Source organism: Bifidobacterium saguini DSM 23967, from assembly GCF_000741715.1.
GTDB classification, from domain to species: domain Bacteria; phylum Actinomycetota; class Actinomycetes; order Actinomycetales; family Bifidobacteriaceae; genus Bifidobacterium; species Bifidobacterium saguini.
Map to the genome: position 1 here is coordinate 56096 of NZ_JGZN01000018.1, position 50589 is coordinate 106684.

The following is a 50589-nucleotide window of genomic DNA, read 5'->3' on the forward strand; positions in this document are numbered from 1 at the left end:
GCAGTTCGCGAGCGCGGGACGCATAATCATAGATGCCTTCCCCGCTTCCCCATCGACGGTCAGCCAGGAATAAATCCATCGCAAAGTATTCCTCGCCATCCGGAGCCGGACCATCCGCACGCTCGGAGCCGTCAGGTCGCACCGACCAGGAGAAATAATGCGCATGATGGCCTTCAGGCATGTACATGTATGTCATGACCCAACCCCACAGTCGGTCGAATACATCCTGCCTGTCATATTGCACAGCGAGCATCATCGCATAGCTCATGCCCTCGGTCCGTACATCGTTATTGCCGGTATCCATAACATAGCCCAGACCATCTTCGGTCTGCCAATAGAATTTGTTGGGCCCTTCGAAAATCTCATGCCAGACCTGCGCAACTCGCGCATCGATCTCGGGTTGAGCGTAACCGCATTCGGCAAATAATGAATTGCTCGTATTCGTCATCGTGATGGGCTCCTTATCGTGTTATGCAAGAAGTAGTGTGCAGACGTACGCGTAATGGTGTAACCAACGTGCCGCTTTCGTTGCACAGCAACCCAATATCAGGATTGTTGCGCCACGCATAACGCAACTCAGTAGGCGTTCGAGCCGGCAGTTGAATCGTTACCTGGCTACCGGCGATTACCGCTTTCGCAGGTGCTTGGCTCCCGTCGCTCCAGAAGAAGGTAAATTCACCCGGCTCCCGCCCGTCTACGGTATCCAGCCGGCTGGGTGATTTCCGCGCTGCTGCGGCGTGCAGGTAATCGGCAATCGGCTCATCGTCAAAGGTAAGAATCACCGCTCCATCCTTTACCTGAGCTCTCGTCATCATCGGCTGACGAACCATGGAAGATTCCCCATACACCAACTGCTGAGCAGCTTGGAACAATCGCTGTGCTATCGGCTTTTTGTGTGCTGGATGCAGATCATTCCAATCACCGGCGTCGAGAGCGACTATCGTTGCGGTGTCGGGCACTGTTTCGCCAACCTGCCATTGTGCATCGCGCACTGTAGGCCAACCGCCATCCTCGATACAGTCAATAGAGAAATTCGGTAGCTGAACAATCAGGAACGGCAACCGGTTCTGATTCCAATCTCGCCGCCACAGCTCAATCATGGATGTAAGCATGCGCTGATACAGCGGCGCGAAATCGCCGGTATTCGACTCTCCTTGATACCACAGCACCGCACGAACACGATATGGTATGCAGGGAGCAAGCATGGCATTGTATAGTCCCATTGGTTTCCACCGGACGAAATCCTCCCATGGGCAATCCTGATTGGCTTCGCCCACTACGGCATAACGCCATGCGCCGCTCACATCACACACATCATCACCGTTGATTATGGCCATGGTTTTGCCGGGAGTCACGCGGCCGACATCGTGTTCGCATACAAGACGGATACGCAGTTCATTACGCCCAGCGTTGAGCACACCTTCCGGAATCTCATAGTCACGTGGCTCATATTGGTTCGTCCTGCCGCCTAATACATGACCATTAATCCACGTGTGTTCGGCATCGGCCATGGTACCTAAACGCAAGAATGCCGGTTTGCCGGCAGCCGACGATGGCAGATATACCGTCTTGCGAAATTCAAGTTCTCCTCGGAATCCACTCAGCCCTTGATTCGCAAAGAAATTAGGCAACGTAATGGAATGCCATTCTCGGGTTTCCGCATCATCGGGCTCCGTTTTCTCATGATGCCAGTCCCATTGGCCTAGTGGCAGCCAGCTGCCAGTCGTTGGAGCCCGATCATAGCCAAGGCTCCGATACCATCGATCGCGAGCCTCGATGCTGCTCTTACTGCGAGCCTCAGCGATGCCGTTTCCCAGGTACGGCTGCACGGTCTGCAATACCTCGGGGAAATCCTCTAGCGACTTCGCGTTCATCCATGATTCTATCGGTGAACCACCCAGCGACACATTCAGCAACCCCACCGGTACACCAAAATGTTCACGTAGCATACGGCCGAAGAAATATCCGATGGCGGAGAACCCGGGCAGGCCCTGTTCATCACATGAGGACCATGCCGCCTGCTCATGATCCGATCGAGGACCCGCAAAATCATAGTGAGGCATCACCTTGTATTGTCTGAGCAGCGGGTCCGGCGTGCGCGTGAATTCACTTGGGTATTCGGCCCGAATCCATTCCATAGGCAATTCCATATTGGATTGCCCCGCACACAAGTAGACCTCCCCGACATACACCTCACGCTTCAGGAGCTCGCCGGTAGATGTTTCGAGTTGAAGCGCATAGGGGCCTCCAGCCGTCAACGGCTGCAATTTCACCGACCATGATCCATCTACGGATACCGTCGCCGTAACCGTCTGCCCCTGCAATGTAACGGATACGGTTTCACCGGACGTTCCCCACCCCCAGATAGTGACCGGCATGGAGGATTGCAACACACAACCGTTATCCAACAGTTTCGGCAAATGCAGCATCATCGCGCTCCTTTCGCGTATATGCATTTGACCGGTTTGCTGCACATAGGCAGAAAACCGGTCAAACGGGATGGTCACAGCTCTCGGTAATCGAAGTGGTCGAAGGTGGCTTCCTTGCCGTAACCAGCCAAGTCCACAGCCGCCAGACCAACGAACGCACCGGTGAAGAAACCGCCATAACGGCTGGCTACATAATCATCGGACAGCACTGCGGCGTCAAGCGTGACCGGGATGCCATGCCAAATCTCGCCGTCGAACGAATACTCATAGGTATAGGAGCTGGCACGAACTTTGGTACGCAGCCAAACGGCCTTGGCCTCATCCGGCACTTCAATGGCCCTGTCTTTCAGGAACGACGTATACGTGTCGAAATCGTTCTGGGCAACCTCAATCACCCGCTTGCCTCGCCGTTCATCCCAAGTGACGAACACCCACGACCAGCACAGGTGGTTGTAGAAATTCGTGAGACCGGCCATCTGCATGTAATTGTCCGGCTCGAACGAAACCTTGGTTTCGGCATCGAAGTCGAACGCCTGCCAGCGGCGACCAATCAGCGAAAGCTCAAAGAGATTGGACAGCGATCCCTGCCCCCGCAAGGTAAGCGATCCGCCACCAACATGACCCATAGCTTCGGTAAATGGCACACGCAACGTGTTCCAATTGATATCCAGTTCATTCGCTTCGAACTCATCATGCTGTGAATGATCAGCCGGGGCTTTGGTCTCTATGGCATCAACTGGGGCTTCCACATATCGGCGTCCGCCGTGACCTCCAACCACGTATGGCCAGCCGTCTTCATCCCATTCGACCTTTTGAATCGCGGTTTCTCGGCCGAGCGTGCACCAGCCACGTACACCATGGGCGGGGTCGGTTTCATGTCTCCACGGGCGGCCGCACAGTGAAGCGTAATACCACTCGCCACTCGGTGTTTCCACCAACGCTCCATGGCCTTGCTTCTGCAAGTAGGTATCCGGCGTATCGAAGTTGGAAATGAAGGGATTATGCGGGTCGGCCTCGAACGATTGGGCATCCAAGGTACGCGAACGAGCCACCGACTCCTGATGTTCGTACTGCGTGCCACCTTCAGCACAAAACAGGTAATACCAGCCATTGATTTTATAGAGGTGAGGGCCCTCTACAAGCTTGACATCCGTGCCTTGCCAAATGATACGAGCGGTTTCCGGCTTCAAGTGCATGGTGTTCGTATCGAACTCGGTTAGTGTGATGCCGTTAAACGCATGATGGTATTCACGGAAGTCCCATGTTTGCTGGATCAGATATTTACGTCCGTCATCATCATGGAACAAACTGGAATCGAAGCCCACGCCGTTGATACGAATCGGCTCGCTCCACGGTCCATGAATATCCTCGGCGGTGACCAGATAGTTTGTGCAATCCTTGAATGCGCCGTTCACGATTTTCACATCGGTGTAGATAAGCCAAAACTTGCCGTCTGCATAAGACAGGTCGGGAGCCCAAATGCCGCCGCCTGAGGTATTGCCCTTCATGTCCAGCTGGGAAACACGGTTCAGCGGACCGGGCAGCAGGTTCCAGTGAACCATGTCCTTGGATTCATGCAGACGAACGCCTGGCCACCAGTCGAACGTGGAATTGGCAATGTAATAGGTGTCTCCGACTCGAATCATCGATGGATCGGCATTGAAGCCGGGAAGCACAGGATTGGAGATTTGCATGTTCTTCTCCTCAGTGAAAAGAATGGGACCGTGGAAGAGGCTTGCGGAGGAGGAAATCGGCATTCAAGAGGACCGATCATTAACCTCTTCCACGGTACGTGGATGGTTAGCACGGGTTGATCCGGCTTGGACCGCACTCAGCCCTTGACCGCGCCGGTTAGGCCTCCCACGATCTTCTTCTGGAAGATCGTGAAGCAAATCAATGCCGGCAGCATGGCCAGTGACGTGAATGCGAGGACTGCTGCGGTATCAACGGAGTGTTCAGAACTGAAGGCTTGCACACCAAGAGGCAGAGTGTACTTGCTGGAACTACTGAGCACGAACAGCGGAAGCATATAGGCGTTCCAGCTGCCCACGAATGTCAGAATACCGGTGGTGGCTACGCCAGGCATGGAGAGCGGAATCACCATGCGGGCAAAGAAGCCAAGGCGAGAGCAACCATCCAGCAACGCAGCTTCTTCGAGCTCCATGGGAATGGATTGCAGGAACGGCACCAAAATAATAATGGTTTGCGGCAATCCGAAGGCGATCTGCGGCAGAATGATGCCGGCAAGGGAGTTCGATAGACCCAAGTTGCGAATCAACAGATACAGTGGCGTGATACCGACCGTCATCGGGAACATCAAGCCAGCCGAAAACAGTGCATACATCAGCGGCGCGTAACGGAAGCGATAGCGCGCAATGACAAAGCTCACCATAATGCCCAGCACCACGACGCCAATCATCGTCGATATACCGACGATCAGCGAGTTCACCAGCTCACCCCAGAAGATATCGCTGGTAACGACGTTGATGTAATTGTCGATAACCCACGGGTTCGGCAATCCAGCCGGATGATTGGTAATCTGCGAGTTGGTGCGGAAACCACCAAAGATGATGTACAGCACCGGGGTAACGCAGATCGCCACCAGGACCAAGGAGAAGAAGTAGACGGCTGGGTTGCCCCACGGAGTCTTGGAAGACAGACGGTATCCGTTCTTTGTTGAATACTTTGTCTTTGCGGAAACTGCAGTAGACATGTCACTTCACCTCATTATTCACGGCCACGGCACGACGCTGTGACTCCTTGGCGCGCTTGGCGGCACGCTTCTTCGCTTGTTTCTGCTCGGTCAGGGCACCATCCAAATCACGGTTCAATACCAGACGCTGGTAGACCAAAGCAATAACCAGCGAAATGATGAAGATAATCAAGGCCACTGCGGAACCGTAGCCATAATTACCGGCGTCGCGGCCTTCTCGAACCATGTAAGTAGCCATTGTGGAAACACCAGCGGTAGTGGACACGTACTTGCCCCAGACGATGTAGACCAAATCGAACAGCTGCAGCGAACCAATCATCGACAGAAACACCCAGATACGCAGGGTTGGCGCCAGCAGCGGCAAGGTGATGCTCTTCTGCATCTGCCAGAATCCAGCACCATCGACTCGGGCTGCTTCGTACAGCTCTTCCGGGATGGACTGCATACCCGCCAACATGAGGATGACAGCGAAACCGATGTACTTCCAGCTGATAAGCAGCAGCAGCGTCCACATGGCAATCTTGGGATCCGCTAGCCAATCAGGTCCGGCAATACCGAATTTGCCGAGAATTTCATTAATCGCACCGGTCTTCTGCAGCAGCAGGCTCCAACCGGTACCAACAATGACTTCGGAAACCACGTATGGCACGAAAATAAGGGTACGAATCAGCGCACGGCCCTTGAACTTCTGGTTGAGCAAAAGCGCGAACAGGATAGCCAGCGGCGCCTGAATGACCAGGGAACCAATAACAATTTCGAAAGTGTGCAGAATAGCTGCTTGGAAGTTGGGATCACTCAGCGCAGTGATGTAGTTCTGCAAACCAACGAATTGACCGGTTTTCTGCGGGGAGCCATAGCCCTTCCATTTATAGAAACCGTAGTAGGCACCAAGAATGATGGGCAAAATCACAAAGAAGCAGAAAATGATGATTGCCGGTGCAGACAGGATAAAGATTTCAATATTGCGCTGCAGTTTGCCACTGCTAGTGCGCTTAGTTTTGCTGGAAACGGGTGACTTCCCCTTGGCCACCGGCACGCTTGCGCTTGTCATTTGTATTCACTCCATCACATTCGATTTGATTCGCGGTGTGCGGAGAGCTCTAGCAAGCTTCCCCGCACACCGCACTCATATCAGATCAGCCCTTAGCAGCTGCGTCCTTCATCGCAGTCACGATGTCAGCAGGAGAACCCTGGCCAGACAGCATGTTCACGATGCCTGCATTAAGAGCGTTGCCGATGTTGCCGCCCAGAGCGGTGTCCATCCACAGCTGCATGTCATCAGACTTGTTCAGTGCATCGATAATCTGCTTCAGGTTATCGTCAGTCACTACGTCGTATGCATTGACAGCAGCAGGGATTGTGGAGAATGCAGTAGCGTACTTTTCCTGCCATTCCTTATCGCCCATGAAGTTGACGAAATCAATTGCAGCCTGAGGAGCTTCAGGATTCACAGAGAAACCAGTAGCGGCACCCATCAGCGCACCGGCCTCGCCCTTGCCTCCTTCAACGGATGGGAAAGCGAAGAAGCCAAGGTCGGCCATCGGCTTCTTGTCCGGGGTAAGGTCCTTGAGAACGCCCGGCTCCCATGTGCCCATAAGTTCCATTGCGGCCTTGTGGTTGGCCAAAAGACCAGCCGAAGAGCTTGCACCCTGCTGTGCCGTAGTGGTCAAGTAACCTTCGTTGAAGGCGTTCATATCAGCCAGTTCCTTGAGGTCCTTGCCGGCGCGGGTCCAGCACTCGTCGGAGAAGTCCTTTTCATTTACACCCTTGCTGTAAGCCTTGGTGGAGCACTCACGCAGAGACAGCCAGTAATACCAGTGACCGGCCGGCCATGCATCCTTGCCACCAAGAGCAATCGGATCAATGCCTGCAGCGCGAAGTTTTTGCACGGCATCCTTAAGTTCGCTGAACGTAGTAGGCACTTCGCTAATGCCGGCCTGTGCGAACAAATCCTTGGAATACCAAATACCACCGGGCTGAACGGTGACCGGAACACCATAAATCTTGCCATCGTATGTGATAGAGCCCAGAGAAGAAGCCATCTGGGTCTTAATGTTGCTGGAAATCTTGTCAGTCAGGTCCATTGCTTGACCGGCATCCACCATATCCTTGGTTTTTGCACCGCCGAGAGCCATGTACACATCCGGACCGGAAGATGGATCCTGCATTGCAGTAGTGAGCTTGCCTTCGAAATCCTCATTCTGAATGGTTTCAATCTTGACGGTCACACCAGGGTTTTTCTTTTCGAAAGCCTTGGCGAAATCTTCCCAATACTGCTTGCCGTCGCCAGAGGTGGCGTTATGCCAAAACACAATGGTGTTGTCATCAGCTGAATTGCTGCTGCCGCAGGCACTCATACCAAACAAAGTGGCCACCGCAAGAGTTGCCGCCGCAATGGACTTGAACTTCATTGTCATCTCCTTTTTCTGTATGACCGGCCTCTATACCAGTCAGCGATTTACGAAAGTTTTCGAAAGACCGTAGTATGCAAGATGAATATCATCTCTCCGCTATCTCTTTGGCATCCATGTCACTTCGACAGCCGGCAATCTTTTTTAACTTTATCGAAAACTCGCTTTATATTTTCGATATCTTTATCATAAAGCTCTTTTGGTTTAATGGTCAAACTTAGCTATCGAAAGATGCTATCACCTCAAAATCCTTGATTTATCAACGTTCTAAAGCCATAGAGAACTGAATTTATTTCCTATTGACTTTTCGAAAGTTTCGAATATACTGAAATCATATTTTCAGTAAGGTAGGCAATGATGACATCAACCGGCTCACAACATGTTGGCGACGGTTCGAAAGTTAAGCTTTCGGATATCGCCAGGCAGACTGGATATTCATTGGCCACGGTTTCCAAAGCGCTCAACGGCAAGGGGGATATCTCCCAAACCGCTCGCCAAACCATTGACAAGGCACTGAAAGAAAGCGGCTACGTGCGCCGAATAGCCCCCGAGCGCAAGCAGCGCACCATTGAGGTGGTGTTCCAGGATTTCGAGACCATCTGGGCCTTGGAAGTGTTACGTGGCATTATCCACGAGACCAAACAGCATGACATCAACGTTATGGTGGCCGAGAGCGGAGACCGGCAGCATCCTGACTCAGCATGGGTCGAGGGTATTATCGAGCGTCATCCCATCGGTGCGATTCTTGTGTTTTCCAACCTCACCGATGGGGAACGAAGCACTTTCCAATCGCATGGCATTCCTTTTGTGGTCTTCGATCCTTCCGGCAACCCGGCATTGGACGATCTTTCCGTACAGGCAGATAACTGGATAGGCGGAGTCATCGCCACTCGCCATCTGCTGAAGCTTGGCCACAAACGCATAGGCATCATCACGGGTCCGGATGAAATGCTTTGTTCCCGAGCCAGACTGGATGGCTATGCAGCGGCCCTGGCGGAGCGTGATATTCCAATCTCCCCCGAACTCATCACCGAAGGGGACTTCACCACGCCTGGAGGCTACGAAGGAGCCATGGCTCTGCTGGAGGACGAGCAAAATCGTCCCACCGCAATCTTCGCCGGCAGCGATTTGCAAGCCATGGGCGTATATGAAGCAGCTCGTCAGTTGAAGATTCGCATTCCCGAAGATCTTTCCGTCATCGGCTTTGATGACATTCAGACCGCGGCGTACATGGGGCCAGCCTTAACCACCGTGCGTCAACCGTTGCGGGATATGGCAGCCACAGCCGCAAGAATGATTATCGACACCACGGAGGGTCGTCAAATCCAAAAACGGGTGATTCTGCCTACATCTTTGGTGATGAGGGACAGCACACAGCGAATACGCAAGCATAACTAGTGCTTTTGGCCGCAGGATTCCATTCGGAAAGCTTGCGGCCAAATTACATTCAAAAACCACAATGCCGCCCGGAGCGTCATTGCTCCAAGCGGCATTGTGGTGGAAGGAGAAGAAAGAAAAAGGAAAGGTTAGCGGTTAACTGCCCTCAGGCATGTGCGCACCTGAGAACAAGCATGGATTCGGTGATGGATACCGAGGTGCAGGACTCACCAAGCGAATCCTGCGCCCCGGTATCCATTCATCAGTCAGTCATCGGCTCACTTGACTTCAGACAGAGCGTCGATGATGTAGTTGTTGATGGTGGCCTTGACGGACTCCAGGTGATCGGACTTGGTAGCGGCGATCAGCTCGGACTGCGGCTTGTCGAGGCTGTAGGCTTCGAGGTCGGCCAGGGTCACGTTGCCCTCGTCGATGTCCTTGCCGATGCCGGAGTCGTAGGAGCTGTAGCGCTCGGCCATGAGATCCTGGATGAAGCCATCCTGGTTCATCTTGTCGGCGACCAGCAGGCCTGCGGCGTAGGAATCCATACCGGCAACGTGAGAACGGAACAGATCCTCAGCGTAGAAGGAGGTACGGCGCGGCTTGGCGTCGAAGTTCAGACCACCACGCGGGCCGATGGAGCCGGCCTGCAGGACTTCCCACATCACGGCGACGGTCTCGTACAGATCGGTCGGGAACTCATCCATATCCCAACCGATGAGCTTGTCGCCCTGGTTGGCGTCGAGGGAGCCGAGGAAACCGGACTCGCGGGCTACGCGAATCTCATGCTGGTAGGTGTGGCCGGCCAGGTTGGCGTGGTTGCCTTCGAGGTTCAGCTTGAAGACGTCGGTCAAATCGTGCTCGCGCAGGAAGTTGATGGCGGTGGCTGCATCGAAGTCGTACTGGTGCAGGGTCGGCTCCTTCGGCTTCGGCTCAATCAGGAACTGAGCGTCAAAGCCGATTTCCTTGGCGTAGTCAGCGCACAGGTGGAAGAACTGAGCGATGTGGTCGGTCTCACGCTTCATCTCGGTGTTCCACAGGTTCTCGTAGCCTTCACGGCCACCCCAGAACACGTAGTTCTCAGCACCGAGGCGCTTGCCGATTTCGAGGCTCTTCTTCAGCTGGCCACCGGCGTAGGCGTAAATGTCAGCGAACGGGGAGGTTGCAGCGCCGGAGACGAAGCGCGGGTTGGTGAACAGGGAGGAGGTGTTCCACAAGAGCTTTACGCCAGTGGCCTTCATGTTCTCTTCGATCTTGTCGACAACCTTGTCCAGGTTGGCGTCGGTCTCACGCAGGGTGTCGCCTTCAGGGGCGATGTCGCGATCGTGGAAGCAGAAGTACTCAACGCCGAGCTTCTGGAACAGTTCGAAAGCGTAATCAACCTTGGCCAGAGCCTGATCCATCGGATCGGCGTACTTGTAGTACGGACGGTGAGCAGTACCGGTGCCGAACGGATCAACCAGCTCCTGGTTGAAGGTGTGCCACCAAGCGACGCCGAAGCGCAGCCAGTCCTTCATCTTCTTGCCGGCGACAACCTTGTCGGCATCGTAGTAATGGAAGGCAAGGCCTTCCTGCGGTCCCTTCTCGCGACCGACGTACTCAACCTTGTCAACATCCCACAGACCCATTTGGGCGCTCCTTTGCAGTAGTGGTTCAACGGATTACGGGATAAATAATAAAACGAATGAACTATATTTGTCAAATGATTGAATTAATACGTGCGCATACAGCGTGTTGCCAGTAATTGCAACGGTTTTCAAGCATCGGTCAGCTACCGTCAAAGAAACTACAGCAAGAAAAATGGCGGACTATCCCCTTCGATAATCCGCCATATCACAGTGAGCCTTCCCAGCATTCAGTGCGCTAACCGTTTCCCCTCACATAGCCAACCAAAAACAATCGGCGCGCATGCGGCTCACTCATCAATTACGCAACCCATCCATAATGGCCTGCAACGTGCCATTCTCGCGAGCGCGTTGAAAATCCTCCAAATCCATTCCCGTATCTTTTGCGCGCCCGTAAAAGAACCTCACCAATCCGGGAAAATCTGGGCGATACCCGGTGTCACGAAAACTCTTAGCTATGGCTTCGCCCACCTCCGGGGCATCCGGTCTGTGAGCCTCATACACCGGAATCGCACAAAACTGCCAATGCCCACGAACATGTGCGACACGGTTAACAATCAGGCCACCGTGAGCACCGTCATATTGGGCAGCAACCTCACCGCCACGCAGCTCGTAATATCCACCGTGAACCACATCTTCCAGCTTCATTGTTCCTTTGGCGGCATTGGAATCATGAATCCAGAACATTGACGCAAAGTTGGTTTCATCCACATCACGCAAATCATGTATCTCACGTTCGCCGATTCTTGGGTCGGTTTCATAGAGAAACTCACTTATCGCAAGAAAAGGCGAGATGCCGCAGCCCACGTCGGATTCTAACGTTATGCACATGTCTTCAGCCTCATCCCCACTTAGTTCACCGCTGACAGCACAGTCATAAGCGAACCAATCCCAGAACATCCATTCCAGAAAACGAAGCACGCTCTCCGACTGATGTTTGAAAGGATTCAGGTTGATTTCACGATAGAATCTGCGCCGCGCTTCGGCATACACAGCCAGATTGCACCGTTTGAATATTTGTGCAATATCTTTGGTGTCCAGCATTACCGGCAGTCCGGAATCTTCAACAGTGGTCATAGTCATTGGTGTCAGCCCCTTCAAACAACGATGTTTGGACGGCGGGCTTCATCGCCCGCCGTGAGGCACACTGTAAGAGGTTTGGCATAGCGCCCGCAAGGACCATCGACGAATCAGTGGATAAGTGGATAGCTCAGTCTGCCAGGGATAATAAACGGTGCATAACCACATCTCGCAATAGTGGATAACTCATGTTATCCACTGACAAATACTGCGGTTATGCACCCATGCACATGGCAACCGGCGTGTTATCCACCACATGTATGCAATCAGATGATGATGCCGTTGCAGTGGTCGACTTCATGCTGAATGATTTGCGCAGTCCAGCCGGTGAACGTGGCATGATGCGCACGGAATCGGCGGTCCTCAAAATCAACCTCAATGCGGCGGTAACGCATCGTGTGTCGCTCGCCGGTTAGGGAAAGACATCCTTCCTCGGTTTCGAACGCACCATCCGAAGAGGTAATGGTCGGATTAATCATCACCGTGATGCGTCCGCCAAGCTCCTCATCCACAACAGCAATAATGCGCTTGTTTACACCAATCATGTTCGCGGCCATACCTACGCAGCGCGAGCGATTGGCTTCCAATGTGTCAACAAGATCCTGCACCACGGTTTCATCGCCAGGCCCGGCAGTCTCCCCCGGCATGCGCAGGAATGAACGTGACGTCATAATCGGTCGTTGCATATCGGTCCTTTTCTCCACTTCAGTGTTTCACCAGAGAATAGCAAAACGGCTCTGGCGAAAGTATCGCACAGAGCCGTTAAAAGGCAATGATGAGTGGCAATCAGCGCAAGGCCAGGTTGGCGGCACCGATCAGACCAGCATCCTGGCCAGCGGTTGCGGCCACGATCTTGGCGTGACCACGGTAGGCGCTGCCTTCCAAGAAGCGGGAGTAGTTGTAGCGAGCCGGCTCAAGCAGAATGTCGCCCACAGCCACAACACCGCCGCCAATCACGAACAGGTCAGGATCGAGCACAGCGGAAACGGCAGCCATCGTGCGGCCAAGCCATTCGCCAATCTTGCCGAAGGCGTACAGACCGAGTTCGTCACCTTCCTGAGCGGCCTGAGAAACCATCGGGCCTTCCAGCTTGGTCACATCGCCACCACACAGCTCCAGCAGACGCTTGGCATCCTGCGGACGGCGGCGCACAGCGGACTTGGCGAAGTTCTCCAAGGAGGTACCGGAAGTGTAGCGCTCGGCGCAGCCACGCAGACCGCAACCGCAGTGATCGCCATCCGGGACCATCGGCAGGTGGCCAATTTCAGCAGCCATGCCGAAGGAACCGCGATACAGCTGACCATTAATCACGATGGCGCCACCGAGGCCGGTGCCCACGGTCAGAGCCACCATGTTCTGGCTGCCCTGGCCAGCACCGTGCACATATTCGCCCCAACCGGCACAGTTGGCATCGTTTTCCACGATAACCGGCACAGCATGGTCGATCAGCGCACCCACATGCTCGGACAGGTTGTAGTCAATCCAAGCCGGAATGTTGGCGGAGAAAGTCAGGGTCTTGCGGTCGGCGCTCACATTGCCAGCAGCGGAGATACCGATAGCCTGAATGTCGGTGTGACCGGCAGCAACAGCTTCACGATATGCCTCAGCGATGTGCTGGTTGATGGCATCCGCATCCATCGGCGTAGGTACACGCCAACGCTGAATGATGTTATCGTTTTCATCGCACACGGCGGCAGCGATCTTGGTGCCTCCGATGTCCACGGCAAGTGTGGTCATGACTCGCTCCTTGAGTATGAGATATCAGTTGAGATACTTGAGATGATAACGAAACGTGATGACTTAATTACCACTAGGTACATAACTTGTTCACCGCGGAACATATTTTGCACAGCAATCGTTGTCATGCCATAACCAATCAAAACAAGGATTGTTAGCGCAAACGTTGGCATTCGCAGCTCCATCGCGTCAATCGTTCTATTGGCGTGTCGGCTAAAGCGCAGAATCAGACCACAATATCGAGATAGATAACAATCAAACGAAAAACAAAAAAGCTTCCGATTGCCGGAAGCTTTGCTGGCGACCCCGGCCGGACTTGAACCGGTGACCTCCGCCGTGACAGGGCGGCGCTCTAACCAACTGAGCTACGGGGCCGTTGTGTTTCTCAATGAAGCACGAGAGGATATACTATATGAACTCCGCCCCAGTTGTCCACTTTCGGCGTGTCGTATGCAACATCAGCTCATAACACATGCAATAACACCGCATCACACAACGCACTTTCAGCACTACTCGGTAAACGACATGCCACAATGCGTGCTCGAAAAATAAGCTGAATGTATGCTGAAATCCAGACCCTCGTAAGGCAACGTTATAGGCATAGGAGACGATCATGCGTGAACTCAATTGGGCTACGCTAGGATGCGGTGTCATCGCCAACCAGCTCGAACAAGCATTGGAGGGCGAAGACCGAAAACTCTATTCCGTAGCAAACCGCACCCATGAGAAGGGCGTGGCATTTGCTGAAAAATACGGTATCGGCAAGGTGTACGACACTATCGACGACGTGTTCGCCGACCCGGATGTGGACGTCATCTACATTTCCACTCCGCACAACACCCACATCAACTTCCTGCGCAAAGCATTGGGCGCCGGCAAGCATGTGCTGTGCGAGAAATCCATTACGTTAAACAGCGAAGAACTCAATGAGGCCGTGGCCCTTGCTGCCGCCAACAATGTGGTGCTGGCCGAGGCAATGACCCTGTACCACATGCCGCTGTACAAGAAGCTCAACGAAGTCATCGCCTCCGGCAAACTCGGCGATCTCAAGCTGATTCAGATGAACTTCGGCTCCTATAAGGAGTACGACATGGCCAACCGCTTCTTCAACCGCAATCTGGCGGGCGGTGCCATGCTCGATATCGGCGTCTACGCGCTCTCCTTCGTGCGCTGGTTCATGAGCTCCACACCGAATCAGATTCTTTCCCAAGTCAAGCTCGCACCCACCGGAGTCGATGAACAGGCCGGCATTCTGCTCACCAATCCGGATGGTCAGATGGCCACGGTCACTCTCTCGCTCCACGCCAAGCAGCCTAAGCGCGGCCTCATCTCCTTCGATAAGGGTTACGTGGAAATCTATGACTATCCTCGCGGCGAGCGCGCCACCATCACCTACGTGGAGGATGGCCATACTGAGGTCATCGAATCCGGCGAAACCGCTAAGGCACTGGCCTACGAGGTGGCGGATATGGAAGCCGCCATCGCCGGTGATCGCAGCATCATGCACTTGAACTACACGCGCGACGTAATGGATATGATGACCCTGATTCGCCGCGCACAGTGGGGCCTTACCTATCCGGAAGAAGAGCAGGAGTAAAACCACTGCACCAAGCCGTCTTGGCAAATGATTAAGGCTCAGCTTCCATGTTTATCATCGGGAAGCTGAGCCTCTTTGTAGGTATGCACACTGTGTATGCGCGTTATGCTTTCGCAGTCATCACTTCGGTCAATTCAGGCGGACGGCGCGTAGAGTAGCGGAACATCAGCGCCGCGAGCAGTACACCCACTACTGCCATACCGCCAATAACCCACATGCTTTGCGCGAATGCGTGCACATATGCTGCGGTCGCACTCTCCCCTGCCGCGCTTCGGGCTGCAGCAAATTCAGTGATCAGCGCACTGGCCACAGCCGTACCAACAGCACCGGCCATTTGCTGCACGGTGTTCATCACCGCTGAACCATCGGCGTTCAGCTGGCGCGGCAGTTGGTTCAGTGCATGAGTCTGGTCAGGCACCAGCACGAATCCGGAGAAGGCCATGAAAACCGCGTATGCCACAGCAATCACCCACACATTGCCGGTGAGCACAATAAAAATCGCATCCATTACCGTGACCACAGTAAATCCAATCACAATGAACTTCGGCGGGAAATGATTCTTTAGCGAACCGCCGATGAGCGGTGCTGAAATAGCACCGACTACTGCGCCCGGCAGCAATGTCAACGCTGCTGCAAGACTGCTCATGCTGAATCCGCGCTGCAGCAAAATCGGCAGCAGGAAATTCAGACCCAAAACACCACCGGAAGCCATGAGCAGAATCAGCATGCCAAGCGAGAATCCTGAATAGGCGAATACGCGAACCTGCACCAGTGGCTTGCTCATCTTCAGCTGCATCATAACGAAGCCAGACAGTACCACTACACTTGCCGCCAGCGTCAACCAGAAGCGCCAGTCGCCTTGCCAAGTCGCGAAGAAGCTGACGGCCACAATCAAGCCAGCCAATCCAAGTGCTACCAGAATCATCGATGGCGCACTGATGCTTGCCTGCTCCTTATCGCCAGCATGGCGGATTTCCGGCACGGTAGCCATGCCCAGCAAGAATGAAAGCACTAGGAATGGCAGCATCGTGTAGAAAATCCAGTGCCAGTTGAGGTACTCCATGACTATGCCGCCGAACACCGGGCCGATAGCCGGTGCCGCGCAGGTCACGAGGCTAACGATGCCGAGCATTGCGCCGCGTTGTTCGAGCGGCGCCTTCTCCAAAATGATGTTGGTAATCAGCGGCAGTGAGATGCCTGTGCCCAATGCCATTACCAATCGAGCAGCAAGCAGCAGCGGGAAGTTCGTTGCGAATGCGCCAAGTATGGTGCCAGCGGTGAAAATCAGCACCGCCGCAACGAACAAAGTTTTTGTGGCGAAGCGGCGCACCATGAACGGCGAGGCAGGAATCGCCACAGAAAGCAGTAGGAGATAACCAGTGGTGAGCCATTGCACCACAGAAGCATCGATTGCGAACTCCTGCATCAATGTGGAGTAGGCGATGTTCAGCGATGTTTCCGAAAGAATGCCCAGAAAAGTCAGAATCGCCAAGGAAACTACCGCGATAACCAACTTTGACTGCACCGGCTGCTTACCACCATTAGGCAGGTGCTCGGCCGATTGAGCAGACGCACTACGTTCGTTCATAGGACTCCGTTCGTCTTCAGAATTGTTGCATATCAAACAACATGGCTATCCTATAGGCAAATGTTTCGCGAAACTGCATAGCGCAAATTGCGAGCGCGGTTCATGCAATGGCACAGCTGCTTATACCAGCGGCTCACGGGCGTGCAGTTCGCAGATGATGCCGGTTTCCTGACGAATCCATTCCGCAGCCTGCAATGCGGCGATATTCCACAGAGCATGAGGAATACCGCCAAAATCCGGCTGAGCGGACCAGAAGGTCAGATCATCGGGAAATGCGGTGAGCGCCGTGCCTTCTTGAGCTGGCATGGCCGTGCGATACAGGCGTTTGGCAAGCGTTGCCACAAATTCGTTGGCTGCGGCGAATGCATCATTGAGATGTTGTTCAGCCACGACCGGCGGACCGACAATCTCCCACGATTCCACATCCGAGGCATCCCACTGCGCGGATTCGCCATCCACCTTGCGCTCCAATGTGACGAACAGTTTGGCGAACTCCCCCGAAGTAAGCCCGGTGACTCGTCTGCGCGTGGCTAATTCGATTGGTGTCATTGCGTCATTTACCTCATATTCGAAATCGCACGGAGTGATCTGCGTTTCTAGCAAATATGCACCAGCATCCTGACCGAAACTTCGCGACCTATGGCAAGCCGCGGCATTCCAGCCCTTCCGATACCATAGTTGGCGGTAGTTTGACGGGGATTCGATCGTAATATGGGCAAGTATCGCATCACTTGGGCCAGTACGCCGAAAAACCGTGGGGACAGCATAGCCACCGCGGAAAACGCAGAGGGGCCACAAACCCTACACCCGCTCAAACAACACGACAAGACTAGAAACGGCGAAATTCCAACCTTTCTAAGGAGCAACTGCAACTCATGGCAGAATTCGTATTCCAGATGATCAAGGCACGCAAGGCCTTCGGCGACCGCGTGATTCTTGACGATGTGACCCTGAGCTTCCTGCCGGGCGCGAAGATCGGCGTGGTGGGCCCCAACGGTATGGGTAAGTCCACTCTGCTCAAGATCATGGCCGGCCTGGAAACCGTGAGCAACGGCGAGGCCACGCTGACCCCGGGCTTCACCGTGGGCATCCTGCAGCAGGAGCCGCCGCTGGATGACACCAAGACCGTGGGCGAAAACATCAAGATGGCGTTCGGCCCGATTGCCGAAAAGGTTGCCCGCTTCAACGAAATCGGCGAAGAGATGGCCAACCCGGATGCCGACTTCGACGCTCTGATGGACGAAATGGGCAAGCTCCAGACCGAAATCGACGCTGCCAACGGTTGGGATCTTGACTCCCAGCTCGAGCAGGCTATGGATGCTCTGCAGTGCCCGGATCCAGACACCCCGGTGAACGTCTGCTCCGGTGGTGAACGCCGCCGTGTGGCACTGTGCAAGCTGCTGCTCGAAGCCCCCGACCTGCTGCTGCTCGACGAGCCCACCAACCACTTGGACGCCGAGTCCATCCTGTGGCTGGAGCAGTTCCTGCACCAGTACAAGGGTGCCGTCATCGCCGTCACCCACGATCGTTACTTCATGGACAACGTGGCCGAATGGATCTGCGAGGTCGACCGCGGCCACCTGTACCCGTACAAGGGCAACTACTCCACTTACCTGGAGACCAAGGCCAAGCGTATGGAGATTCAGGGCGCCAAGGATGCCAAACTGGCCAAGCGCCTGAAGGACGAACTCGACTGGGTGCGCTCCTCCCCCAAGGCCCGTCAGGCCAAGAACAAAGCTCGTCTGGAGCGTTACGACCAGATGGAGCAGGAGGCACGCAACAACAAGAAGCTGGACTTCTCCGAAATTCAGATCCCGGCCGGCCCGCGTCTGGGCTCTATGGTGCTGGAAGCCAACCATATTCACAAGGCCTTCGGCGACCGTGTGCTCATCGACGACCTCTCCTTCACCCTGCCACGTAACGGCATCGTGGGCGTGATCGGCCCGAACGGTGTGGGTAAGTCCACCCTGTTCAAGACCATTGTGGGCCTCGAACCGCTCACCAGCGGCGAACTGAAGATCGGCGACACCGTCAAGATCAGCTATGTCGATCAGAACCGTGAAGGCCTCGACCCGAACAAGAACCTGTGGGAAGCCGTTTCCGGCGGTCTTGACTTCATCGAAGTTGCTGGCGTGGAGGTGCCGACCCGCGCCTACGTGGCCAGCTTCGGCTTCAAGGGTTCCGATCAGCAGAAGCTCACCGGCGTGCTCTCCGGTGGTGAACGCAACCGACTGAACTTGGCTCTGACCCTGAAGCAGGGCGGCAACCTGCTGCTCCTCGACGAGCCCACCAACGATTTGGATGTCGAGACCTTGGAAAGCCTCGAAAACGCATTGCTCGGCTTCCCGGGCTGCGCCGTGGTGATCTCCCACGATCGTTGGTTCCTCGACCGTGTGGCCACCCACATCCTCGCCTGGGAAGGCGACGATGAGAACCCAGCCAAGTGGTATTGGTTCGAAGGTAACTTCCAGGCCTACCAGGAGAACCGTGTGGCCCGCCTCGGCGAGGATGCGGCCCGCCCGCACCGTCTGCACAAGAAGCTCGTGCGCGGCTAATCAGCTCGATAAGCGATAGAAGGCCGTCACCATATATGATATGGTGGCGGCTTTTTGTTATACGAAAAGGACTACAGTCCACATTTATATCCGAATGATGGACCATGCCCATCCCTAACCGGTAATTAACCTTCCTCACAGGCTCGTTACATCCCGCTGCCATGACTCTTAACTCCAAGTGCGTAAACTGCCAAACAGCAACTAGAGATAGCACGCAACATGAATCGAGGAAGTCATGACGCAAACCACCACCGTCACCCCGCTGGATCGTCTGGTGAAGGTGCTGCGGTTGGGTGAACCTTCCGCCTACCGCAATCACACGTATATCAACGGCGAAAGCATGTTCTTCCCCACCGGCCGGGTCTACGGCGGTCAGGTCATCGCTCAATCGGTCATTGCAGCATCCAAAACCGTGCCCGCATCCCGCCTGCCGCATTCCATCCACGGTTATTTCATCGCGGCCGGCGACATTCGCCAAGACCTGCTTTTCGATGTGGAAAACTTGCGCGATGGCCGCTCCTTCTCCGCACGCCGTGTGAATGTGACACAGGCTGAGGGGCCGATTCTCACCGCCATCGCATCCTTCCAGGAAACTGGACAAGAAGGCGTGGAATTCGCAGACCCCATGCCAGATAATCTTCCAGACCCCGAAACGCTCACATCCGCTAAGAAACTCATGGAACCATTCGCCGAGAAGTCGCCATTCGCCAATTATTATGCGGAAAAATCACCATTTGATATTCGCCATATCACCCCAACGGTGATGCTGAAAGCTGATAAGAAATCCGCCGAGCATGATTCCGGCAAGCAAATGGTATGGATGCGCGCTGATGGTCACGCCGATGTGCCACAGGTGATGCATCGCGCACTGCTTGCCCTCGGCTGCGATCAACTCATGATGGAACCGGTATTGCGCCGCGCTGGTTTGTCGATTTCCACGCCGGGTATCTCCTACGCTTCCATCGATCACTCAATGTGGTGGTATCGCGACATCGATATCAATGAGTGGCATTTGTATGTGCAGGATACGCCAATCGCCGCGCACGGCCGCGGACTAGGCAATGCCAAAGTGTATTCGCAAAATGGTGAACTGGTGGCTGTGATTGCTCAGGAAGCTATGGTCCGCGTACCACAGGAGTAGGCGGGCAAAAACTCAAGCGCACTATGCTCCAATAGCAAAGGGCGAAGGGCGGGCTAAGCCAGTAATCAGCTTAGCCCGCCCTTGCTGCAGCTTCTATAAAACCACCTATCCCGCTCACATCACTGATTACGGTACGCTGTGGAGACTCCTTGCTTACGCTTGGCCTCGGCAATCTTAGGATTCTCAGGGCCTTCGTTCGGAGGCAATTGGCATAACCATTCACCAATAATGCCGACAATCATGTCTGCGATGCAAATAACGGCAGTCACCGCACATTGAATGATTGCATCATGGTAGAACGGTGCTTCAACATGGCTTATGCTCATCAGAATCTGCCCCACATACCATCCGGCAAGCGTGGAGCCCGCCAAACCCAATGCCTTAGCCAATACCAACGTATTGACGGCAACAGTCGGATTGATAAAGCTATGAGGACGCTTCTTCGGGTCGGTATTCGCATATTTGTGCACTTGCAGCGCAAGCACCAGTACGATTACGCCCAATACGGCAAGTAGGCCTGCAACCACCCAAGGAGTGCCGATCAGCGACAATCCCGTCTGCTCTCCATATGAGGCAAGTCCCATGCCGGCCAACACACCTAATACGGCACCAATCACATACTGCCACCACGGTGTTCGACGTACTTTCACGCCCACGCTCCTTGCTTATGCTGCTTATGATTCTTCAACGCTGCCGAGTCGGACATTACTCGCCCATAATCCAATTATCAGACAGCATTCCCACTTGGCCTGCGTCCGGCGCCATAGCCAGTAAGAACGATACCGGGTCAGAGCCTAGCTTGGCATCAGGGTCCATATCCATCCACGGTGCCAGCACGGAAGCATGCTCCCGAGCAGATGGCCACGGCACACGGCAGTCAGGCGTATTCGATGTAACACCATCCATATCCACCAGATCGATGTCAACAAGACCCTCATGAGCCGCTTCTATGCCGCCGAGCACGGCAATCAAATCAGCAGCCGGCAGCTTGGTCTCAACTTGGATAACCGCGCTCAACGCATCCGGACCATCAAAATGGCTGACATGGTAGAGCGGTGAAATGCCCTGTACTTGATTGCCAGGCACGCTGTCAATGGAAACAATGGCTTCGCGGAACAACTGTTCTGCTTCACGGGACGTGGAATCCAAGGAGATTACTGCTTTACGAGACACCGGTACAGCATCATGATCTGCCTGCGGATGCTGCGCACTGTCTGAACCGCCAGCATGCCCTGCAAGCATCCAATCCTCACTATCCAACTGCACGGCATCACGGTCGGCTGCCGCTGCCAGCAAATCGGAAACCAACCCGCCATGAGCACCTGTAAGCCGAGCCGTGGGATTCAATGCCAGCCAAGGTACCAGCACGAACGCTCGCTGCCAAGCACGAGGATGCGGCAACGACAGATCCGGATCGGCACTGGTGATGCCGTCGAAGTCGATGATGTCAAGATCAAGCGGGCGTGAATCCCAGTGATTCTCACGGTTGCGGCCATGCACACGTTCAATGTTCTGCAACGCATCCAATAGTTCATGGCTGCTCATTGTGGTTTCGAGTTCCACCACTGCATTCAGAAAATCAGGCGTATCGTCCGCCATGCCCCATGCAGCCGTGCGGTACAGCGGCGAAATACCGGCAACCTGAGTGCCCGGCAGGCCATCCATCTCACGGACCGCTGCGCGCAAAGTCGATTCAACATCGCCAATATTGCCGCCCATAGCCACTACTGCATGGTGCACAGCCGGTTGTCCAGTAGATGGTACGGATGGTTGCACAGTGCTAGGAGCGGCCGACTGCAGCATATGTTCCGGAACCACGTCACCTTGCGCATTACGCACGCGGGTGATGGAAACCGCCACATCCGCAAACGGCACGGTGATTGGTGCATGTGGCTTGTGAATGGTGAGATCAACCTTCACAATCGGCTTGATTGCCAGGATACGTTCGGCGATTCGCTGGGCAAGTTTTTCAATCAGGTCGACATGCTCGCCTTCGATAACCGCTACGATATCCTTGGCTACACGCCCGTAATCGACGGTATCGTTCAGCGCATCGGATTGTCCGGCAGCGAACAAGTCAAGGTACAGTGTGGCATCCACAATGAATGGCTGTGCACGCTGATGTTCGAAATCAAGTACGCCGTGGGTACCGTTGGCGCTCACGCCAGTGAGTGTAATTGTGTCCATGATTGATTCCTCATTTGCGGTACGCCGTTGGGCTCAGGGATGTGATGCTGGACCCTCAAGGCCGTTTGGCCAAGCTTACGGTCCAGCATCGTATCCCCGAACCCAACGTCTCCGGTTTACAATGCCCTATAACAATTACCGCGCGCTGTATTGGCGCCAAGTGTTGCCGGCGATGACGGCGGCACGGCTCTTGGTCACATCATGTACGCGCACGGCCCATGCACCATGTTCGGCACTCAAGGCGGACAGTGCTGCGGTCACGTCATCACGCTGGGCCATTGTGGGTTCGTCGATACCGTCTTCGGCGAGCATGGCGGAGATGAAACGTTTGCGGGACTGCCCGATAAGCACTGGGTATCCGGTGGCGCGGAAGGTTTCAAGACCGGCAAGCAACGGTAGATTATGTTCGATGCCCGGCTTGGAGAAGCCCAGGCCCGGGTCGATGATGATGCGTTCGGGCTTCACACCGGCAGCCAGCACGTCATCGACTTGGCGCATCAGTTCGTCGTGCACATCGGTCAGCACGCCATGCTCATAGACTGACGTGTCCTGATCGGGATTGACTCCCTTGGAGCCGGCTAACCAGCCGCGCCAATGCTGCACAATGTACAGGCAGTCGTGATCGGCCACCACATGCGGTAGCTCACGATCCAAAGTGCCGCCGGACACATCGTTGATGATTTGCGCACCTCCTTCCAATGCCGCGCAAGCCACCGAAGCGCGCGTGGTATCGATGGAGAGTACCGCTCCAGCTGGAATCAGTGCACTCACTGCACCGGTGATGCGCTTGAGCTCGTCTTCTTCGGACACACGCTTGGCCCCTGGGCGCGTGGATTCGGCACCAATGTCGATGATGTCGGCTCCAGCGGCCATCATGTCTCGACCATGCTGTGCCGCCTTGGCTGGGTCGAGCCATAAACCACCATCCGAGAAGGAATCCTCGGTGATATTGAGCACGCCCATCACTAGTGTGTGCTGCGCGTCATGCAGCTTGTGCAAATCAGTCATTGTTATTCCCCTTCTATTGATATTTGGTCGCTCCCCACCCGGCTTCGCCGAGAGCCCCTCGTCAGAGGGACCAGAGAATGACTACTTATCCAAAATGAGGCTCATGGCTTCGGCTCGAGTGGCGGGATTGCGCAGCAAGCCACGCACCGCAGAGGTCACCGTGCGGGCGGAGGATTTCTTGATGCCGCGCATCGACATGCACAAGTGCTCGCATTCGGTCACAACAATCACGCCGCGCGCACCGGCGCAATCCACCAGTGCATCGGCGATCTGCTGGGTCAAACGTTCCTGCACTTGCGGGCGGCGAGCATAGACTTCCACCAGTCGGGCCAGCTTGCTTAATCCCATAACGCCATCCTTGGCTGGAATGTAGCCCACATGGGCCACACCGTGGAAGGGCAGCAAATGATGCTCGCACACCGAATACAGTTCAATGTCTTTGACCAGCACCAGCTCATCGGTGTCCACGTCAAAATGCTTCTCCAGCACATCGGCCGGAGATGCATGAAGACCGGCGAACAATTCGCGGCCAGCTCGTGCAATGCGATCCGGAGTCTCCACTAGACCCTCGCGGTCCGGATCCTCGCCAATCGACTTCAGGAACAGGCGAACGGCCTCGCGCACGCCTTCTTCGTCGTAGGTGCCTACTTTCTCCTCAGTCATCTGCTCTCCTCACATGTCTCCAAGTACCAGTTAATTGAGCAAGCCCGTGGTCTGACCATGCCGCAAAGCACAGTCAGACCACGGGCTTCTTTCGCACTAGCGATCACTCTTCAGGCTTGATGCCTGCCGAGCGCTTCAGGCTTTCGGGAATCTCCACCGGAGGCTTATCGGAATCGGGGCGGCGGTCGTTAGACAGCCACACCTCACGTTCCGGAGCCTTCTTAATCGGGGCGAAGATCTCGGCGAGTTCCTTCTCGTTCAGCGTTTCCTTGACCAAGAGCTGGCGAACAAGCTCATCGAGAATCTCTCGATTGTCGTTGATGATGTTCCATGCTTCGGTATGTGCGGTTTCCACCAACTGCAGCACTTCTTCATCAATGATTTCAGCCGTGCGGTTCGAGTAATTGTGCGGAGCCAGGCTGCCCAAATCGCCACTCTGATCCTCGTCATCGGCCCACTTGATGGCACCGAGCTGCTTGGAGAAGCCATACTGCGTCACCATCGTACGAGCGATGTTCGTAGCCTTTTCGATATCATTCGAAGCGCCGGTGGTTGGATCATGGAACACGATTTCCTCAGCGGTACGGCCACCCATCGCGTATGCCATCTGATCAAGCAGCTGGTTGCGAGACTGCGAATATCGATCGGAAGTGGGCATCACGGCGGTGTAACCGAGTGCGCGGCCACGAGGCAAAATCGTCACCTTGGTCACCGGATCGGTATTGTGCAGGGCTGCTGCCACCAGCGCGTGGCCACCCTCATGGTATGCGGTATTACGCAACTCATCGAGTGCCATGCCCTTGGACTTGCGGCGCGGACCGGCCTGCACACGATCGATAGCCTCATCGATAGCACGGTTATCAATAAGCTGGGCACCAGCGCGAGCGCACAGCAAGGCAGCTTCGTTCAGCACGTTGGCCAAATCAGCACCGGTGAAGCCCGGCGTGCGTACGGCCACCATGTGCAAATCGACATCAGGCACGAACGGCTTGCCCTTGGCGTGCACCTTGAGGATTGCCTCGCGGCCTTCCAGATCAGGTGCGGCCACGCCCACCTGACGGTCGAAACGACCCGGGCGTAGCAGTGCCGGATCGAGCACGTCAGGACGGTTGGTCGCTGCGATGATGATCAGGTTGGTGTCGTTATCGAAACCATCCATTTCCACAAGCAGCTGGTTCAGCGTCTGCTCGCGCTCGTCATGGCCACCGCCCATACCGGAGCCACGCTTACGGCCCACGGCATCAATCTCATCAATGAAGATGATGGCCGGAGCGTTCTTCTTGGCTTCATCGAACAGGTCGCGCACACGGGAGGCACCAAGACCAACGAACATCTCAACGAAGTCGGAACCTGCCATAGCGTAGAACGGCACGCCAGCCTCGCCTGCAATGGCTCGGGCCAGCAACGTCTTACCGGTTCCAGGAGGGCCATACAGCAACACGCCACGCGGAATACGTGCGCCCAATGCCTTGTACTTGGACGGATCCTTCAGGAAGTCCTTGATTTCTTCGACTTCGGCGAGTGCTTCATCCTCACCAGCCACATCGGAGAACTTGGTGGTGGGCGTCTGGCCTTCGAGCAGCTTACCGTTGTTCTTCTTGCCACCCATGCCAAGCATGCCGCTTGCACCGCCCATACGGCTCATCAGCCACCAGAACAGTGCGAAGAAGATGATGAACGGCAGGATGGAGGTGACCAGATAGCTGAGCATGCTGGTCTGCTCGATATTGGAGGTCCAGCCCTTCTCCAGGTCACCGTCTTCCACGGCCTTGGCCACCTGTGCACCTTGGGCAAAGGTGTAGTAGAACTGCACGTCCTTACCGTAGTTCGTCACTTTGCCGGTGTCGGGATTCTTCTTGGAGAAGTCATCCTTCAGTTCGAGGCGCACCACCTGCTTGTTGTCGGTGATTTCGGCGTAAGTGGCCTTGCCCTGCTTCAACAGCGCGAAGCCGTCTTTGGTGTCGATGGTCTTCGTGGCACCGTTGGTGAACATGGAGAACATCATCACGGCCATGACCACGAGCACTGCGCCCCACAGCCACGGAGACTGCCAGAACGGGCGGTTTTCGTTGCCGCCGTTCTTGCCGTTTCCGTTGCCGTTATCGCCACGCTTGAACGGATTGGTAAATGGGTTGCCGTTGTTACGGTTGTTATTAGGGTTCGGATTGTTTCCGTTGCCCGGCCCAGGACCCTGGGGGAAGCTCATGCTTGTTCTCCTTGGTATACGGAAGGCTTCAACACCGCGATCGATTCAAGATTGCGGTAATGCTCGTCGTAATCGAGGCCGAAGCCCACAACGAATTCGTCCGGAATCTCATAGCCCGGATACTTCACGTCCACGTCCACTTCTCGGCGAGAAGGCTTGTTGAGCAGTGCGAACACTTCCACCGAAGCCGCACCGCGACGCTTCAGTTCGGCAACCAGCCATGCGAGCGTACGTCCAGAATCGATAATATCTTCCACGATAAGAATGTGCCGGCCGCGAACATCAGCGGACAAATCCTGACGAACTGTCACGGTACCGCTGGATTTTGTGCCGGAGCCGTAGCTGGACAGGCTCATGAAATCAATCTGGACCGGAATGCTCAAGGCTTCAGTGAACGCCACCAATGTGTTCACGGCACCCTTCAGCACTGCGATAACCAGCGGATTCTTATCGCGATAATCATCGCTTACCCGCGCAGCCATCTCCTGAATTTTGGAGTCGATTTGTTCCCTGCTGACCAGCTCGTGGTCAATATCTTCCTTAACGTCAGCGATTCGCATGCGCTCTATCTTGGCACACGCGAATGACGTGTTTCTTGCGGTTCGCTGAATATCCACTGGGAAGACATACAGCTGACTGACCGTGCCAATCTGTAATCAGTCGATCGACAGCCTCAATATGCGCGGCACCGACCGTAATCGCCGCTTCGCTAAACGCATGAGCCAGCACACGTAAACGAATCGAGGCAGGTTCGCCTTCCAGCATGCGTGCATTGATGGCAACCACCATGCTGCCTTCATGTGCATGATCGGCCGTAATGATCACCGCCTTGGCTTGCACCATATCGGCCTGTTGATCGAGATAGGCTTTGTCCATTTGCAAAAAACGCGCATTATTCGCAAGATGGCGCGCCACATCAGCACCGGCAAACCGTTCAATTGCCGGCAGCAGGTCATGCCGAACGCGCGATCGCAGCGGATACTCATTGGGCAGTGGCCCTTCCATCCCCTCGCCATTGGTAGGATCATCCCAATACTCAAGGTTGAGGTCTTGGCAAATACCAGTGGTATCGGCTCGAGAAAGTTCCAGCAGAGGGCGCACGAAACGCACATCATCACGAATAAATAGCGGCGGCATACCGGCCACCATGTCAAGGCCATGACCACGCAACAAACCAATCAGTACTGTTTCAGCCTGATCATCCAAAGTATGCGCCAACAGCACGCAGCCGGCATGCTGCTCATGTGCGGCAATGCATAATTGCTGGTATCGTGCCGCACGGGCTGCGGCTTCCAATCCCTCTCCCTCATCGTGCACATCGGCGGCACGAACCAGTACGGGATCAAGTCCGAGTTTCCGGCAACGTTCAGCCGTCTGTTCGGCAACCTGCCTGGATTCAGACTGCAGTTGATGATCTACAACAACAGCACCGCAGCGCACACCCAACGAGGCACATACTATTTGGCCGACTGCAGCCAGAGCCATAGAATCGCGCCCACCTGAGCATGCAATCAACACCAGCGGAGCATCCGGCAACGGCTGATGCTGACCATGCTGCGCAAACTTAGGCGACTGACGCTCCACACCAATGCGAGCCAGCGATGCTCGCACCGCGCCCACAGCTTTGCGCAGTCGAGGTGAATACACCATGTGATTCCTTATATAGAGTCTTTATCGTTTAACACTCAGCTTATAGATCAGCGAGTTTGGTAATGAACATATTGATGGCCGAACGTGCGGCTTCATAATCAGCGGGATTGTTGACCACTACTGCAAAGGCCAGCGCGCCCCCATTTGTGCGGGAAATATTGCCGGTCATGGAAGTCACTTGTTCCAAGCTTCCGGTTTTCACACGAATCAGACCGGCAACCTTATCATCGGTGTACCGGTCGGCCGCCGTACCGACCAAACCCGTAATGGAAAGGCCTTCCGCGGCGGAAGCTCCGCTGCCTTCACTCAGGTTATGCTGCTGCACTGCGGCCAGCATGCGTACGGTAAGCTGTGAGCCTGGCGATAGGCCAGAGCAATCAGCCATAGTCAAACCGTTCGTGTTGAGTCCCAGCGATTCGAGCTGGGTGCGTACCGCTTTGGCGGCTCCTTGCGGATCATTGGTCGCGTTCGTATCAGCGAGCGCAACAAGACGGCCGAATTCCTCAGCCAGCGTGTTATCGGAATGACGCAATGTGTAGGCGAGTATTTCCGCAAGTGTTGCAGAGCTGACTGAAGCAACCGAGCTCGTGCCGCTGGGAGCCGAAGCTGCCGTGGACTCGCCGGTCACGGTAATGCCATTGGCCTGCATCAATTGCGCGAATTGCTGTGCGGCATCGAGTGCGGTGTGTTGGGAAAGTTCGGGATAGCCGGCCGAATCATCGGGGTCACTCGGGGCAGGCGCGGCATCACTGTATTGGCGTCCGCCATCAATGGCCATAGCGGAAATCGGCGTGTAGTACGTCGTATATTCGCTCAGCACCGAAGTGCCATCGGATAGCCCTTGAGGAATTCGCTGGTCGCCGAAGAGGGTGTCGTCATAATGCAGAGCAACAGTATCGATACCACGTTGGGCAAGAGCTGCAGCGGTGGCCTGCGCCAATGTGGCCAAGCCGGCGCGCCCATTGATATGGTCCGGATCGGATTCGCCAGCGGACAGCAGCATATCGCCGTTGCCCTTCAGCGTTACTACAGTGCCATTGTCATCAGAGGAGATGAAGGTCTGCGTATCGAGCGTTGACGCCATATTGAGTTTGGTGGATGCGGCAAGCGCGGTAAGTGTTTTCATAGTGGACGCCGGTTCGCGAGGAGTATCAGCTTCATGTTCGGCTGCGGTATGCCCCTGCGCGTCTTCGATAATCACCGATACGTCTTGCCCCACGCCTTCGGCGGCCAATAGTTCATTCATCAGGTTCGCAGCTTGGGTGGAATCGATGGATTTGCCGCGATCAAGTTCGGCTACGATGTTGCCACCGGTTTTGGCATGCACTGGAGCCGGAAAACTGGTTTCGGCAACTGGCTGCAACGTAAGCGGACCAGGAATAATATCGGTGATGTCCGCAATGCAGTACCCCACGAATAAGGCAACGGTAATCATGCAGGAGAGCAGCACTGTAAGCCGGCGTCCGGCGCGGATTCGCCTGAATGACGGGTACTGGCGCTTGCCGGACTTCGCCTTGGAAACCATGAAGATGTTCTCCCCTAATGACGGTTGCTAGTGCTGCAATGATGCGAATGAGTCGAGTGTGCTGACAATCGAGAGCATTCGCGCATCCAACAGCTTACCGCCCAGCCATGTCCCCAGTATCAGCATGCCGATGCCGTTGATAATGGCAATGGGAATCAGCAGCCAAAACATTGTGCTGATACTGCCGATAATGGCCAATATTGAAGCCACTATGCCGGTGGGCAATAGCAGCACGAATGTGCCGAATAGATAGACGAACGGGAAGAATCCTTGTGCTACGGCGCGGCCTTGCGGCGATGAGAACGGCTTGTCCATAGACGGCACCGGATACAGCAGTACGGTGGATGTGACTTCCGCAAGACCAATGCCGCACAAGGCTACGGCAATGCCCAAGGCCCAGAACAGCAATGCAAACATGAGGCTCATCGGATGGCGCCAGTCCCCGGTAATAATCATCAGAACCACACCCAGCACCACAAGATAGGTCAATGCGATGCCTACATAAATGCGCACACGGCCGATTCTGTCGTGCAGACCGTCAACACCGGCGATGACTTCCATCGCAAATCCGCGCCCATCGTAGGCGAGCCCGTTACTTTCGGCGATGGCCAGCAGCCATCCTGCAGTAATCAGCGACGACCAAATGGCCATGCTTTCTCCGCGCGCCTGCATGAAGAAAATCGCGACGAACAATACAGGCATAATGAACAACATCGCCTGACGTGGATCGCGCTTGAGATAGGTAATCAGACGGGCGGATACCGCGCCGGAGATCGAATCCGGCATGCGTTTGAAAGCCCCCAGCCCGGCAATGGTCACGGTGCGTGCCGCGGCACCAGTGATTTTACGTTCATGGCGTAAGCACCATGTGCACAATGCAAAGCAGAACACCCATGTCACTGCGAGTACCGCAATATGCCCGATCAGTGCTGCTGCATCGCCTATCGCCACGTCGAACGGCAGCTGGAATGATGCGCCGAATGGCGTCCAAGATACTGCAGTGGCGAACATGGCAAGTCCAGCGCCACGTTCCTCTGGAGTGGCTGTATGCAAAGCATCGGAGCTCATCACAAGGCTCGGCAATTCGCACAGTACGATGAATCCCAGCAGCGTAACCATATAGAACAATGCTTTGCCGCGTTTGGAGGTGACCAGCGTGGTGCACAATGCAATCAGCAGTTTTGACAGACTGACAATAGTGAGCACGGAGAATATGGCTGATATCAGCGATATGGCAACAGTTGGCGCACCCATATTCCGATAGGAAAGCGTCCACAGCGCGAATGTGAGCATGCCGGTGATGGCTGGCAAGCCTGACATACCTGAGAGCAGAAGACCGAATTGCAGCGTGCGATCGGGAATGCCGTAAAGCGCGAATTTCCTAGGGCTCATTGTGGAACCATCACCGAAAAGCATGAGTTGAATGAACACCACAGTAAATATGATGAGCGCACCCAACGCGATGGTCATACTTCTGAGAAAAGCGAATGGCCCATAATCCGCCAACATCGCATCTTGAGGCCCAGCATGGTCCAAGCCGCCGATGAACCATGCGGCCATTGCCGTGCCCACCACGGTAATTACGGCGGCGATCAGCGCAAATATGTAGGCGACGGTCTGCCAAACGGATTTGCGCAATGTGGCCCAAGTCAGCGCCCATCGCATACGCACTATGGTTAATGCGGTGTTCATGCGCTTGCCTTTCCGCCATCCAGCCAAGACAAATGTGCCGCTTCATGGCGGCCGCCCACCAGCTGCAGGAACCGTTCTTCCAAATCCTCTCCGGCAGCCACTTGATCTACCGTGCCTGCAGCACAAACCTGACCGTCGTTAATCACCGCCACATGCGTGCACATTTTCTCAACCAAGGCCATAACATGCGAGGAGATAATCACCGTGCCACCGGTTCGGGCATATTCGATAAGAATATCTTTGAGATTTGCACTGGAGACCGGATCCACGGATTCGAACGGCTCGTCCAACACCAGAATGCGCGGCGAATGAATCATGGCCGAAGCCAAGCATATTTTCTTGGTCATACCGGCCGAATAATCGGTCACCATAGTGCTGGCCGCGGCGGTGAGGTCGAATGCAGACAGCAGGTCACGTGCTCTCGCCGTGGCTTCAGCGCGTTTCATGCCGCGCAACATGCCGGCGTATACGAGTAATTGCAGTCCGGTGAGACGATCAAAAATCTGATCGGGTTGCGGCATCACGCCGATGGAACGCTTGGCGGCATTGACGTTCTGCCATACGTTAGCTCCAAGAATCAAGGCCAGACCGGCATCTGGGGTGAGCAGGCCGGTGACCATGTTCAACGTAGTGGTCTTACCAGCACCGTTAGGCCCCACCAGACCATAAAACGAGCCCACGGGAATGTCCAAGGAAAGCCCGTTAACCGCGATCTTATTGCCGAAACGCTTGAATAAACCTCGAATGGACACGGCGGCCGCAGGGTTCGGCGGCACTTGCTGTGCAAACATTGGCTGAGGCGTCGGCACCGGCTGCGCTACCGGCATGAAAGACGAAGAAAAATTGACATTTCCTTGAGAATTGTCTGTGCTCATAGTCTTACTCTAGCCTACGAGCACAGCGAAACCCGGCAACGCCCCTCCGGTGCAGCGATTTCGGACTCACCTACGGCAATGCGGAGATCCACCTTCGTTCGGATATCACCTCAGCCTTATGCGTAATGGGCTTCCACTGCGCTTTGGCGAAGATGGCCTGGAAGGAAATCGGCACATAGCTCAGCATGTAGATCGGGAAGCTCAGCACGTAGGCGAGCAACTCCTTGTTCGAAGCACCGATCTGGTCACGCTCAACGATGATGGTCAGAGCAGCAAGAGCCATCAGGCCCAGCACCGAAGTGACGATGCCGTTGGACCAGCCAACCAACGACTGCCATTGGCTCGACCAGCTCACGAAGCCGAATGCCGCGAACAGCACGCCCATAATGATGCGAGCCACACCGAGCACGGTGAACGGGCAGAGCATCAGCGTGAAATCAATGCAGGAGAAGTCACGTTCACGCACCGCGCGCTTGAGCAATGCCGGTCCATAGTAGCGGAAGACCTGCAGGAAGCCCTTGCTCCAACGCAGTCGCTGACGCCAGCTTTGCGCGAATGTAACCGGCTGCTCATCGTAGAGGATTGCGTTGCCGCAGTATCCAATGCGATCGCCGTGCAGAATCGAATCCATCGTGAATTCAAGATCCTCGGTCAACAGGTGGAATTTCCAACCACTGTTGCGTTTCATCACATCGCGGGAGAACATGAAGCCCGTACCGCCAACATGGCAGGAGGAGCCAAGAATCATACGGGAATTGGAAAGGAATCGTGATTCTCGAATGAACCAGAGCGCCGAACCGGAAGACACCCAGTTATCGGCCAGATTCACTGAATTACGGTAGCTGGTCAGAATCTTGAAGCCGGCGCAGAAGCCCTTATTCATTTCCTCGAAGTAATGCTTGTCGAGTTTATTGTCGGCATCGAAGACAAAGTAGGCGTCGTAATTGTCCGCCACACCAGTGTCGAGCATATGACCAAGCAGGTAGGTTAATGCATAACCTTTGCCGACCTGCTCCATATTGTGCCGTTCAAGCACATGGCAACCGCGAGCGCGCACCACTTCGGCGGTGTTGTCCGTGCAGTTATCCGCCACGAGCCAAATGTCAATCAGCTCGGAAGGATAGGTTTGCGCGCGAATTGAATCGATGAGGTTGCCGATGACGTTCTCCTCGTTTCGGGCGGAGATCAGCACGGCATAATGGTTGGTCATCGGTGCTTCCGGGAATCGGACAGGCTTGGCGAATAGGGACATCACAATGCATACGCCCTGGTACACCATGCCAGCGCCGCCCACGATGAACAGCAGCACATCAAGTGCGGTAAGCAATGTCATTAACGCCACCCCGCTCTCGGATTGCTGTTAGCGGATGATTGTTTGTGTTCTGATGCGTTCACATCAGCTCCGTTCGTGTGTGTTGTAGCTTCAGCGGATTCTTCAGTACCGTGCAAAACCGACTTGGAGTTGCCGGAATCTACCTTGGACAGCACATGCTTCGGAATTGCCACTGTGGCTGATTCTTCATCGTCCGGCAGCAATGGGCCACCCTGCTCGAGCGCATAGATTTCATGCTGTAGTTTGCGCAGCTCGTCATCCATTGGTACCTTCTTGGTGGACCCCTTGGCGGCACGCGGCACATGCTCGCCAATCGGATGCAGCACATGCTCGCCGAACGCCTCGGAAGCTTCCACAATCTTGGATTTCTTTTCAGGCACAGGGTCGTACATCAACGGCGAATCAACCAGCTCGTACCGTCTGGTGTATGCGCGGAAAATCACCTGGATCGAAGCGGTGACCGGCAAAGCGAGGAAGGCACCAAGCGCGCCGAACAGCGAGCCGAAGGCCAGCACAGCGAGGAAGGCCAGTGCAGCGTTGATATCCATCGTGCGCTGGGAAATCCTCGGGGAAAGAATCAGATTCTCAATCTGCTGATAAATAATGATGAACACCAGTACGGCGACCGCATACGTCCATCCACGGTTGCCCCATGCAAACAGCACCGGCAGAGCACCGCCGATATAGGTACCGACGGTAGGAATGAACTGGGAAACCACACCGCAGAACAGAGCCAGCGGCAGCCAATACGGCACCTGCAATACTTCGAGGAAGATGGCCGTGCAGGCCGCATTAATCAGCGCCAGAATCGAGCGGGAGAACAGGAAGGATGAAATCTGATCCTGAGCCACCGTCCACACCAAAAGGAATCGACGTTGCGTGTTAGGCGCAAGCCAACGGCAGAAGGACCGGCGCAATTTCGGGCCGGCGGCGGAAATGTAGTAGGTGGTCATGATCACGGTCATAAGGTTCAGCAGGAAGCCCAGCAGGCCACTTACCGTGCTCATGGCTGTACCCGCGAAATCAGTAACCCAGGAAGTCTGAATATTATTGAGGATTTCCGAGCCCAGACTGTTGATTTCCGGTAGCTCGAATGTACTGTACTGCCCGATGAAGTCGCGAATCTGCTCATACATGGCGGGCAGACCGCTGATCATGGCGATGACCTGGGAAACGAACATGTTGCCGAACAAGGTGAGCAGCACGCAAATCACAACTGCAAGTCCCACCATGCCTGTCGCGGAAGCCACTCCGCGCTTCCAACCATGCCTCACCAGCGCCACTACCAGTGGTTCGATCGCCAAGGCGATGAACAGGGAGATGATGATGTCAAGTATCAGATAGGAGATACTGCCCCAAGAGCGCCAGCAGAAACTAAATACCACAATGGCGATGGCCACATACAGCAACGCGCGGCCGAACCATTCCGGGGGCCTGCGCGGATCGCCGTGGGCGGGGAACAGAGAGCCCAAATCGATACGATTTTCATCTCCAGCAGGTGTGCCAGATTGCGAATTGGCGGCACTGGTGGTGTTACCAGCGCCTGATTCATAAGTATTGCGCGCGCTTTCGCTCATGGCTCTCCATTGTAGCGTCAGGCTCGATGTTGGCGAGAAGCGCTGTAAATGAACGCATTCAGCACGGAAGCGCTGTGTTGATTAGCGCCTGAGTACACCCGCTTTTCTATCCTTGGAACCATGCTTACCGTTTCGATCATCATCCCAGCGTGGAACGAATCCGAACGTATTCGCGATTGTCTGCTGAATGCCACCAGACAGACCGTGATGCCGCATGAGGTGCTTGTGGTAGATAATCGTTCCACAGACAATACCTGCGAGATTGTGGAACAGTTCATCGCCGAACATCCCGAAGCACCGGTCAAGCTGCTTCATCAGGATGATGAACAGGGATTGATTCCGACCCGTAATTACGGCTTGAATCATGCCACTGGCGATGTGTTGGGCCGTTTTGACGCCGATTGCATGATTCGCCCGGATTGGGTGGAAGTGGTCAGCGGTATTTTCACCGAGGATTCCGAGGCGATGGGCGCCACAGGTCCGGTGATGTATTACGACATGCCGTCGCGTCATTTCGGTTTGCGCGGAGATAATTCACTGCGTAAGCGCATCTACCGTGCGGATGGTGGCCAACCGCTGCTGTTCGGCTCCAATATGGCGTTGCGCGCCACCGCTTGGCGGCAGATCGCCGATGAGGTGTGCCGCGATAAGGCCGATATGATGCACGAGGATATCGATATCTCGCTGCATCTGATGGGCAAGGATTTGAAAACCGTGTACTCGCCGCGCATGATTGCCGCGATGAGCGCCCGACGCATGGACACGTCGCTGAGTTCGTTCTTGACCTACATGCGTCGATTTAAGAACACGTTTAATGCGCATCCGCAACATTGGCGCAAGCACAAGCCGGAGATTCTGTTCACCGCCATGTACCCGGCAATGCATCTGTTCTACCCGGTATGGCAGAAGGTGTTGAATACCGCGGACATCAACCCGGCCGAGGCCGCTTGGATCAATGAACAGATGGAGCTTGCCGAGGCTCAAGGCAAGAAGCTCTATGCCGAAACACCCACGGATGAGGAGTGGGACGCAAAACACGAGTAGCGTCTTTTGTCTCCGGCGATGGAGGCGTCCCATTCAAAGGCTCGCGTGATTACACGGGTGCCCTTGCCTCCCTCTGACGAGGGAGGTGTCATGCTGCGCGATGACGGAGGGAGAGACAACCGGGATGTTATACCCGATCATCTCTCCCCCACCCGGCTTCGCCGGGAGCCCCCTCATCAGAGGGGGCCTATGCGCTGATCACATCAGCGACTTGTAGATGGCGAGGATGTCCTCTTCAGTGGCCTTGCGCGGGTTGCCCGGCGTGCACACGTCGTTGAAGGCATCGTGGGCCAGCGGAGCAAGATCAGCTTCGGTGGCGCCAACTTCGGAGATGGTGGTCGGATTCTTCAGGTCCACGGTCAGCTTGTGGACGGCCTGCACGGCCTCTTCGCGAACCTTCTCAAGGTCGCCGGTGTACGCGTCCTCAACGCCGAAGGCGTCGGCGATGTCACGGTACTTCTCACCAGTGAAGTCCTTGTTGTATTCCATGACCGGGGCCAGCAGGATGCCGTTGGCAACACCGTGGGCCACGCCGAGGCGGCCGCCCAGCGGGTGGGCCATGCCGTGCACCAGGCCGAGGCCGACGTTGGAGTAGGCCATACCAGTGATGTAGGAGGCGTATGCCATCTGCTCGCCGGCCGGAATGTCGCCGTCAGCGGACTTGGCGAGGTTCTTGGCGATCATGCGAATGGTCTGCATGGACAGGCAGTCGGACAGGCTCCAAGCACCCGGGGTGATGTAGCCCTCGATGGCGTGGGTCAGGGCGTCCAGACCGGTGGCGACCTTCAGTCCGCGCGGCATGGAGTCGGTCAGGTCAGGATCGACGAAAGCGACAATCGGGATGTCGTGCGGGTCGACGGCCACGAACTTGCGCTTGTTGGCAGTATCAGTGATCACGTAGTTGATGGTGGTCTCGGATGCGGTGCCAGCGGTGGTCGGCACGCCGAAGATCGGGACGGACGGGTTCTTGGTGTCGGCAACGCCCTCGAGGGAGAGCACGTCAGAGAACTCCGGGTTGGCAGTGATGATGCCGATGCCCTTGCAGGTATCCTGCGGGGAGCCACCGCCCAGACCAATCAGGAAGTCGGCACCGGAAGCGGCGAACTTCTCAACGCCATCCTTGATGCACTCGACCGGCGGATTCGGCTTGACGTTGGAGAAGACCTCATATGGCAGGCCTGCCTCATCCAGAACCTTGGTCACCTTCTCAGCGGTGCCGGTTTCCAGCAGAACCGGATCAGTAACAATAAACGCCTTGGTGAAGCCATGCTGCTTAGCGACAGCGGGGATTTCCTTGATGGCGCCGCGACCGAAATATGCAGTCTGGTTGAAAATCATGCGATAGACCATAGGTGCTCTCCTTTTTGAGCTCGTACCTGTTTGGAAGCCATTCGTTCATTGAATGACCTAACGGTTCCTCAGTCTAGCGCCGTCTGTGAGCGTTAACCTGAAAACACGCTGAGAACGTTCTTTACAATCAGACATTTCTCTGAACGATGAGATTCACGTGACGGTCCAATTTACACAAAAGAAGACTAGGATATCGTCGCGGTTGGGATTGTGTTCGCCTATGTGGAAATCGAGGTGGAGTATATGGCAAATGGAAAGTCAATGTCCGTTGCGGAAATGGTGGAACTGTTCGTAGACCGCTCGGCACCAGTGCGCATCGATGCATTCGACGGTTCGCATTTCGGCCCCAGCAACGCCGACCTACATATTCGAATCACCAGCCCGAACTGCATGTATCAGTTGCTGGCTCATCCAAATGAAATCGGCGTGGTTCGCGCATATGTGCTTGGCGACTTCGACGTGGAAGGCATCGATTATGCCAACCCCTACCCCGCCATGCGCAAACTCATCTCTCTGGCCAAATACGTCAAGCCAGTCACGCCGGTTTCGTTCGCACGAGTTTCCGCGGGCATTCTGAGTCATGGATTCAAGAAGCCACCAGTGCCTTCCACCGAGGGGCCGAGCAAGTTCGCCCGTATCAAGCAAGGGCTGATGCCTCATACGGAAAAGGCCGACTCCGAAACGGTGAGCTTCCACTATGACATGTCCAACGAGTTTTACGCCGACTTTTTGGGTCCATCCATGACCTATACCTGTGCTGTATTCGACAATGAGCAGATGAGTCTGGAAGATGCGCAGGCCAATAAGTTGCGCTTGATTCTCGACAAACTAGGCCTTCAACCGGGCGAACGTCTGTTGGATATCGGCTGCGGCTGGGGGTCGATGGTCATTACTGCCGCACGCCGTGGCATCAAGGCTTTGGGCGTCACACTTTCCAAAGAACAGGCTGCATACGCGAACGCATGGATCGCACGCGAAGGTCTGCAGGATTTGGCCGAAGTGCGTGTACAGGATTATCGCGAAGTTCCCGAACGCGATTTCGATGGCATCTGCTCTATCGGCATGATGGAGCATGTAGGCACCAAGAACTACCAGAGCTACTTTGAGGAAATGTTCCGCCTGCTGAAGCCTATGGGCCGTCTGCTCAATCACCAGATCACCATCAGCCACGACAAGCCGGACGGCAAGCCCGGCACCGATGAATTCCTCGATCGATACATTTTCCCGGACGGCGACCTCGGCGCCCCTGGATTCATTGAGTCCTGCATCCATGATGCCGGATTCAATGTGGTGCATCAGGAAAACCTGCGCCAGCATTACGCGCTAACCCTCCATCATTGGAATCAGAACCTTTCCGAGCACTGGGATGATGCAGTCAAGCAGGTTGGTTTCGAACGCGCTAAGGTTTGGGGTCTGTATATGGCGGCCTGCGCTTTGAACTTTGAGCTCGATGGCATTCAGATTCACCAGTTCCTGGCGGTCAAGCCGGATCGCATTGGCCATCCGGACGGCAAGTGGTATCCACTGCGCCCGTGGTGGAAGGCCTGAGAACGAAAAAGCCCCGCTCGAAAGCGGGGCTTTTCTAGTGGTGGCTCCGAACGGCGTCGATCCGTTGACCTAGCGATTTTCAGTCGCTCGCTCTACCAACTGAGCTACAGAGCCATTGAATAGTTCGCTTGCAAGCAAGCGGCCATCCAAGCGACCCCGGCCGGACTTGAACCGGTGACCTCCGCCGTGACAGGGCGGCGCTCTAACCAACTGAGCTACGGGGCCGTGTTGTTTCTGTCTTGCGACAGGCAACAGATAGATATAATACTGAAAATCAGAACTTACGCAAACTTCGGCGTGTCTGGCTATTTTCCAACGTTTTACAGCGAATCATTCAACCCCACCCCACCGGACCTACACCTTGGCATAACAGGTGGCACAATGGTCAAATAGCAATTCCGCATCACGCAGCCTACTCAATGCAGTACGGCACACCATCCTCTCAACGAAAGGCCAAGCAGCATTATGACCGAACCCAATGCCGCCATCGAGCAGGCTCAAAACACCCAAGAGGCCCCCGACGCTCTTGAAGCAACGCAAACCACAGCGCCCTCCCACCCCATCCATAAGGTGCTGTCCTTCGTTCGCCGCTCGGCACGACTCGACCCCCGCCTGCAGCGCGCATGGGACAACTACGCCGACACGTATCTGTTAGACATCGCCGCCGGCAACGCTCGACTCGATGTGCGAGAGGGCTTTGCTCTCAGCAAGGAATACATCCAATCAACTTGGGGCAACAGCAACCCTCTGATTGTGGAGATCGGCACCGGACAGGGCGAAAACGTGGTCGCCGCCGCAGCAGCCCATCCGGAAACCAACTTCCTGGCGCTTGAAGTATACGACCCTGGCGTGGCACACACCCTGCTGCTGGCCGGCAAGCAGGGCCTTACCAACATTCGCATCGCTCAAGTCAACGCCGCGGAACTTTTCAAGGTTACCGAACCTAGCACCATCGCGGAAGTGTGGACCTTCTTCCCGGATCCCTGGCCCAAGAAGAAGCACCACAAGCGCCGCATCGTGCAGTCTGAGCTTGCCGGCAATATCCATAACGCGCTGGCGGATGACGGCGTATGGCGCATCGCCACCGACATCGAGGATTATGCGCTGCATGTGCATGAGGTCATGGACCACCTTGACGGATGGCAGAACATCGGCACCATCACCGCAAGCCTGCCACTGGAGCACGTCGGCAAAGGCAATGCCGACATGGCTGCCGACATGCCCCACGCGGATTTCACCGAATCCGAGCGCTTCAGCGGACGAGTGCTCACCAACTTCGAGAAGAAGGGTCTGGAAGCCGGCCGAGTGATTCATGACTTCACCTACCAGGCAGTCGCTCTTCGCTAAGCAGTTGGCTACGGCTTGGCCGCAGCAAAGGGACGGAAAAGCATCTTGGCCATTCATGCACTTCCGTCCCACAAAACCCAGTAATTCCAACGCGACACGCCGTAAGACACTCTGGATTTGCGAGAACAGCAAGCCCCCAGTATAGTTAGACGAGTTGTCCGCCCCCATCGTCTAACGGTTAGGACACCAGACTTTCAATCTGACAACGAGAGTTCGACTCTCTCTGGGGGTACTCACCGGCTCCGGGTTCCACGAGGTATCGTGGCCCGGAGCCTTTTGTTTCCAACGGTTTCAGGCCGCCAGCTTGGCCTTCAGTTGCTCGCACAGGAAACCCGGCGGTGGCCACTGCCACCAAAGATGCACCTCCGTCACTGCTCATTCCGCGCATCATCTGCTCGTACATCGACGCATCCAGCAGGGAGAGCGGGGGGACGTTGAAGAATTCCGCCACTGCGGCGATGTCCTGGATGGTCCAGGAAGTCTTGCCGGTCATCTTCGCGGACACGGCGCCCCTCTTCAGCCCCAGTGCCGCGCAAAGTGACTGCTGGGTCATCCCGCGGCCGGTCAGCTGCATGTTGACGTTCCAGATGAATACCCTCTGCAGGTAGTCGCCGAGTCCATTGGATTCGGGCAATGGTTCGATTTTTGCCATATCAAGTCCTTTCAGATTGGAGTTGTCCAATATCGATGGACATAATCCTACAACAATGATTTGCTGCTGTGCAAGTTTCTTGATATATTGTCTATTGTGAATGGACTGACGGCAAAAATAATAGATTCTCCGATGCGTCGCTATATGACGGCGGCGGGTCTGAGCTGCCGAGACCTCGCGAGGGAGATGGGTACGTCCAAATCCTCGGTCGCGGGAAAGGTCAACGGCTCGATACCGTGGCAGCAGTCCGACCTGATCTGGCTGGCCATTCACCGAAACCTGTCCCCTGGGTATGTGCTCGGCATCGACGCCTATCTCACGGATGGCGGGTGGAAACCCGAAACGAGAATCCCCGGACCGGCTGGAACCCGGCGCGGGGATTGAACGGCAACAACCATGGAGCCGCGGGCGCGCATATCCGCCAAGATCAGACGCCCGTCGTTCCGATTCCCCGAAGGAGGGTCATCGCCATGACCGATTCTACCAATACCGCCGGCATTCGCCCGGCATCCGTCTTCGAGCCTAATCGCCAGCGCGACGCCGCGCGGCGGACGACGCGGGCCGGCGGCAAAGTCGATCTGCGCATCGCGAAGGCGCATGTGCTGTCCATGCTCGCCCACCCGTCCCGGGGCCCGCGCCGCTGAGGCGCGCGTCCGCGGACCGTTTCCCCGATACCGGCCGAACCATGTGGTGGCTGGTCGTTGCCGCCGTGTGCGTGTCCGGCGGCGTTCTCTCGTATGCGTTGTGCCGCGCCGCCCGTCTGGGCGACGACATCGGCGCGAGGCTGCGCGAACGCCGCGAAGCGGACCCGGCGCATGACGGCGGGAAGGTCGAACGATGAGCAGCAGAGCCGAGAACTGGGCATGGGAGCGCGACGACGTCAAGGGCATCACCAAGTTCGTGCTGGTGTACCTGGCCCGCCGCGCCTACTACGACGATGGCGCCGCCGCGTGGCCGAGCGTGGAGACCATCGCGTTCAACTGCGGGTGCTGTGAGCGCACCGTGATCCGTTCGTTGCAGGAGTTGGAGCGCAAGGGCTACATCAGGCCCGGCGACCAGGAGATGTCGGCACGCAACCCGCGCACGCGCAAGCCGATCGCCAAGGGACACCGCTCGCGCGTGTGGGACGTCGTCATGGACGGCGACCACGCCGCCGAGAACATCGAGGAGAAGCCCAGGAATCTGGACGCGCTGGCGGAAGGCGACGGCAAACCGGATCCGATGAAGGACAATTTGTCACCCGACGGATTGTCACCCGAGCCGAAGGACGTGGAGACGAGGACAAATTGTCCCGGAATCTTGGACAGAAAGTCACCCAATAGACAAGTGATAAACAATTCTCCCCTCATCCCCTTCGGGGATGCTCCCCTCAACGCCGAACCAGTCGCCACGAAGCCGGTCGTCGATCCGAAGCCCGAACCCGTTCCGGCGACCGATTGGGGCAAGGCCCTGCCTCCAAGGGGTTGCAGGAACCCGCTGTGGGTGCCCGAACCCGGTAAGCTGCCCGAGCCGGTGACGGAACGCGCCGGTCAGGAGGTGCGCGTGCTCGACGGCATCCGCCGGCGCATGCTCGCCGTGGACCAGAGGTTCGATGTTCCGGCGACCATGGCCGATCGCAGGGCCGTCCACTCGCTGCTGATCGATCGCCCGTACGGCGAGATCGTCGCGACGATGGACTGGGCGTACCGCAACCGCTACTGGCTTCCCCGGCTCACCAGCGGCGCCAGGTTCGCCGCGAACTACGTGCAGCTGCGGCTGGAAATGCTCACCCATCCCGATCCGACGGGCAAACGGGCGCCGGACGCCCCGCTGCCGGTCGTCAAGGACCCCAACCGGGCGATACCGGTCAGCTCGTCGTCCGCGAGCCGCGTGCCGATCTACGGGGCCGCGCTGCTGCGCACCTCGCTGTGCCAGGAACACATCGAAGGCGTCATCTCGCAGGAGGCGTGCCCAGTATGCGCGTACGACAAACGCAACCACGCCACCCACGACGTCGCCGGGCACCGCAAGGCGAAAGCCGTTGCGCCGGAGGAAGCGGTGCGGCCATGAGCGGGGATGGACAGCGTCTTGAGGCGTGGAAGAAGGCCGGCGAATGCCGCGACTTCCCGCAACCATGGTCCGACTACCTGTGGTCGCTGGAGTTCGAGCACCGTCCCGGCGACGCGAAGGCGTTCCACTCGGTCGCCAAGGCCGTGTGCGAACGATGTCCGGTACGCGCCGAATGCCTGGCCTACGCGGCCAGCGGCGGACTCGAATGGGGCGTGTACGGCGGCAAGGTGTGCACCGACCGGCGCAGGATCGCGCGCATGGCCGAAGCCGATGGCGTCCCCTGCCGGGACCGCGGCCTACCGTGGCCGCAACGCTGGCGGCTGCTCACGGACTGGATACACGCCCACCGGAACGTGTTCGACGAAGCCACCGACGAGGCCAGCGCCGAACGCCAGCAACGACGCCTGCGCGCACGGGTCAGGACGGCCGATCGCCCCGCCCCGCATGAGCCGTCAGGCAATCAAACATTCAAACAAGCAGGAATCCAAGCAATCAGACAAGCAGACAATCAGGCGGCCGACTGATCAGGTTCGCATGATATCCGGCAGTCGCAAAGGAGAAGAACGAATGCGCATCGCCATAGCCAACGCCAAGGGTGGGGTCGCGAAGACCACGTCCAGCATCTACATCGCCTCGGTCATCGTTTCCAGGGGCGGCAGTGCCGTCGTGTACGACGCGGATCCGCAGTCCAGCGCGAGCCTGTGGGCCGCCGCCGCTGAACAGACCGCGGACCCGCTGACCTTCGACGTGCTGCCCGCCAACCAGGCCACGCTCCGCCAGCTCGCCGCGGGAGCCGACCCGGACGAATGGGCGATCATCGACGCGCCGCCGCAGGGGCCGACCCTGGACATGGCCATCAAGGCGGCCGACTTCGTGATCGTGCCGGCGTCGGACTCGCCCATGGACCTTCAGCAGGCATGGAGCACCCTCGACATGGCCAGGATAAGCACGCCCGCCGCGCTGCTGCTGGTCAAGGCCGAACGCAACACGAAAGCGTTCCGCGACACCATGGACGCCCTCAACGCCATGGACACGCCCCGATTCGACACGATCGTGCCGAAGGCCCAGTCCTACAAGCGTTCGCTCGGCACCAACCCGCACCAGCTGGGCGAATACCGGGACCTCGTCACCGAACTCCAGCAGATCGCCGGAAAGCAGGCGTGAGACCATGCAGGGCAACTACCAGCCACTGGCACGGCCGGTGCCGTTCGACGACGTGCTGCGTCAGCAGAACAAGACCTCCAAGACCACGGGCGAACCGCTGGTCATGCTCTCATTGCGCATACCCGTGTCGCTCAAGACCCGGCTCAAGACCACGGCCGCCGCGCACGGACTGCCCATGCAGCAGCTCCTGCGCGACGCCATCGAACGCGAGCTCGACCGGCTCGACGGCGACGACGAGCCGTAACCCGTCAGACAATCAAGCAATCCAACAAGTCAGCACCCAAACATTCAGGCAGTCAAACATGCAGACGCGATCCCGAAAGCCGATGCGTCTGCGGAAAGGAGACACTATGGACTATTCAATGGAGGTCTCCGTGCTCGGCGACCGCATCAGCATCGGCGAGGAGGCGCACGTCATCACCCTCGGCGTGAACACGGGATTCCCCGCGGGCTCCACAGCGGGACTGGCGTACACGCTCTCGCCATTGCAGGCCCGCGTGCTCGGTGCGCAGATGCGCGCGGCCGCGGACGCCGCCGAGGGGCATCCGGGCATGCCGTCCGACGAGGAGGTGAACGCGGCGGCGAAGGTGTTCTGCGGCGGCGTGTGGAACGGGTTCGACCCCACCAGCATGATGCCGACCGAACAGTTCGACCGGTTCTGGAACGACGGCGAGGGACACCAGCTCTACCTGGCGATCGCGCGCCACGCGCTCATCGCCGCACGCATGTCCATCCTCGCCGGGCAAAACGAAAGCTGACAAGCAGACAAGCCAGCATGCAGGCAATCAAACAATCCAACAATCAAACTTGCTTGCATGCAGACAATCGGACATGCAAGCAATCAAGCAAGCCGACAAGCAGGAAAGCAAACAATCCAACAATCAGGAACGGAGCAGAACCATGAACGACAACCATAACGAAGACGAGGAACCCTTCGACGGCACGAGTGAGGACTCCACGCTCGAAGACCAGATGAGCGCGCACATCGCGGCCATCGCCGCCAGCGGCGTCGCCGCCGAAGCCGAAGCCTTGGCCAACCGACAGGCCGACATGGCGGCCAAGGAACGCCGCGAAACCAGACTTGCCATCCTCGCCACCATCACCATTGCCGGGAGTCTTATCGCCTACGTCATCACGCGCGTCTGCGGAAAGACAAAGAGGTAACATAATGAGCGACACAGCCGCATATTGCCTAAACCGTCCATCGCGTGTAAACTAGGCGGCACGACGAGCGTAGGCCGGCAGGCTTATGATCGCTGTTAGGCTAGGGGTCGCTTCGGCGGCCCCTATGCATTTTCAGACCAAACGGTTCAAGAAGCCGTAGTCGGTCCGCTTCTCCATCGGATACCAGACTGCCGACTGAGGAGCAATGGCTGGACGGATAACATCCACAATTTTCAATACGGCTTTGTCTCCGTCATTCAACTTCTTGGCACCATCGATGCCTCCTGCACGGCCGCACATAAAGAGTGCCATATCAATCATCTGCAGACCATACAGCGTGCGTGAATCCACCCACTGGAAAGGCATCTTAATGCGCGCCAAATCAGAGGGAAAATACCCTTCGGTATTTCCAATTAGCTGATAACGGGCAATCTGACCTTCCTGAGCCGTTTGGTCCGCCACCTTATCCGCCATGACCGATACATCATCACGTTCCTGTTCGGCAATCATATTGACACGTTCCAGGCAATGCTGAAGTGACACCTGATGAGGATTATGTGCATGCTTACGATAACGTTCCTGCAGCTGCCCCACATGCACGCCGCGTATAACCAATCTGGCACCGCTGTCGGCCAGAATTCGCATTGCCGCACGGTAGATACCGGCCGACTGCCTATGCATGCCTTTCATGCACTTCCAATCGTCTTTGTATTGGAACATGCACTGACCATGAAACTCAGCGTTACTGGGTACTCCGAATTTGTGGTGCACCTGCTTTAACAAATCGTCCAAACCATTATCGATGACAGCCGCCTGGGCCGGCGTAGCCAACAGGCAGCCTACATAATACACGTCATATCCATGTCGGTGCGGTTCCTTCGCGCATCGCTGTGTATGCGACTCATCGATATAGGCCAAGAGCATGCATTCCATGGTATCTCAAAATTCAGTTGACCTTTGTCCGCCGCAGCATCGCTCTATGCGGGGTGATGCTGATGGTGCGTTCGGGGTCCGGCGGCCGGCCGTCGGGCTTGCGGGCGTGCTTTTCTTCCAGGGACCCGGGAGGAGGCGGGTTCTGGAGTCCCCGTCTCCTCCCTTTCCCGGAGAGGGGCGCTTCTGTCGTATGTGGGAAAGGATTTCGTATGAGGTTCGGGAAGAAGGGCACCGGTGCGGTGGCGTCAATCACCGCCGCCGCGGCGTTGCTGGCCTGCTTGGTTCCGGTCGCGTTGGCCGATAACGGTGGCGGCGGTTCCGGTGAGGACGGTGGCGGTTCGGGCGGTGGTCCGACGCAGACGGCCGATGTGCATTGGATCTACAAGGATTCGTGGCCGGCCACTCTGGATGGCATGAAGACGGCGTTGAGTGACGCGAAGGTGCGTCTGTCGTCCGATCTGGTGAACGGGCAGAACCAGTTCGTGAACATGAACAAGACTTTGAGCGACGCGATCGATGAGTGCCAGCGTTCCTATACGGGTGAGGGGAACGCGGACTGCCGTCTGGTGGCGGTGGGCTACGTGCGATTGGCGGATGGTTCGTTCAACGGCAGCTATGTGAGTTCGAACGCGAAGAACCGTTGGGAGGCGCAGTGGAAGGCCGAGGCGAAGGGCGACTACACGTATCAGGGCCAGAAGTACTCGACCTCGACCACGTGGAAGGACAAGCTCGGCACGCGCAGCGTTGACTCTCTGGCGCAGGAGTCGATCAACTCCAACCCGAACGCCTCGTTCCGCGTAATCGTGCTGGCGCAGAACCAGCCGCCGGTCGATTACAAATTGAACGTGACCACCAGCCACAAGCAGAAGACCGACATGCAGGTCGGCTCCACCGACCCGATCGGCGACGTCATCCATGCAGACAACGGCGGTTCCGCGATCAAGGAGACATTGAACGGCACCGCGATCATCCATTACGAGAACGGCCCCTACCTGCCCGCGAAGAGCGTGAGCAAGCCGATCAGCTTCTCCAGCAATGGGGACACCCAGCTCGACAATCTCGCCTCGCCGAAGGATTTCGGCATGAAATACTGGGCCGAGGGATCGTACTGGATCGACATCCAGGTGCCCAAGCAGGGCCGCATGCAGGCGGCCGTGGACACCGCGGACCGTGACCCGGCCGAATCCTGGAAGGTGAGCTCGGTGCCGCCCGAACCCCCGGTCAAGAAGACCGAGGACGGCGTGAGCGCCGACCGGATGACGAACCGCACCACCATCACGTACGGCACCGGCCGCGGCGGCTACGAAATGCGTTTCCGCGACGTGATCGAACCCAACGGCGTCGAATACTCCGTGGACAACTACAGGCTCATCGACAGGACCGACGGCAACCGCGACGTTTCCGGCGAGTTCGAGATCAATTGGGACAAGGCGTCGAACACGGTGTCGGCCGCGCGTTCGGCGGACAAGGGCGAGATGCCCATGGACCATGTCTACGAGTTCAGCTTCGACGTGACCGTGTCGAAGCCCTCCGACTTCCAGCAGGTCAAGGACCATGCGTGGGGCCAGTGGAACCACGAGCCCGAGGCCGACGCCGGAACGAAACAGTTCGATACGTGGCGGCCGAATCCCGACAAGAGCTGGATCCGCCTGAACACGAAGGGCCAGTGGGAGGCGGTCATCGACCCGAAGGAGACCAACCGGACCGGCGCCGACGATATGACGCTTCTGGACGGGGACCGGGTCGCCTCGGTGGTCAACGGCACCATCGCCAAGAACCTCATCCAGGCCCCGGAGACCCTGACGCTCACGGACGACTGGTCGGCCGCCGACTACCTGTTCGACGCCGACGACAAGTCGAAGATCAGGGTGTACGAGGCCGATGCCGGCACCGATCGCGAGTCCAGCGTCACCGACATCGCCAACCACGGCAGGGACGTCACCGACCAGTGGACGATCACGATGGAAGGCACCACGGTGACCGCCACCGCCGGCCGGGCCTATCGCGAGGGATTGAAGGGATTGAAGACCGCGAAGCAGGTCACGCTGCTCATCCCGGGCAAGGCGGCCTACGCCAACGGCAAGGGCGCGGGCCAGGTGCGCGACGACTTCGGCAAGCAGGCGAGCGACGAACTGTCGTTCTGCACCGCGCCGGACGGCAAGGCGCTGACGAACAAGGGCTCACAGACCGTCAACACGCACACCATCCCCACGAACGAGCCGAAGATCTGCGGCTACATACCGCCCGTCGTCAAGGACGTGGTCGGCGAATCCTCACAGGGAGGCGACCAGGCGTCCGTGGACGGCAGGGTCGTCTATCCGGGCCAACGCTTGGAATACCGTCTGGAGACCCAGCCCCACCTGCCCGGCAATCTCGCGTACTCGGTCAGCGAGGTGGCGGTCACCGACACCTATGACGAGCATCTTGAAGTGGACAAGCAGACCCTGGAGGTCACCGACCTGTCCACCGGCAAGTTCATCCCGAAAACCGAGTACGAGACCCAGTGGAACGACTCGCAGCACGCGGTGCGCCTCGTGTTCTCCGACGGGTACGTGAAGACCAACTGGCGCAACGGCGCGAACCCGCGCATCATCGTCCGCTTCGAGGGCACGGTCGCCAAGGACGCGCCCACGGACACCAAAATCGGCAACCAGTGGGCCCTGACGCTGAACAACATGATCACCCCGAGCAACAAGGTATGGAACGAGCCGCCCGACTTCACGCCGGTGAAGAAGGACACCCAGGCCGACCCGTCCATCAGCATCGACGGCAAGACCGTGCTGCTGGGCGACCGGATCTACTACCGCGTGACCATCGACGCCAAGCAGACCAACCAGGCCTACAAGGTCTGGAGGCTCGGCATGACCGACGACTGGGACGACGAATACCTCTCCCTCGACGCCAAGCGCATCGAGGTCACCGACACCGCGACCGGCAAGGACGTGACCGCGAAGTTCAACATCGCGGCGATCGACGGCGTCGCCTACGTGTACGCCAAGACCGCGGACACGAAGGTGCCGGCCACCGGCGAGACCATCAAGGGCGACCCCCAGCCCAAGAACCTCAAGGAATACGCCGAAAAGAAGGACCACGACCCATTGAAGGAGCCGGCCATCGACCAGTCGATGCTGGGCACGAGCTACGAGGTGAGCCTGCCGATGACCGTCATCAAGGTCACCGACGGGCATATCGTGAAGAACAAGGCCACGCAGGTCGTCAACGACACCCGCAAGGACACCAACGAGGTCGCCAACCCCCTCAAACCCGTCAACCCCTCCAAGGACGTGGTCGTGAAGGTGGACGGCGAATCCATCGACAAGCGGAGCGTGTACCTCAACAGCCTGTTCCTCTACCGCCTCGACAGCTCCGTGCTGCCCGCGCACCGCGCCTACCAGAAGGTCACCGACTGGAGCATCACCGACCCGCTCGACACCGAGCATGACCAGTACACCGGCCAATGGGCCGTATACGCCATGCGCGACCTGACCGAGCAGGGCAAGGTGATCGCCCGCAAGGGCGTGAAGATCGCCGGCAGCGGCTTCGACGCCAGTGTGTACGGCGACGAACTGTTCACCCTCGCGCAGGACGACAAGGGCGTGGTCACCGTTACCGCGACCCAGCGCATGCTCGACCTCGTCAGCGGCAACGACGAAAGCGAGCAGGCATGGACCGCGTTCATCCAGTGCAAGCGCGTCAAGACCGGCGAACACATCGCCAACCGGTTCGACGAAACCATCAACGGCACCAAACGTCCTTCCAACCAGGTCGAGACGCACACGCCCGACATGACCCCGAGCCTGAAGATCGAGAAATGGGACGAGGCCTCCGGCTGGCCGGCCGGCGACCGCGACCAAGTCAAGGACGCGCTGGCCATGCAGGGCGACACGCGCATCGTGTTCACCATCACCAACACCAGCACCACCGACCCCGACACCAAGCAGGGCGCATGGTACCGAACCAAGGACCTGAACCTCAAGGACCAGCTGGTCGCCGGCGACGGCCGGGTGACCGATCTCGAATACCCCGCCGATTGGGACAGCCGCATCCTCAAGCCCGGCGAGAGCGTCGAGGTCAAGGGCGTCCTCAAGGGCGTGACCGGCCATCACACCGACCGCGCCACGGTCACCGGCACGCCGTTGGTTGAATGCGTCGTCTCCGACCCGGATCCGTTCGACGGCAAGGACGAGACGTCCGCGCCCGATGACGCGGTCACGATCGACGGCAGGCTCGTCTGCCCCGACACCGAAGTGGTCAGCAACACCGACGACTGGAACGGCTACCGGACCGGGCTCGCCCATACCGGCGCCGCCGTCCAGGGCGTGATCGCGGCGGCGATCACCCTGCTCGCCGTCGGCGTGGGACTGGTCGC

Annotated in this window: 42 protein-coding genes, 4 tRNA genes and 1 pseudogene (1 of these 47 running past the window's edge); 17 read left to right on the top strand and 30 right to left on the bottom strand. The window is 56.9% G+C overall.

The window, feature by feature from the left end; translation table 11 throughout:
• The 6 genes from BISA_RS10995 to BISA_RS11020 all read right to left on the bottom strand — a co-directional run.
• A protein-coding gene (locus BISA_RS10995; RefSeq protein WP_033891993.1) for a family 8 glycosyl hydrolase crosses the window boundary here: on the bottom strand, positions 1–448 show its beginning. It extends 683 nt beyond the left edge of the window; 448 of the gene's 1131 nt are visible here — the first part of the coding sequence; it begins with the start codon at positions 446–448; its stop codon lies beyond the left edge, outside the window.
• Between the two features lie 13 nt (positions 449–461).
• Positions 462–2432, bottom strand: coding sequence for a sialate O-acetylesterase (locus BISA_RS11000; protein WP_237746156.1), 1971 nt, complete (start codon positions 2430–2432; stop codon positions 462–464).
• Positions 2433–2503: 71 nt separating this feature from the next.
• Positions 2504–4123: a glycoside hydrolase family 43 protein gene (locus BISA_RS11005; RefSeq protein ID WP_033892048.1), complete on the bottom strand. Its 1620-nt coding sequence runs from the start codon at positions 4121–4123 to the stop codon at positions 2504–2506.
• Between the two features lie 137 nt (positions 4124–4260).
• Positions 4261–5142, bottom strand: a complete 882-nt coding sequence (locus BISA_RS11010) for a carbohydrate ABC transporter permease (protein WP_033891994.1) — start codon at positions 5140–5142, stop codon at positions 4261–4263.
• Position 5143: 1 nt separating this feature from the next.
• A complete protein-coding gene (locus tag BISA_RS11015; protein WP_051917554.1) occupies positions 5144–6193 on the bottom strand; it encodes a carbohydrate ABC transporter permease in 1050 nt (349 codons plus the stop codon).
• An 85-nt stretch (positions 6194–6278) separates the two neighbouring features.
• Entirely contained in the window at positions 6279–7553 is a 1275-nt protein-coding gene (locus tag BISA_RS11020; RefSeq protein WP_033891995.1) for an ABC transporter substrate-binding protein, read from the bottom strand.
• A gap of 354 nt (positions 7554–7907) precedes the next feature.
• Between BISA_RS11020 and BISA_RS11025 the strand changes: the two genes are divergently transcribed.
• The gene (locus BISA_RS11025; RefSeq protein ID WP_081890124.1) at positions 7908–8951 is read left to right on the top strand and encodes a LacI family DNA-binding transcriptional regulator; all 1044 of its coding nucleotides are present in this window, start codon (positions 7908–7910) and stop codon (positions 8949–8951) included.
• Positions 8952–9208: 257 nt separating this feature from the next.
• Here BISA_RS11025 and xylA read toward each other — a convergent pair whose 3' ends face one another.
• The 5 genes from xylA to BISA_RS11050 form a co-directional block, all read right to left on the bottom strand.
• Positions 9209–10558 (bottom strand): xylose isomerase, encoded by a 1350-nt coding sequence (gene xylA, locus BISA_RS11030; protein ID WP_033891996.1) that lies wholly within the window; start codon positions 10556–10558, stop codon positions 9209–9211.
• Positions 10559–10852: 294 nt separating this feature from the next.
• On the bottom strand, positions 10853–11647 hold the full coding sequence (locus tag BISA_RS11035) for a hypothetical protein (RefSeq protein WP_033892051.1): 795 nt from the start codon (positions 11645–11647) through the stop codon (positions 10853–10855).
• Between the two features lie 254 nt (positions 11648–11901).
• Positions 11902–12321 (bottom strand): peptide deformylase, encoded by a 420-nt coding sequence (locus BISA_RS11040; protein ID WP_033891997.1) that lies wholly within the window; start codon positions 12319–12321, stop codon positions 11902–11904.
• Positions 12322–12421: 100 nt separating this feature from the next.
• A complete protein-coding gene (locus BISA_RS11045) occupies positions 12422–13372 on the bottom strand; it encodes an ROK family glucokinase (protein WP_033891999.1) in 951 nt (316 codons plus the stop codon).
• Positions 13373–13670: 298 nt separating this feature from the next.
• A tRNA-Asp gene (locus tag BISA_RS11050) sits at positions 13671–13747 on the bottom strand.
• Positions 13748–13985: 238 nt separating this feature from the next.
• Here BISA_RS11050 and BISA_RS11055 point away from each other — a divergent pair.
• Positions 13986–14969 (top strand): Gfo/Idh/MocA family protein, encoded by a 984-nt coding sequence (locus BISA_RS11055; protein ID WP_033892000.1) that lies wholly within the window; start codon positions 13986–13988, stop codon positions 14967–14969.
• Positions 14970–15072: 103 nt separating this feature from the next.
• Here the strand turns inward: BISA_RS11055 and BISA_RS11060 are convergent, their stop codons facing one another.
• Positions 15073–16557 (bottom strand): DHA2 family efflux MFS transporter permease subunit, encoded by a 1485-nt coding sequence (locus BISA_RS11060; RefSeq protein ID WP_081890125.1) that lies wholly within the window; start codon positions 16555–16557, stop codon positions 15073–15075.
• A gap of 120 nt (positions 16558–16677) precedes the next feature.
• Positions 16678–17106 (bottom strand): hypothetical protein, encoded by a 429-nt coding sequence (locus BISA_RS11065; protein WP_033892001.1) that lies wholly within the window; start codon positions 17104–17106, stop codon positions 16678–16680.
• 326 nt (positions 17107–17432) lie between these two features.
• Here BISA_RS11065 and ettA point away from each other — a divergent pair, with 326 nt between their 5' ends.
• Positions 17433–19112, top strand: coding sequence for an energy-dependent translational throttle protein EttA (gene ettA / locus BISA_RS11070; RefSeq protein ID WP_033892002.1), 1680 nt, complete (start codon positions 17433–17435; stop codon positions 19110–19112).
• Between the two features lie 235 nt (positions 19113–19347).
• A complete protein-coding gene (locus BISA_RS11075; RefSeq protein WP_033892004.1) occupies positions 19348–20253 on the top strand; it encodes an acyl-CoA thioesterase in 906 nt (301 codons plus the stop codon).
• A 119-nt stretch (positions 20254–20372) separates the two neighbouring features.
• Here the strand turns inward: BISA_RS11075 and BISA_RS11080 are convergent, their stop codons facing one another.
• The 12 genes from BISA_RS11080 to BISA_RS11135 all read right to left on the bottom strand — a co-directional run bounded on the left by BISA_RS11080 (position 20373) and on the right by BISA_RS11135 (position 34969).
• On the bottom strand, positions 20373–20903 hold the full coding sequence (locus tag BISA_RS11080) for a DUF3180 domain-containing protein (RefSeq protein ID WP_033892005.1): 531 nt from the start codon (positions 20901–20903) through the stop codon (positions 20373–20375).
• A gap of 55 nt (positions 20904–20958) precedes the next feature.
• The gene (gene folK / locus BISA_RS11085) at positions 20959–22440 is read right to left on the bottom strand and encodes a 2-amino-4-hydroxy-6-hydroxymethyldihydropteridine diphosphokinase (RefSeq protein ID WP_033892006.1); all 1482 of its coding nucleotides are present in this window, start codon (positions 22438–22440) and stop codon (positions 20959–20961) included.
• Positions 22441–22575: 135 nt separating this feature from the next.
• Entirely contained in the window at positions 22576–23448 is an 873-nt protein-coding gene (gene folP / locus BISA_RS11090) for a dihydropteroate synthase (protein WP_033892007.1), read from the bottom strand.
• 81 nt (positions 23449–23529) lie between these two features.
• Positions 23530–24111, bottom strand: a complete 582-nt coding sequence (gene folE, locus BISA_RS11095) for a GTP cyclohydrolase I FolE (RefSeq protein WP_033892008.1) — start codon at positions 24109–24111, stop codon at positions 23530–23532.
• Positions 24112–24214: 103 nt separating this feature from the next.
• The gene (gene ftsH, locus BISA_RS11100; RefSeq protein WP_033892010.1) at positions 24215–26317 is read right to left on the bottom strand and encodes an ATP-dependent zinc metalloprotease FtsH; all 2103 of its coding nucleotides are present in this window, start codon (positions 26315–26317) and stop codon (positions 24215–24217) included.
• Positions 26314–26877, bottom strand: a complete 564-nt coding sequence (gene hpt / locus BISA_RS11105) for a hypoxanthine phosphoribosyltransferase (RefSeq protein ID WP_033892011.1) — start codon at positions 26875–26877, stop codon at positions 26314–26316. The genes ftsH and hpt overlap by 4 nt, the downstream gene beginning before the upstream one ends.
• A complete protein-coding gene (gene tilS / locus BISA_RS11110) occupies positions 26864–27967 on the bottom strand; it encodes a tRNA lysidine(34) synthetase TilS (RefSeq protein WP_033892012.1) in 1104 nt (367 codons plus the stop codon). Before tilS ends, hpt begins: the two co-directional genes overlap by 14 nt.
• Positions 27968–28007: 40 nt before the next feature.
• On the bottom strand, positions 28008–29492 hold the full coding sequence (locus BISA_RS11115; protein ID WP_033892014.1) for a D-alanyl-D-alanine carboxypeptidase/D-alanyl-D-alanine-endopeptidase: 1485 nt from the start codon (positions 29490–29492) through the stop codon (positions 28008–28010).
• A gap of 27 nt (positions 29493–29519) precedes the next feature.
• Positions 29520–31184, bottom strand: coding sequence for a hypothetical protein (locus BISA_RS11120; protein WP_033892015.1), 1665 nt, complete (start codon positions 31182–31184; stop codon positions 29520–29522).
• The gene (locus BISA_RS11125) at positions 31181–32059 is read right to left on the bottom strand and encodes an ABC transporter ATP-binding protein (RefSeq protein WP_081890126.1); all 879 of its coding nucleotides are present in this window, start codon (positions 32057–32059) and stop codon (positions 31181–31183) included. The genes BISA_RS11120 and BISA_RS11125 overlap by 4 nt, the downstream gene beginning before the upstream one ends.
• A 70-nt stretch (positions 32060–32129) precedes the next feature.
• On the bottom strand, positions 32130–33392 hold the full coding sequence (locus tag BISA_RS11130; RefSeq protein WP_051917556.1) for a glycosyltransferase family 2 protein: 1263 nt from the start codon (positions 33390–33392) through the stop codon (positions 32130–32132).
• On the bottom strand, positions 33392–34969 hold the full coding sequence (locus tag BISA_RS11135; protein ID WP_033892017.1) for an AI-2E family transporter: 1578 nt from the start codon (positions 34967–34969) through the stop codon (positions 33392–33394). Before BISA_RS11135 ends, BISA_RS11130 begins: the two co-directional genes overlap by 1 nt.
• 120 nt (positions 34970–35089) lie before the next feature.
• Here BISA_RS11135 and BISA_RS11140 point away from each other — a divergent pair, with 120 nt between their 5' ends.
• Positions 35090–36013 carry a glycosyltransferase family 2 protein gene (locus BISA_RS11140; protein ID WP_033892019.1) on the top strand — a complete coding sequence of 308 codons (924 nt, stop codon included), beginning with the start codon at positions 35090–35092 and terminating at the stop codon, positions 36011–36013.
• Between the two features lie 198 nt (positions 36014–36211).
• On the opposite strand, the gene fucO is transcribed toward BISA_RS11140, so the two are convergent.
• Positions 36212–37363 (bottom strand): lactaldehyde reductase, encoded by a 1152-nt coding sequence (gene fucO, locus BISA_RS11145; protein WP_033892020.1) that lies wholly within the window; start codon positions 37361–37363, stop codon positions 36212–36214.
• A 243-nt stretch (positions 37364–37606) separates the two neighbouring features.
• Between fucO and BISA_RS11150 the strand changes: the two genes are divergently transcribed.
• On the top strand, positions 37607–38911 hold the full coding sequence (locus tag BISA_RS11150; RefSeq protein ID WP_033892055.1) for a class I SAM-dependent methyltransferase: 1305 nt from the start codon (positions 37607–37609) through the stop codon (positions 38909–38911).
• Positions 38912–38949: 38 nt separating this feature from the next.
• On the opposite strand, the gene BISA_RS11155 is transcribed toward BISA_RS11150, so the two are convergent.
• Both BISA_RS11155 and BISA_RS11160 read right to left on the bottom strand, forming a co-directional pair.
• Positions 38950–39025, bottom strand: a tRNA-Phe gene (locus tag BISA_RS11155).
• A 37-nt stretch (positions 39026–39062) separates the two neighbouring features.
• Positions 39063–39136 (bottom strand) — tRNA-Asp (locus tag BISA_RS11160).
• A 240-nt stretch (positions 39137–39376) separates the two neighbouring features.
• Here BISA_RS11160 and trmB point away from each other — a divergent pair.
• Positions 39377–40258, top strand: coding sequence for a tRNA (guanosine(46)-N7)-methyltransferase TrmB (gene trmB, locus BISA_RS11165; protein WP_033892021.1), 882 nt, complete (start codon positions 39377–39379; stop codon positions 40256–40258).
• A 160-nt stretch (positions 40259–40418) separates the two neighbouring features.
• Positions 40419–40490 (top strand) — tRNA-Glu (locus BISA_RS11170).
• A gap of 162 nt (positions 40491–40652) precedes the next feature.
• Here the strand turns inward: BISA_RS11170 and BISA_RS13630 are convergent.
• Positions 40653–40910, bottom strand: a pseudogene (locus tag BISA_RS13630) (helix-turn-helix domain-containing protein); the annotation flags it as partial.
• A gap of 470 nt (positions 40911–41380) precedes the next feature.
• On the opposite strand from BISA_RS13630, the gene BISA_RS13205 reads away from it, so the two are divergent.
• The 8 genes from BISA_RS13205 (at position 41381) to BISA_RS11210 (ending at position 45287) form a co-directional block, all read left to right on the top strand.
• On the top strand, positions 41381–41554 hold the full coding sequence (locus BISA_RS13205) for a hypothetical protein (RefSeq protein WP_162832210.1): 174 nt from the start codon (positions 41381–41383) through the stop codon (positions 41552–41554).
• 41 nt (positions 41555–41595) lie between these two features.
• A complete protein-coding gene (locus BISA_RS13210) occupies positions 41596–41751 on the top strand; it encodes a hypothetical protein (protein WP_012576941.1) in 156 nt (51 codons plus the stop codon).
• Positions 41748–42959 (top strand): helix-turn-helix domain-containing protein, encoded by a 1212-nt coding sequence (locus tag BISA_RS12705; RefSeq protein WP_033892023.1) that lies wholly within the window; start codon positions 41748–41750, stop codon positions 42957–42959. Before BISA_RS13210 ends, BISA_RS12705 begins: the two co-directional genes overlap by 4 nt.
• Positions 42956–43483 (top strand): WhiB family transcriptional regulator, encoded by a 528-nt coding sequence (locus tag BISA_RS11190; RefSeq protein ID WP_033892024.1) that lies wholly within the window; start codon positions 42956–42958, stop codon positions 43481–43483. The genes BISA_RS12705 and BISA_RS11190 overlap by 4 nt, the downstream gene beginning before the upstream one ends.
• A gap of 43 nt (positions 43484–43526) precedes the next feature.
• The gene (locus tag BISA_RS11195) at positions 43527–44123 is read left to right on the top strand and encodes a ParA family protein (RefSeq protein ID WP_033892025.1); all 597 of its coding nucleotides are present in this window, start codon (positions 43527–43529) and stop codon (positions 44121–44123) included.
• Positions 44124–44127: 4 nt separating this feature from the next.
• A complete protein-coding gene (locus BISA_RS11200; RefSeq protein ID WP_033892026.1) occupies positions 44128–44367 on the top strand; it encodes a hypothetical protein in 240 nt (79 codons plus the stop codon).
• Positions 44368–44473: 106 nt separating this feature from the next.
• A complete protein-coding gene (locus tag BISA_RS11205; protein WP_033892027.1) occupies positions 44474–44881 on the top strand; it encodes a hypothetical protein in 408 nt (135 codons plus the stop codon).
• A 73-nt stretch (positions 44882–44954) separates the two neighbouring features.
• On the top strand, positions 44955–45287 hold the full coding sequence (locus tag BISA_RS11210; protein ID WP_033892028.1) for a hypothetical protein: 333 nt from the start codon (positions 44955–44957) through the stop codon (positions 45285–45287).
• A gap of 132 nt (positions 45288–45419) precedes the next feature.
• Here BISA_RS11210 and BISA_RS13140 read toward each other — a convergent pair whose 3' ends face one another.
• Positions 45420–46205, bottom strand: a complete 786-nt coding sequence (locus BISA_RS13140) for a DUF3800 domain-containing protein (RefSeq protein WP_152597158.1) — start codon at positions 46203–46205, stop codon at positions 45420–45422.
• 224 nt (positions 46206–46429) lie between these two features.
• On the opposite strand from BISA_RS13140, the gene BISA_RS11220 reads away from it, so the two are divergent.
• The coding region (locus BISA_RS11220; protein ID WP_033892030.1) for an LPXTG cell wall anchor domain-containing protein at positions 46430–50589 on the top strand (4160 nt) is incomplete at its 3' end.

Bases quoted from the DNA above. Each gene is read 5' to 3' on its own strand.
- BISA_RS11000 (WP_237746156.1), bottom strand. From the start codon at position 2,432: ATGATGCTGCATTTGCCGAAACTGTTGGATAACGGTTGTGTGTTGCAA.
- BISA_RS11005 (WP_033892048.1), bottom strand. From the start codon at position 4,123: ATGCAAATCTCCAATCCTGTGCTTCCCGGCTTCAATGCCGATCCATCG.
- BISA_RS11010 (WP_033891994.1), bottom strand. From the start codon at position 5,142: ATGTCTACTGCAGTTTCCGCAAAGACAAAGTATTCAACAAAGAACGGA.
- BISA_RS11015 (WP_051917554.1), bottom strand. From the start codon at position 6,193: ATGACAAGCGCAAGCGTGCCGGTGGCCAAGGGGAAGTCACCCGTTTCC.
- BISA_RS11020 (WP_033891995.1), bottom strand. From the start codon at position 7,553: ATGAAGTTCAAGTCCATTGCGGCGGCAACTCTTGCGGTGGCCACTTTG.
- BISA_RS11025 (WP_081890124.1), top strand. From the start codon at position 7,908: ATGATGACATCAACCGGCTCACAACATGTTGGCGACGGTTCGAAAGTT.
- xylA (WP_033891996.1), bottom strand. From the start codon at position 10,558: ATGGGTCTGTGGGATGTTGACAAGGTTGAGTACGTCGGTCGCGAGAAG.
- BISA_RS11040 (WP_033891997.1), bottom strand. From the start codon at position 12,321: ATGCAACGACCGATTATGACGTCACGTTCATTCCTGCGCATGCCGGGG.
- BISA_RS11045 (WP_033891999.1), bottom strand. From the start codon at position 13,372: ATGACCACACTTGCCGTGGACATCGGAGGCACCAAGATCGCTGCCGCC.
- BISA_RS11055 (WP_033892000.1), top strand. From the start codon at position 13,986: ATGCGTGAACTCAATTGGGCTACGCTAGGATGCGGTGTCATCGCCAAC.
- BISA_RS11060 (WP_081890125.1), bottom strand. From the start codon at position 16,557: ATGAACGAACGTAGTGCGTCTGCTCAATCGGCCGAGCACCTGCCTAAT.
- BISA_RS11065 (WP_033892001.1), bottom strand. From the start codon at position 17,106: ATGACACCAATCGAATTAGCCACGCGCAGACGAGTCACCGGGCTTACT.
- ettA (WP_033892002.1), top strand. From the start codon at position 17,433: ATGGCAGAATTCGTATTCCAGATGATCAAGGCACGCAAGGCCTTCGGC.
- BISA_RS11075 (WP_033892004.1), top strand. From the start codon at position 19,348: ATGACGCAAACCACCACCGTCACCCCGCTGGATCGTCTGGTGAAGGTG.
- folK (WP_033892006.1), bottom strand. From the start codon at position 22,440: ATGGACACAATTACACTCACTGGCGTGAGCGCCAACGGTACCCACGGC.
- folP (WP_033892007.1), bottom strand. From the start codon at position 23,448: ATGACTGATTTGCACAAGCTGCATGACGCGCAGCACACACTAGTGATG.
- folE (WP_033892008.1), bottom strand. From the start codon at position 24,111: ATGACTGAGGAGAAAGTAGGCACCTACGACGAAGAAGGCGTGCGCGAG.
- ftsH (WP_033892010.1), bottom strand. From the start codon at position 26,317: ATGAGCTTCCCCCAGGGTCCTGGGCCGGGCAACGGAAACAATCCGAAC.
- hpt (WP_033892011.1), bottom strand. From the start codon at position 26,877: ATGCGAATCGCTGACGTTAAGGAAGATATTGACCACGAGCTGGTCAGC.
- tilS (WP_033892012.1), bottom strand. From the start codon at position 27,967: ATGGTGTATTCACCTCGACTGCGCAAAGCTGTGGGCGCGGTGCGAGCA.
- BISA_RS11115 (WP_033892014.1), bottom strand. From the start codon at position 29,492: ATGGTTTCCAAGGCGAAGTCCGGCAAGCGCCAGTACCCGTCATTCAGG.
- BISA_RS11120 (WP_033892015.1), bottom strand. From the start codon at position 31,184: ATGAACACCGCATTAACCATAGTGCGTATGCGATGGGCGCTGACTTGG.
- BISA_RS11125 (WP_081890126.1), bottom strand. From the start codon at position 32,059: ATGAGCACAGACAATTCTCAAGGAAATGTCAATTTTTCTTCGTCTTTC.
- BISA_RS11130 (WP_051917556.1), bottom strand. From the start codon at position 33,392: ATGACATTGCTTACCGCACTTGATGTGCTGCTGTTCATCGTGGGCGGC.
- BISA_RS11135 (WP_033892017.1), bottom strand. From the start codon at position 34,969: ATGAGCGAAAGCGCGCGCAATACTTATGAATCAGGCGCTGGTAACACC.
- BISA_RS11140 (WP_033892019.1), top strand. From the start codon at position 35,090: ATGCTTACCGTTTCGATCATCATCCCAGCGTGGAACGAATCCGAACGT.
- fucO (WP_033892020.1), bottom strand. From the start codon at position 37,363: ATGGTCTATCGCATGATTTTCAACCAGACTGCATATTTCGGTCGCGGC.
- BISA_RS11150 (WP_033892055.1), top strand. From the start codon at position 37,607: ATGGCAAATGGAAAGTCAATGTCCGTTGCGGAAATGGTGGAACTGTTC.
- trmB (WP_033892021.1), top strand. From the start codon at position 39,377: ATGACCGAACCCAATGCCGCCATCGAGCAGGCTCAAAACACCCAAGAG.
- BISA_RS13205 (WP_162832210.1), top strand. From the start codon at position 41,381: ATGACCGATTCTACCAATACCGCCGGCATTCGCCCGGCATCCGTCTTC.
- BISA_RS13210 (WP_012576941.1), top strand. From the start codon at position 41,596: ATGTGGTGGCTGGTCGTTGCCGCCGTGTGCGTGTCCGGCGGCGTTCTC.
- BISA_RS12705 (WP_033892023.1), top strand. From the start codon at position 41,748: ATGAGCAGCAGAGCCGAGAACTGGGCATGGGAGCGCGACGACGTCAAG.
- BISA_RS11190 (WP_033892024.1), top strand. From the start codon at position 42,956: ATGAGCGGGGATGGACAGCGTCTTGAGGCGTGGAAGAAGGCCGGCGAA.
- BISA_RS11195 (WP_033892025.1), top strand. From the start codon at position 43,527: ATGCGCATCGCCATAGCCAACGCCAAGGGTGGGGTCGCGAAGACCACG.
- BISA_RS11200 (WP_033892026.1), top strand. From the start codon at position 44,128: ATGCAGGGCAACTACCAGCCACTGGCACGGCCGGTGCCGTTCGACGAC.
- BISA_RS11205 (WP_033892027.1), top strand. From the start codon at position 44,474: ATGGACTATTCAATGGAGGTCTCCGTGCTCGGCGACCGCATCAGCATC.
- BISA_RS11210 (WP_033892028.1), top strand. From the start codon at position 44,955: ATGCAAGCAATCAAGCAAGCCGACAAGCAGGAAAGCAAACAATCCAAC.